55 protein-coding genes and 1 pseudogene (2 of these 56 only partly in view) are annotated in these 55,065 nt (G+C 66.5%); 20 read left to right on the forward strand and 36 right to left on the reverse strand.

From position 1 onward, the window contains the following. From AC3WTC_RS02195 to AC3WTC_RS02205, 3 genes are all read left to right on the forward strand, one after another. On the forward strand, positions 1–16 hold the final stretch of the coding sequence (locus AC3WTC_RS02195; protein WP_081323692.1) for a hypothetical protein. The gene continues 221 nt to the left of window position 1, outside the view; the window shows 16 of its 237 coding nt (coding positions 222–237); its start codon lies beyond the left edge, outside the window; the stop codon is at positions 14–16. 44 nt (positions 17–60) lie between these two features. Then, positions 61–300 carry a hypothetical protein gene (locus AC3WTC_RS02200; protein ID WP_223485122.1) on the forward strand — a complete coding sequence of 80 codons (240 nt, stop codon included), beginning with the start codon at positions 61–63 and terminating at the stop codon, positions 298–300. 135 nt (positions 301–435) lie between these two features. Then, entirely contained in the window at positions 436–1,290 is an 855-nt protein-coding gene (locus tag AC3WTC_RS02205) for an endonuclease/exonuclease/phosphatase family protein (protein ID WP_100436106.1), read from the forward strand. 18 nt (positions 1,291–1,308) lie between these two features. Here AC3WTC_RS02205 and AC3WTC_RS02210 read toward each other — a convergent pair whose 3' ends face one another. Beyond that, positions 1,309–1,572 (reverse strand): hypothetical protein, encoded by a 264-nt coding sequence (locus AC3WTC_RS02210; protein ID WP_025878847.1) that lies wholly within the window; start codon positions 1,570–1,572, stop codon positions 1,309–1,311. A gap of 141 nt (positions 1,573–1,713) precedes the next feature. Between AC3WTC_RS02210 and AC3WTC_RS02215 the strand changes: the two genes are divergently transcribed. Continuing rightward, positions 1,714–2,091, forward strand: a complete 378-nt coding sequence (locus tag AC3WTC_RS02215) for a VOC family protein (RefSeq protein WP_033830848.1) — start codon at positions 1,714–1,716, stop codon at positions 2,089–2,091. 41 nt (positions 2,092–2,132) lie between these two features. On the opposite strand, the gene AC3WTC_RS02220 is transcribed toward AC3WTC_RS02215, so the two are convergent. From AC3WTC_RS02220 to AC3WTC_RS02245, 6 genes are all read right to left on the reverse strand, one after another. Beyond that, complete coding sequence (locus tag AC3WTC_RS02220; protein ID WP_025878845.1) at positions 2,133–3,554, reverse strand: efflux transporter outer membrane subunit; 1,422 nt, start codon at positions 3,552–3,554, stop codon at positions 2,133–2,135. Continuing rightward, complete coding sequence (locus tag AC3WTC_RS02225) at positions 3,548–4,285, reverse strand: SDR family oxidoreductase (protein WP_100436105.1); 738 nt, start codon at positions 4,283–4,285, stop codon at positions 3,548–3,550. The genes AC3WTC_RS02220 and AC3WTC_RS02225 overlap by 7 nt, the downstream gene beginning before the upstream one ends. Positions 4,286–4,348: 63 nt before the next feature. Further along, positions 4,349–7,519 carry an efflux RND transporter permease subunit gene (locus tag AC3WTC_RS02230; protein ID WP_025878843.1) on the reverse strand — a complete coding sequence of 1,057 codons (3,171 nt, stop codon included), beginning with the start codon at positions 7,517–7,519 and terminating at the stop codon, positions 4,349–4,351. Positions 7,520–7,646: 127 nt separating this feature from the next. Next, the gene (locus AC3WTC_RS02235) at positions 7,647–8,870 is read right to left on the reverse strand and encodes an efflux RND transporter periplasmic adaptor subunit (protein WP_025878842.1); all 1,224 of its coding nucleotides are present in this window, start codon (positions 8,868–8,870) and stop codon (positions 7,647–7,649) included. Between the two features lie 91 nt (positions 8,871–8,961). Continuing rightward, entirely contained in the window at positions 8,962–9,732 is a 771-nt protein-coding gene (locus AC3WTC_RS02240; RefSeq protein WP_346602479.1) for an SDR family NAD(P)-dependent oxidoreductase, read from the reverse strand. After that, entirely contained in the window at positions 9,729–9,956 is a 228-nt protein-coding gene (locus AC3WTC_RS02245) for a hypothetical protein (protein ID WP_025878840.1), read from the reverse strand. Before AC3WTC_RS02245 ends, AC3WTC_RS02240 begins: the two co-directional genes overlap by 4 nt. Before the next feature lie 147 nt (positions 9,957–10,103). Here AC3WTC_RS02245 and AC3WTC_RS02250 point away from each other — a divergent pair, with 147 nt between their 5' ends. Next, entirely contained in the window at positions 10,104–11,135 is a 1,032-nt protein-coding gene (locus AC3WTC_RS02250; protein WP_025878839.1) for a LysR family transcriptional regulator, read from the forward strand. A gap of 181 nt (positions 11,136–11,316) precedes the next feature. Here the strand turns inward: AC3WTC_RS02250 and AC3WTC_RS02255 are convergent, their stop codons facing one another. Together AC3WTC_RS02255 and AC3WTC_RS02260 are read right to left on the reverse strand one after the other, a co-directional pair. Continuing rightward, positions 11,317–12,012, reverse strand: coding sequence for a YiaD family glycine zipper/OmpA-like lipoprotein (locus AC3WTC_RS02255; protein ID WP_025878838.1), 696 nt, complete (start codon positions 12,010–12,012; stop codon positions 11,317–11,319). 141 nt (positions 12,013–12,153) lie between these two features. Further along, positions 12,154–13,569 (reverse strand): cryptochrome/photolyase family protein, encoded by a 1,416-nt coding sequence (locus tag AC3WTC_RS02260; RefSeq protein WP_492710362.1) that lies wholly within the window; start codon positions 13,567–13,569, stop codon positions 12,154–12,156. A gap of 112 nt (positions 13,570–13,681) precedes the next feature. Here AC3WTC_RS02260 and AC3WTC_RS02265 point away from each other — a divergent pair, with 112 nt between their 5' ends. Further along, positions 13,682–14,263 carry a hypothetical protein gene (locus tag AC3WTC_RS02265; protein ID WP_492710364.1) on the forward strand — a complete coding sequence of 194 codons (582 nt, stop codon included), beginning with the start codon at positions 13,682–13,684 and terminating at the stop codon, positions 14,261–14,263. A gap of 105 nt (positions 14,264–14,368) precedes the next feature. Here AC3WTC_RS02265 and AC3WTC_RS02270 read toward each other — a convergent pair. The 4 genes and pseudogenes from AC3WTC_RS02270 to AC3WTC_RS02285 all read right to left on the reverse strand — a co-directional run. Further along, positions 14,369–14,503 (reverse strand): annotated as a pseudogene (locus tag AC3WTC_RS02270) (inorganic diphosphatase); the annotation flags it as partial. A gap of 10 nt (positions 14,504–14,513) precedes the next feature. Continuing rightward, positions 14,514–15,821: a purple acid phosphatase family protein gene (locus AC3WTC_RS02275; protein ID WP_492710446.1), complete on the reverse strand. Its 1,308-nt coding sequence runs from the start codon at positions 15,819–15,821 to the stop codon at positions 14,514–14,516. A gap of 53 nt (positions 15,822–15,874) precedes the next feature. Continuing rightward, positions 15,875–16,981 (reverse strand): NHL repeat-containing protein, encoded by a 1,107-nt coding sequence (locus tag AC3WTC_RS02280; protein WP_425513363.1) that lies wholly within the window; start codon positions 16,979–16,981, stop codon positions 15,875–15,877. 11 nt (positions 16,982–16,992) lie between these two features. Then, on the reverse strand, positions 16,993–19,551 hold the full coding sequence (locus AC3WTC_RS02285) for a TonB-dependent receptor (RefSeq protein ID WP_492710366.1): 2,559 nt from the start codon (positions 19,549–19,551) through the stop codon (positions 16,993–16,995). Between the two features lie 153 nt (positions 19,552–19,704). Between AC3WTC_RS02285 and upp the strand changes: the two genes are divergently transcribed. Further along, positions 19,705–20,337, forward strand: a complete 633-nt coding sequence (upp, locus tag AC3WTC_RS02290; protein ID WP_025878832.1) for a uracil phosphoribosyltransferase — start codon at positions 19,705–19,707, stop codon at positions 20,335–20,337. Positions 20,338–20,454: 117 nt separating this feature from the next. Next, a complete protein-coding gene (locus tag AC3WTC_RS02295) occupies positions 20,455–20,748 on the forward strand; it encodes a PsiF family protein (protein WP_025878831.1) in 294 nt (97 codons plus the stop codon). A 337-nt stretch (positions 20,749–21,085) separates the two neighbouring features. Here the strand turns inward: AC3WTC_RS02295 and AC3WTC_RS02300 are convergent, their stop codons facing one another. From AC3WTC_RS02300 to rsmD, 6 genes are all read right to left on the reverse strand, one after another. Continuing rightward, entirely contained in the window at positions 21,086–21,973 is an 888-nt protein-coding gene (locus tag AC3WTC_RS02300; RefSeq protein WP_025878830.1) for an MBL fold metallo-hydrolase, read from the reverse strand. A 120-nt stretch (positions 21,974–22,093) separates the two neighbouring features. Further along, positions 22,094–23,821, reverse strand: coding sequence for a gamma-glutamyltransferase (ggt, locus tag AC3WTC_RS02305; RefSeq protein ID WP_032977848.1), 1,728 nt, complete (start codon positions 23,819–23,821; stop codon positions 22,094–22,096). Next, positions 23,818–24,099 (reverse strand): YfhL family 4Fe-4S dicluster ferredoxin, encoded by a 282-nt coding sequence (locus AC3WTC_RS02310; RefSeq protein WP_025878828.1) that lies wholly within the window; start codon positions 24,097–24,099, stop codon positions 23,818–23,820. The genes ggt and AC3WTC_RS02310 overlap by 4 nt, the downstream gene beginning before the upstream one ends. A gap of 132 nt (positions 24,100–24,231) precedes the next feature. Then, positions 24,232–24,723, reverse strand: a complete 492-nt coding sequence (locus tag AC3WTC_RS02315; RefSeq protein WP_025878827.1) for a hypothetical protein — start codon at positions 24,721–24,723, stop codon at positions 24,232–24,234. Between the two features lie 78 nt (positions 24,724–24,801). After that, positions 24,802–25,311, reverse strand: a complete 510-nt coding sequence (coaD, locus tag AC3WTC_RS02320; protein ID WP_008267036.1) for a pantetheine-phosphate adenylyltransferase — start codon at positions 25,309–25,311, stop codon at positions 24,802–24,804. Positions 25,312–25,337: 26 nt separating this feature from the next. Next, positions 25,338–25,934 (reverse strand): 16S rRNA (guanine(966)-N(2))-methyltransferase RsmD, encoded by a 597-nt coding sequence (rsmD, locus tag AC3WTC_RS02325; RefSeq protein WP_312963498.1) that lies wholly within the window; start codon positions 25,932–25,934, stop codon positions 25,338–25,340. Between the two features lie 590 nt (positions 25,935–26,524). Here rsmD and htpG point away from each other — a divergent pair. Beyond that, positions 26,525–28,417 (forward strand): molecular chaperone HtpG, encoded by a 1,893-nt coding sequence (gene htpG / locus AC3WTC_RS02330; RefSeq protein WP_032977853.1) that lies wholly within the window; start codon positions 26,525–26,527, stop codon positions 28,415–28,417. 299 nt (positions 28,418–28,716) lie between these two features. Here the strand turns inward: htpG and AC3WTC_RS02335 are convergent, their stop codons facing one another. Then, a complete protein-coding gene (locus AC3WTC_RS02335) occupies positions 28,717–29,019 on the reverse strand; it encodes a hypothetical protein (RefSeq protein WP_025878824.1) in 303 nt (100 codons plus the stop codon). Between the two features lie 131 nt (positions 29,020–29,150). On the opposite strand from AC3WTC_RS02335, the gene ftsY reads away from it, so the two are divergent. From ftsY to AC3WTC_RS02350, 3 genes are all read left to right on the forward strand, one after another. Beyond that, a complete protein-coding gene (gene ftsY / locus AC3WTC_RS02340; protein WP_080149139.1) occupies positions 29,151–30,491 on the forward strand; it encodes a signal recognition particle-docking protein FtsY in 1,341 nt (446 codons plus the stop codon). Positions 30,492–30,607: 116 nt separating this feature from the next. Then, complete coding sequence (gene mutY, locus AC3WTC_RS02345; protein ID WP_492710372.1) at positions 30,608–31,732, forward strand: A/G-specific adenine glycosylase; 1,125 nt, start codon at positions 30,608–30,610, stop codon at positions 31,730–31,732. A 5-nt stretch (positions 31,733–31,737) separates the two neighbouring features. Next, on the forward strand, positions 31,738–32,007 hold the full coding sequence (locus AC3WTC_RS02350; RefSeq protein ID WP_025878821.1) for an oxidative damage protection protein: 270 nt from the start codon (positions 31,738–31,740) through the stop codon (positions 32,005–32,007). Positions 32,008–32,074: 67 nt separating this feature from the next. Here AC3WTC_RS02350 and AC3WTC_RS02355 read toward each other — a convergent pair whose 3' ends face one another. The 10 genes from AC3WTC_RS02355 to AC3WTC_RS02400 form a co-directional block, all read right to left on the reverse strand. Then, positions 32,075–32,524 carry a DUF6491 family protein gene (locus tag AC3WTC_RS02355; RefSeq protein WP_025878820.1) on the reverse strand — a complete coding sequence of 150 codons (450 nt, stop codon included), beginning with the start codon at positions 32,522–32,524 and terminating at the stop codon, positions 32,075–32,077. Positions 32,525–32,656: 132 nt separating this feature from the next. Further along, positions 32,657–33,370 carry a lipoprotein-releasing ABC transporter ATP-binding protein LolD gene (gene lolD, locus AC3WTC_RS02360; protein WP_099842277.1) on the reverse strand — a complete coding sequence of 238 codons (714 nt, stop codon included), beginning with the start codon at positions 33,368–33,370 and terminating at the stop codon, positions 32,657–32,659. Then, positions 33,363–34,604 (reverse strand): lipoprotein-releasing ABC transporter permease subunit, encoded by a 1,242-nt coding sequence (locus tag AC3WTC_RS02365; protein WP_025878818.1) that lies wholly within the window; start codon positions 34,602–34,604, stop codon positions 33,363–33,365. Before AC3WTC_RS02365 ends, lolD begins: the two co-directional genes overlap by 8 nt. Before the next feature lie 23 nt (positions 34,605–34,627). After that, a complete protein-coding gene (locus AC3WTC_RS02370; RefSeq protein ID WP_492710375.1) occupies positions 34,628–35,077 on the reverse strand; it encodes a hypothetical protein in 450 nt (149 codons plus the stop codon). After that, positions 35,028–35,276, reverse strand: a complete 249-nt coding sequence (locus AC3WTC_RS02375) for an FAD assembly factor SdhE (protein ID WP_033830835.1) — start codon at positions 35,274–35,276, stop codon at positions 35,028–35,030. Before AC3WTC_RS02375 ends, AC3WTC_RS02370 begins: the two co-directional genes overlap by 50 nt. A 73-nt stretch (positions 35,277–35,349) precedes the next feature. Further along, positions 35,350–36,135, reverse strand: coding sequence for a succinate dehydrogenase iron-sulfur subunit (locus AC3WTC_RS02380; protein WP_025878815.1), 786 nt, complete (start codon positions 36,133–36,135; stop codon positions 35,350–35,352). A 66-nt stretch (positions 36,136–36,201) separates the two neighbouring features. After that, a complete protein-coding gene (gene sdhA / locus AC3WTC_RS02385; protein ID WP_025878814.1) occupies positions 36,202–37,992 on the reverse strand; it encodes a succinate dehydrogenase flavoprotein subunit in 1,791 nt (596 codons plus the stop codon). A 31-nt stretch (positions 37,993–38,023) separates the two neighbouring features. Further along, positions 38,024–38,410 (reverse strand): succinate dehydrogenase, hydrophobic membrane anchor protein, encoded by a 387-nt coding sequence (sdhD, locus tag AC3WTC_RS02390; protein ID WP_025878813.1) that lies wholly within the window; start codon positions 38,408–38,410, stop codon positions 38,024–38,026. Beyond that, positions 38,407–38,799, reverse strand: coding sequence for a succinate dehydrogenase, cytochrome b556 subunit (gene sdhC, locus AC3WTC_RS02395; RefSeq protein ID WP_025878812.1), 393 nt, complete (start codon positions 38,797–38,799; stop codon positions 38,407–38,409). Before sdhC ends, sdhD begins: the two co-directional genes overlap by 4 nt. A 56-nt stretch (positions 38,800–38,855) precedes the next feature. Next, complete coding sequence (locus AC3WTC_RS02400; RefSeq protein WP_080149151.1) at positions 38,856–39,029, reverse strand: DUF1674 domain-containing protein; 174 nt, start codon at positions 39,027–39,029, stop codon at positions 38,856–38,858. A gap of 39 nt (positions 39,030–39,068) precedes the next feature. Here AC3WTC_RS02400 and ygfZ point away from each other — a divergent pair, with 39 nt between their 5' ends. Then, positions 39,069–39,944, forward strand: coding sequence for a CAF17-like 4Fe-4S cluster assembly/insertion protein YgfZ (gene ygfZ, locus AC3WTC_RS02405; protein ID WP_223485100.1), 876 nt, complete (start codon positions 39,069–39,071; stop codon positions 39,942–39,944). Between the two features lie 138 nt (positions 39,945–40,082). On the opposite strand, the gene AC3WTC_RS02410 is transcribed toward ygfZ, so the two are convergent. Beyond that, on the reverse strand, positions 40,083–41,165 hold the full coding sequence (locus tag AC3WTC_RS02410; RefSeq protein WP_025878810.1) for an ABC transporter ATP-binding protein: 1,083 nt from the start codon (positions 41,163–41,165) through the stop codon (positions 40,083–40,085). A gap of 352 nt (positions 41,166–41,517) precedes the next feature. Between AC3WTC_RS02410 and zwf the strand changes: the two genes are divergently transcribed. The 5 genes from zwf (at position 41,518) to eda (ending at position 47,549) form a co-directional block, all read left to right on the forward strand. After that, positions 41,518–42,954 (forward strand): glucose-6-phosphate dehydrogenase, encoded by a 1,437-nt coding sequence (gene zwf, locus AC3WTC_RS02415; protein ID WP_025878809.1) that lies wholly within the window; start codon positions 41,518–41,520, stop codon positions 42,952–42,954. Next, positions 42,951–43,958 (forward strand): glucokinase, encoded by a 1,008-nt coding sequence (gene glk / locus AC3WTC_RS02420; protein ID WP_025878808.1) that lies wholly within the window; start codon positions 42,951–42,953, stop codon positions 43,956–43,958. Before zwf ends, glk begins: the two co-directional genes overlap by 4 nt. Beyond that, entirely contained in the window at positions 43,955–44,677 is a 723-nt protein-coding gene (gene pgl, locus AC3WTC_RS02425; RefSeq protein ID WP_025878807.1) for a 6-phosphogluconolactonase, read from the forward strand. Before glk ends, pgl begins: the two co-directional genes overlap by 4 nt. Positions 44,678–44,735: 58 nt before the next feature. Continuing rightward, entirely contained in the window at positions 44,736–46,652 is a 1,917-nt protein-coding gene (gene edd / locus AC3WTC_RS02430) for a phosphogluconate dehydratase (RefSeq protein WP_025878806.1), read from the forward strand. A gap of 237 nt (positions 46,653–46,889) precedes the next feature. Next, on the forward strand, positions 46,890–47,549 hold the full coding sequence (gene eda, locus AC3WTC_RS02435; protein WP_492710381.1) for a bifunctional 4-hydroxy-2-oxoglutarate aldolase/2-dehydro-3-deoxy-phosphogluconate aldolase: 660 nt from the start codon (positions 46,890–46,892) through the stop codon (positions 47,547–47,549). Between the two features lie 284 nt (positions 47,550–47,833). Here the strand turns inward: eda and AC3WTC_RS02440 are convergent, their stop codons facing one another. From AC3WTC_RS02440 to ispG, 3 genes are all read right to left on the reverse strand, one after another. Further along, positions 47,834–48,481, reverse strand: coding sequence for a response regulator (locus AC3WTC_RS02440; protein ID WP_025878804.1), 648 nt, complete (start codon positions 48,479–48,481; stop codon positions 47,834–47,836). Positions 48,482–48,683: 202 nt separating this feature from the next. Continuing rightward, complete coding sequence (locus AC3WTC_RS02445; protein WP_025878803.1) at positions 48,684–49,433, reverse strand: phosphatase PAP2 family protein; 750 nt, start codon at positions 49,431–49,433, stop codon at positions 48,684–48,686. Continuing rightward, positions 49,414–50,679: a flavodoxin-dependent (E)-4-hydroxy-3-methylbut-2-enyl-diphosphate synthase gene (ispG, locus tag AC3WTC_RS02450; RefSeq protein ID WP_025878802.1), complete on the reverse strand. Its 1,266-nt coding sequence runs from the start codon at positions 50,677–50,679 to the stop codon at positions 49,414–49,416. The genes AC3WTC_RS02445 and ispG overlap by 20 nt, the downstream gene beginning before the upstream one ends. Before the next feature lie 114 nt (positions 50,680–50,793). On the opposite strand from ispG, the gene AC3WTC_RS02455 reads away from it, so the two are divergent. Together AC3WTC_RS02455 and AC3WTC_RS02460 are read left to right on the forward strand one after the other, a co-directional pair. Continuing rightward, a complete protein-coding gene (locus tag AC3WTC_RS02455) occupies positions 50,794–52,014 on the forward strand; it encodes an ATP-binding protein (RefSeq protein WP_492710384.1) in 1,221 nt (406 codons plus the stop codon). Further along, positions 52,011–52,580: a response regulator transcription factor gene (locus AC3WTC_RS02460; protein WP_032952096.1), complete on the forward strand. Its 570-nt coding sequence runs from the start codon at positions 52,011–52,013 to the stop codon at positions 52,578–52,580. The genes AC3WTC_RS02455 and AC3WTC_RS02460 overlap by 4 nt, the downstream gene beginning before the upstream one ends. Before the next feature lie 90 nt (positions 52,581–52,670). On the opposite strand, the gene AC3WTC_RS02465 is transcribed toward AC3WTC_RS02460, so the two are convergent. Together AC3WTC_RS02465 and pgi are read right to left on the reverse strand one after the other, a co-directional pair. Beyond that, positions 52,671–53,630: a hypothetical protein gene (locus AC3WTC_RS02465; protein ID WP_140227164.1), complete on the reverse strand. Its 960-nt coding sequence runs from the start codon at positions 53,628–53,630 to the stop codon at positions 52,671–52,673. Between the two features lie 26 nt (positions 53,631–53,656). Further along, on the reverse strand, positions 53,657–55,065 hold the 3' portion of the coding sequence (gene pgi / locus AC3WTC_RS02470) for a glucose-6-phosphate isomerase (RefSeq protein ID WP_180831313.1). The gene runs 106 nt beyond the window's last position; 1,409 of the gene's 1,515 nt are visible here — the last part of the coding sequence; its start codon lies off the right edge, out of view — the gene reads right to left on this strand; the stop codon is at positions 53,657–53,659.

A 55,065-nucleotide genomic window follows, 5' to 3' on the forward strand; every position in this document is an offset into this window, starting at 1 on the left:
CCTCCCGGCGGACTGATCTGGATTGAACACCGACTACGACTACAAGGAGTGTGATCGATGATGCTGCACAAGAAACTGTTCGCGTGTTCATTCGGTGCCGTGCTGGCGCTTGCCGCGCTGGTGCCTTCAGCGCCGGCAAATGCCGCCGAAGAAGTCGGGCTGCAGGAAGAGTGCGTGCCCTTCCGGGCCGGCTTCGGCATCCACCAGCGTTGCACGCTGTACGTGGTCTATGACGATGGCACCCGCGTGGCCAGCGACCACTACAACCGCGACGAGAACGGGATGATGTACGACCCCTGATCGCCCAGCGGCATCAGCCGGGCGGTCGCACGCCGTCCGCCCGGCCCTTGCAGCCGCCCATCCCGGCATACCGCTGCCCTTGCCTTCCATGGCATCCTCCATGAAACCGCTTTCATGGAATGGAGGGATTCCACGATGTTGTATCGCTTCCGCACGTCCGCGCTCTGCGCACTCCTGGCTTTTGCACTGCCCGCCGCCACCTGGGCAGCATCGCCCGCGCCGTTGAAGGTGATGTCCTTCAACGTGCGCACCCCTGCCGACACCGACCCTGGCAAGCGCTGGGAAGACCGCCGCGATGCCATGGTCAAGGTGATCCAGCAGGCGCATCCGGCGGTGATCGGCACCCAGGAGCTGGTGCTGGAGCAGGCCAATTACCTGGCCGAACACCTGCCCGACTATCGCTGGTTCGGCGAAGGCCGCCGCGGTGGCAGTGGCGACGAACACATGGGCGTGTTCTACGACAGCAAGGTGCTGGCGGTGGAAGAGTCAGGCAACTTCTGGCTGTCCGATACGCCCGAGGTCGCAGGCAGCATCAGCTGGGGCAACCTGTTCCCGCGCATGGTCACCTGGGCCGTGTTCCGCCGCCTGGATGATGGCCGTCGCTTCTACTTCATGAACACCCACCTGCCCTACCGCGACGAGGACGAACCGCGCCGGATCAAGGGAGCCGAACTGATTGCCACGCGCGTGGCCGCGCTGCCTTCCGACCTGCCGGTGGTACTGACCGGTGATTTCAACAGCGAGCCCGGCGGCGGCACCTACCAGGCCTTCACCCGGGTGCTTCAGGACACCCGTCGCCAGGTCAAGTCGCCGCAGGGTCCGCGCCTGACCTTCCACAACTTCACAGGAACGGCGACCGCCGAGCTGGACTGGGTGCTGGTACGTGGCTTCCACGCGCGCAGCTTCCTGACCGATGACCGCCGCATCGACGGCGTACTGCCCTCCGACCACTTCCCGCTGGTGGTTGAGCTGGAGTGGCCGAAGCCCTGAGCAATGCGGCGACCGTCGCTACGGCGACGGTCGCTTGCCCAGCAGGCGGTACAGCGCCTGGTGCTGGTCGCGCGCCTGGCAGATGCGCGCGCCGACGGCAAGGAACACCGCAATGCCGACAAGGCCAACACCCAGCATTGAATCGGGCAGGCGCACGAAGCCGATCACCGCGGCCATCGCTGCCAGTACCAATAACACCACCACGCCGACCGACAGCCCGGCCCCCGGCAGGCCGGGATCACCGAGCAGCGTCCGTTGCGCCGATTGCTTCTGTTCGCCCATGTCCTGTCCTCCCGTGGTTTTTCCCCACTAGTTACACGGCGGGCGGCACTTCCGGCAGAGTCAGAAACGTCACAGCGGCGAGAACGTCCACGGCGGCCCACGCGCTACCCTGCCAGCATCCTCGTTGAGCGGAGACAACGCATGACCCATCGCAGCCGACTGGCCGGGTTCATCATCGATTGCCAGGACACACCCGCCGCAGACAGCGCGCGCTTCTGGGCCGCAGCGCTGGGCCTGCAGGCCGAGCCCGCCCGTGCTGAAGGCGACGCAGAGTATGCCGATCTGACGGGCGCGCCGGCGGGATTGAACGTGGAGGTGCAGCGGGTCGATCACCCGTCGCGGGTGCATCTGGATATCGAAAGCGACGACATCGACGCCGAAGCCGAAAGGCTGGAAAAACTCGGTGCCCGCCGGGTCGGTTTCGTCAAACGCTGGTGGGTGATGGAAGCGCCCACCGGCCATCGATTCTGCATCGTGCGCATGCGTGATCACGATGCTCCGGCCAACCACTGGCCGTGATGAAAAAAGGGACGGAAGCAGATGCTTCCGTCCCCCGTTGATCAGCGCGCCTGCGCCACGCTCGGCGCCTGCGGTGACTGGCCCCAGCCACCAAGTGCCTTGTACACACCCACAACACTGACATTGACCTCTGATTCGGCGGCCGCCAGTGCATCATCGGCCACCAGCTGCGTGCGCTGCGCGTCCAGCAGGGTCAGGAAGTCCTCCGACCCTTCGCGGTAGCGGATCTGCGCCAGCGATTCGGCACGCCGCGCCGCCTGCGCCTGCTCGACCACGATGGCCAGCCGTGCCTGCTGCTTGGAGTAGCGGGTCAACGCGTTTTCGGTGTCTTCCAACGCCAGCAGCACCGCCTGTTCGTACTGCGCGGCCACGCCTTCGGCCTCGGCCTTGCTGGCACGCAGGCGTGCCTTGACCGTACCGAAGTCGAATGCCGCCCAGCTCAACGACGGGGTCAGCGACCAGGCCTTGTTGTTGCCGTTGACCAGGCCACTGGCATCGCCGCCAAGGAAGCCGACGAAGCCGGACAGCGACAACCGCGGGAACAGATCGGCCGTGGCCACGCCGACACGCGCGGTGGCGGCAGCCAGGCGACGCTCGGCCACGCGCACGTCGGCACGCTGGCGCAGCAGTTCGCGGGTATCACCCAGCGGCAGTGCCTTGGCAAACGCCGGCACTTCGTGCGGCGCCAGCATGGCGGTCAGCACTTCCGGGCGCTGGCCAAGCAGGACAGCCAACCGGTTGCGCGACTGCGTCTCGGCCACTTCCAACAGGGGGATGTCGGCCTCGATGGCTTTCAACCGTGCCCGGCTGCTCTGCACGTCCAGCTCGCTGCCGGCACCCAGTTCCCAGCGCGCCTCGGTCAGCCGCTGCGTATCGCGCAGGTTGACCAGGGTGCGCTGGGCCACCGCGATGCGCTTCTGGGTGCCACGCAGTTCGAAGTAGTTGCGTGCCACTTCGGCAGCGATCAGCACCTGCGCGTCGGCAAGGTTGGCCTGCTCGGCGTCCAGGTCGGCACGCGCAGCCTCTGCAGCTCGGCGCTTGCGGCCGAACAGATCCAGCTCCCAGCCCGCATCGAAGCCGAGCTGGTAGCTTTCACTGAACACCCGCTGCCCACCCAGCTGCGGATCGGGTTGCTTGCGGCGGTCGTAGCTGCCGCCAGCGGTAACGTGTGGCGCCTGGTCGAAGCGGCTCTCGACAAACACGGCACGGGCCTGGCTGACACGGGCGACAGCCACGCGCAGGTCCAGGTTGTCCGACAGCGCGCCGTGCACCAGTTCTTCAAGCACCGGGTCATCGAACTGCGCCCACCAGCTGGCCACCGGCGAAGTGGTGCTGAAGACCGGCTGCTGTGCACCCTGCAGGACGACGGGCTCCTGCACCGGTGCCTTGTAGTTGGGGCCGACGCTGACACAGCCCGCCAGCACCAGGCTGGAGACGGCCATCGCCAGGGTACGGATCACCATGGCAGCACCTCGCCCAGGTAGGTGAAGCTGCCGCTGGCGCCGGACTCGCCGATCAGCGCCATCTGCACGCTGGAACGCGCGCCTTCGGCGATTTCAATCTCGCCGTTGCCACCGTTCATATCGGTTTTCACGTAACCGGGGTGCACGGTGTTGACCTTGATCGGGGTACTGCGCAGTTCATGGGCCAGGGCCAGGGTCCAGCTGTTCACCGCGGCCTTGGACGCGTTGTAGGCCGGGATCTTGAAGTCGTAGATGCCCGAGGTCGGATCGGCATGCAGGGTCTGCGAGCCGAGCATGCTGGAGACGTTGACGATGCGGCCGGACTTGGCCTGCTTGATCAGCGGCAGGAACGCCTGGGTCACCGCCACCAGCGCATACACGTTGGTCTCGAACGTGCGACGCCAGGTGTCCAGCGACTGCTCCGACGGCAGTTGCGCTGGGTTCTCGATCATGATGCCGGCGTTGTTGACGAGGATGTCCAGACGACCATGGCGCTGACGCACCTGCTCGACCGCCTCGGCGATGCTGGCGCCATCATTGACGTCCAGCTGCAGCGCTTCCACCGGCAGGCCCTCGGCCTGCAGCTTCAACGCCAGATCCACTGCGGTTTCGCGCTTGCGCCCGGCCAGCAGCGTGTGCACGCCGGCCTGTGCCAACTGGCGCACGGTTTCCAGGCCGATGCCGCGGGTTGCGCCGGTGACCAGCGCGATCTTGTTCTGATGGGTGTTCATGGATTCGTTGCCTTGGTAGGGGGAAGCGGGCGCCGGTGATTGCCGGCGCCGCTGTTTTCCATGTCAGTGGTGGATGGTCGGCTCGCCGTGCTGCACCAGCTGGCCACCACCGTTGCGGGTGACGAACTTGCGCAGTGCCACGTAGAACACCGGGGTCAGGAACAGGCCGAACAGGGTCACGCCCAGCATGCCGGCGAACACCGTGATGCCGGTCACCGAGCGCACTTCGGCGCCAGCGCCATGCGACAGCACCAGCGGCACGGTGCCGGCGATGAAGGCGATGGAGGTCATCACGATCGGGCGCAGACGCAGGCGGCAGGCTTCCAGTGCCGCTTCGACGATGCCCTTGCCGCCCATTTCCAGCTCTCTGGCGAACTCGACGATCAGGATCGCGTTCTTGCACGCCAGGCCCATCAGCACCACCAGGCCGACCTGCACGAACACGTTGTTGTCGCCGCCGGTCATCCACACGCCGAACAGCGCGGACAGCAGGGTCATCGGCACGATCAGGATCACCGCCAGCGGCAGCGACCAGCTTTCGTACAGCGCGGCCAGCACCAGGAAGGCGAGCATGATCGCCACCGGGAACACGATGAAGGCCGCCTTGCCCTGGGTCGCCTGCTGGTAGCTCAGGTCGGTCCATTCGGTAGCCATGCCCACCGGCAGCACCTTGGCGGCGATGGCGGTGAGGTTGTTCATCGCTTCGGCCGAGGACAGCACACGCGGGTCGGCTTCACCGGCCAGGTCAGCGGCCGGGTAGCCGTTGAAGCGCAGTACCGGGTCCGGACCGTAGGTTTCCTTGACGGTGACCATCGAGCCGATCGGCACCATCTCGCCACGGTCGTTGCGGGTCCGCAGCTTGCCGATGTCTTCGACGCTGTCACGGAACTGGCCATCGGCCTGCGCGATCACCTGCCAGGTACGTCCGAACTGGTTGAAGTCGTTGACGTAGGCCGAACCCAGGTAGGTCTGCAGCGTATCGAACAACTCGGTCAGCTGTACGCCCTGGGCCTTCGCCTTGACACGGTCCACCTCGGCATCCAGCTGCGGCACGTTGGCCTGGTAGCTGGTGATCGGGAAGGCCATGCCCGGGGTCTGTGCAACCGCACCCTGCATCGACTGCACCGCGTTCTGCAATGCGCCATAGCCGAGGTTGCCACGGTCCTGGATGAACATCTGGTAGCCGTTGCCGTTACCGAGGCCGAGGATCGGCGGCGGCATCATGGCGAAGGCGAACCCTTCCTGCAGGCCTGCGATCTTCTGGTTGATCTCCGCATTGATCTGCGCCGCGGTGCGGCCATGGCGCTCACTGAACGGCTTGAGCGGAATGAACGCAACACCGGTGTTGGGCGTGTTGGTGAACTGCAGGGCATTCAGGCCCGGGAACGAAATGGTGTGAGCCACACCGTCGGTTTCCTGGGCGATCTTGGCGACCTTGCGCAGCATTTCATCGGTACGCGCGATCGACGAACCCTCCGGCAGCTTCACGCCGGCGATCAGGTACAGCTTGTCCTGGGTCGGAATGAAGCCCGGCGGCACCAGCTTGAAGATGAAGCCGGTACCGACCAGCAGCACCGCATACACCACGAACACCGCACCACGACGACCGAGGATCTTCGACACGCCACGCTCGTACTTTTCCGAGCTGGACTTGAAGAAGCGGTTGAACGGACGGAACACCCAGCCGAACAGACGGTCGATGATGCGGGTCGGGGCATCCTTCGGCGCGCCATGCGGCTTGAGCAGGCGGGCCGCCAGGGCCGGCGACAGGGTCAGCGAGTTGATCGCCGAGATCACCGTGGAGATGGCGATGGTGACCGCGAACTGCTTGTAGAACTGACCGGTGACGCCAGACAGGAACGCCATCGGCACGAACACCGCACACAGCACCAGCGCGATGGCGATGATCGGCCCGGACACTTCGCGCATCGCCTGATGCGCAGCGGCCAGCGGGGTCAAGCCTTCTTCGATGTTGCGCTCAACGTTTTCCACCACCACGATCGCGTCATCGACCACGATGCCGATCGCCAGCACCAGGCCGAACAGGCTCAGCGTGTTGATCGAGAAGCCCAGCAGGTACAGCGCGCCGAACGTACCGACGATCGACACCGGCACCGCGATGAGCGGGATGATCGAAGCACGCCAGGTCTGCAGGAACAGGATCACCACCAGCACCACCAGCGCGATGGCTTCCAGCAAGGTGGAGACCACGGCCTTGATCGAGTCGCGCACGAAGATGGTGGTGTCATACACCGCTTCGTACTTCACGTCGGCCGGCATGGTCTTCTGCATCTCATCCATGCTGGCCATCACCGCATCGCGGATTTCCAACGCATTGGCGCCGGGGGCCTGGAAGATACCGATACCCACCGCGTTCTTGCCGTCCAGCTGCGAGCGCAGCGTGTAGTCACCGGCACCCAGTTCGACACGGGCCACGTCCGCCAGCCGCACCACTTCACCGTCGGTGCCGCTCTTGAGCACGATGTCACCGAACTCCTGCTCGCTGCGCAGGCGGCCCTGGGCATTGATCAGGGTCAGGAACTGGCTGTTGGGCATCGGCTCGGCGCCGAGCTGGCCGGCCGAGACCTGCACGTTCTGCTCGCGCATGGCGCGCACCACATCGCTGGCGGTCAGGCCGCGCGCGGCCACCTTGTCCGGGTCCAGCCAGGCGCGCATGGCATAGTCACCACCGCCGAAGATCTGTGCGTCGCCGACGCCCTGGATACGTGCCAGCGCGTCCTTGACGTGCAGGCGGGCGTAGTTGCGCAGGTACAGGGTGTCGTACTTGCCGTTGGGCGAGGTCAGGTGCACCACCATCAGGAAGGTGGGTGACTGCTTCTGGGTGGTCACGCCTTGCCGGCGCACGTCCTCGGGCAGTCGCGCCTGGGCCTGGGCAACGCGGTTCTGTACCTTCACCGCCGCTTCGTCCGGGTCGGTGCCCGGGCGGAAGGTGATGGTCATCTGCAGCACGCCGTCGGAACCGGCCACCGACTTGAGGTAGATCATGCCCTCAACGCCGTTGATGGCCTCCTCCAGCGGGGTGGCCACGGTTTCAGCGATCACCTTCGGGTTGGCGCCCGGGTAGACCGTGCGTACGACCACCGACGGCGGCACCACTTCGGGGTACTCACCGATGGGCAGCATCGGAATCGAGATCAGGCCTGCGGCGAAGATCACGATCGACAGCACCGCCGCGAAGATCGGCCTGTCGATGAAGAAACGGGAAAAGTCCATGGAAGAATTCCTGGAAAAGGCCGTCGGCGGGCAACAGCCGCCCTGCCCCTCGCCAATCTGGCGAAGGCAGTGACGGCTGCCGCTGGCACCGGCAGCTAAGCGGGGACGCGGATCAGGAGCCGGCGGATCAGTGGTTCAGTGCGGCAGTTGCATCGCGACCCGGCGCCGGCGCAGCGGTGGGCTGCATCGCCACCGCCTTCGCCTGCACCGGCATACCGGGCATGAAGACCTTCTGCACGCCATCGATGATCACCTTGTCACCGGCGGCCAGGCCCTGCTCGACGATGCGCAGGCCTTCGGCGGTGCGGCCGAGGCGGATGTCACGGCGCTGGGCCTTGCCATCCTTGTCGACCACATAGACGTACTTGCGGTCCTGGTCGGTCAGCACGGCCTTGTCGTCGATCAGCATGGCCTGGAACTGGCCGCTGCCGAGCAGCTGCACGCGGGCGAACAGGCCCGGGGTGAACTGGCGATCGGCGTTGTCCAGCAGCGCGCGGACGCGGATGGTGCCGGTGCTGCGGGTCACCTGGTTGTCGAGGAAGTCGACCTTGCCCGAGTGCGGGTAGCCTTCTTCACCGGACAGGCCGATCTTCACCGGCAGCTCGCTGTCGCGCTCGCTCGGGCGCTCGCCCTTGCGTGCCATCTGCGCGTAGCGAAGGAAGGTGCTTTCGTCGGCATCGAAGTACACGAACACCGTATCCAGCGAGACCAGCGTGGTCAGCACGCTGGCGCTGTCGCCAGCGGTGACCAGGTTGCCGGCGGTGACCATCGCCCGGCCGGCACGGCCGTCGATCGGCGCACGCACCTTGGTGAACTCCAGGTTGAGGCGGGCGGCATCCACCGCGGCCTGCGCAGCCTGCACCGCCGCACCGGACTGGTCGGCGGCCGCACGACGCTGTTCGGCGGTCTCGGTGGAAATCGCCTGCTGTTCGGCCAGGCGCTTGGCACGCTCGGACTCGCTGCGGGCCAGCACCGCCTGGGTACGCGCACGGGCCAGTTCGGCGTTGGCGCGGTCGTACTCGGCCTGGTAGCTGCGGGCATCGATGGTGAACAGGACGGCGCCCTTCTTCACTTCTTCGCCTTCAACGTAGTTGACCTTGTCGATGTAGCCGGACACGCGCGGGCGCAGCTCGACGCTCTGCACGGCCTCGACGCGACCGCTGAATTCATCCCACTGGCTGACCTGCTTGAGCAGCACGGGGGCAGCTGAGACCTGCGGCGGGGGCGGCGCGCCGGCTTCTTCGGCATGGCCACCGCTGCAGGCCGCCAGGACGGCGGCAGCGAGGATCGACACGCCAGCCATCGCGATGCGATGACCGAAACGATGTGGAGTGGTATTGGGGGAAGTCATGGCATGCATCCGTACGGAGGGGTGGTACAGCTATTTGAGAATTGCTATCAGCTTTCGGCGGCGTATCCTGCGACCTCAACCAAAGTCGAGGTCAAGCAACGCCTGCGGTGTCGCGCCACAGCGGCGGTATTTCCAGGTGCAGCAGGCCGCGTGGCAGTTCGGCATCACTGCTGTCGCAACGGACGATTGCGCGGTTGTCGCGGCACCCGTCGAGCAGGGACACCACGCGGCGACCGACCAGCAGTGAACTCGGCCATTCAATACAGGCGTTGGCAGCGTTGGCCGGCGTGCAGACCGGACTGCACACTTCCAGCATCTGCGCGCGTACGCCTACGGCTTGCGCTTCCTGGTGCACCACCTGCGCGTACATGCGCAGCGCGGCGGTGGTGATCGAGGTCTCGCCATAGCCTGCCCAGGGCTTGAGCCCGGCCGGGCTGCCGATCATCACGTAGCGGCGGGCGTGCACGTTGTCCTGCAGCAGCGGCAGCAGGTGGTGCACTGCGTGCACATGCGGCATCAGGTCCGCCTGCAATGCCGCCGACAGGGCGTCACCGCCACGCTCGACCACGCGGCCACGGTTGTACGGGCCGCCCATCGCGGCAACCACCGCTGCCAGCGGGCGCGGGCGCTGCGCCACGCGTTCGGCCAGCGCACGTGCCGAACTGTCGTCGCTGAGCGAGCCCAGCATCGTCTGCAGGCCCGGCTCATCAGCGAACTGCTCGTGCAACGCCGTCAGGCGGCCGGGATCGCGGCCGACCACCAGCACGGGGCTGCCGGCCTCCAGCAATGCGCCGACCACACCCTGGCCCACGGCACCGGTGCCGCCGAGAACCAGGACCTCGGGCGTCAGAATCCCATTCACGGGACATTTCCTCCCAAATCCGGGATAGTCCCGATTCGGCGCAGTCGGTCACCCTTGTGTGAAGCAAGGTGCAAGGCACCGCCACGCTGCTGACGCATGGGCGCGGTAAACTCCCGAAAATCCTTGTTAACCAAGGAGCTGGGACGGGATTCAACGGTCATTGCCAGGTCCAGGGCGTTCTGGCCGGCAATCCGGAAGCGGGCAAGAATGTTGCGCAGGCTCATGGCGGACGGGCTCCAATTAGCGAATGGCGCCACGATAGACCTCAAACCCCTACTTGATTAGTCCTGATTAAGGGGAATAATCATCCCGTCCCCGGTCCAATCGTTCTGTCACGATTGCCCCATCCCCGACGTCCAGGATCCCTGACCATGTCCCACGATCTCAACGAGACGCTGATCTTCGTCAAAGTGGTCGAGCAAGGCAGCTTCATCGCGGCTGCCAAATCGCTCGGCCTGCCCAAGACCACGGTCAGCCGCAAAGTGCAGGAACTTGAGACGCGCCTGGGTGCGCGCCTGCTGCACCGGACCACGCGCCGCCTCGGCCTCACCGAAGCCGGCTCGATCTATCACGAGCATTGCCAGCGCATCGCGCGCGAACTTGAAGAAGCCGAAAGCGCGGTCAGCCAGCTGCAGTCTGGTCCACGCGGATGGTTGCGCTTCACCGTGCCCTATTCGATCGGCATCACCTGGATCGCACCGCTGCTGGGCCAGTTCCATGCGCAGTACCCGGAAATCCGCCTGGACATGCACATGGGCAACGAGAAGCTGGACCTGATCGCCGGTGAGGCCGATCTTGCCCTGCGCGTGGGTGCCCTGCCCGATTCCAACCTGGTGGCGCGCAAGCTCGGCAGCCTGCGCACGCAGGTATTCGCCAGCCCGGCCTACATCGAGCGCTACGGCGAACCGCTGCATCCGGAAGAGCTGCAGTTCCACCGCATCCTGGCCATGCGCAAGCCGTACCACACCGGCAATTCGCCACGCTTTACCTGGCAGCTGGGCGAGAACGGTGGCGAGCTGCGCGACTTCCCGGTGACGCCGCTGATGACGGCCAACGACATGTCTGCGCTGAATGGCGCGCTGGTGTGTGGCGAAGGTCTGCTGCTGACCGGCGACGTGATGGCCAAGCCGTTCGTCGAGTCGGGCATGGTGCGCCGGGTTCTGGCCGGCTGGACCGGCCCGGAAGTGGATTTCAACGCGGTGTTCGCCGGTGGCCGGCTGGTCTCGCCGAAGGTGCGCGCGTTCGTCGATTTCCTGGTAGAGAAGCTCAACTTCGACGCCAACTACATGCTGGCGCAGTGCCCCGGTGCGAAGCTGGCGCGGCAGCAGCAGGAACAGGAAGAAGCGGCGCTGGCGAGCAGCGGCAAGCGGATCCTGGAAAAGGTGGCTGCTTCGGCGGCGTAAGCTGCAGCGATGCCGCCTGTACCCTGCTGCTGGATCGCCTCTGGTAGATGCCGACCTTGGTCGGCGCGGCTTTCCACATGGGCTATCGGCGTGCCGAGCACACTCGGCACCTACAGAAAATGCCGCCTGCAAGGGCGGCATTTTCGTTCCGGCTGCGCCGGAACAGCAATAACGCTGCGCGTTATTGCTTGAGAGGAATCACGCGGATCTCGACGCGGCGGTTCTTGGCACGGCCGGCATCGGTGCTGTTGTCAGCGATCGGGTAGGCCTTGCCCGCGCCCAAGGTTTCGATGCGCACGCTCTGCACGCCCTGGCCGATCAGGTACTGCGCAACCGAATCAGCACGCTCCTTGGACAGGCGGTTGTTGACCGCGTCGCTGCCGATGCTGTCGGTGTGGCCGACCACTTCGATCATGGTCTGGTTGTAGTCACGCAGGGTGCCGGCAACGCCATTGAGCGAGCCGTAGAACTGCGGCTTCAGTGCCGACTTGCCGAAGTCGAAGGTGATGCCGTCGGGCAGGTTCAGCATGATGTTGTCGCCCTGGCGCTCGACGTCGATGCCGGTGTTGGCGGTGCGCTCGCGCAGCGCGCGCTCCTGGCGATCCTGGTACTGGCCCACCGCGGCGCCACTGAGTGCGCCGATGCCCGCGCCGATCAGCGCATGCTGGCGACGCTCGGTCGCGCTGTCGCCGGACAGCAGGCCCGCGGCCACGCCGATGGCGGTACCGATCAGGGCATTGCGGCCGGTGCGGTTCTGCTGCTCGGTCGGGTTGCCGTACGGATCACTCTGCACATAGGAGCCGCCGGTGGCGCAGGCCGACAGGACGGCCGCACTCATCAGGGCCAGTGCGACGTTGCGGGTGGTGTTGCGGATCATGATGTTCTCCTTGGTTTCCGGTCGGGCCGGCGGCTTGCGGGCGGCAACGAGGATAAACAGCCGGACGCGATGTCGGGATGATGATCACGCCGGTCGACAGGGGCGTGTTCAGCTAGCTGTCTGGACCGCTCAGCCAGCGCTTTACCCCGCCGCCGACTGACGGTAGGCGGCCAGAGCGGCATCCCGGCCAGCGGCGAGGTCCACCAGCGGCGTGCGTGGGTAGCCCGGCGCGCGTTCGGCCAGCAGGTGCGGATGCTGCCATGGAGCGAACCGCGCTTTCACCGGCAGCGCCGCCAGCTCAGGCACCCAGCGGCTGATGTAGCGCGCCTGCGGATCGAACTTCTCGGCCTGTGTGACGGGATTGAACACGCGGAAATACGGAGCCGCGTCTGCACCGGTGCCGGCCACCCACTGCCAGCCCATCGTGTTGTTGGCCAGGTCGGCATCCACCAGCGTGTCCCAGAACCAGCGCGCACCGTGCAGCCAATGCGCGCGCAGGTGTTTGCACAGGTAGCTGGCAACGATCATCCGCACCCGGTTGTGCATGTAGCCGGTATGCCAGAGCTCGCGCAGGCCAGCATCGACGATGGGGACGCCGGTATTGCCGCGCTGCCAGTCGTGCAGCTGGGCGGCACTGGGGCTGGCCCACGGGAAGCGATCGAAGCGTGGATTGAGGTTGTCGGTGGGCGTCTTCGGGAAGTGGTGCAGCAGGTGATGGGCAAAGTCACGCCAGCCAAGCTGGCGCAGGTAGCCATCGATGTCAGCATCGGTACCGGCACTGCGCAGGCCTTCCAGCGCGTGGGCGATGCGCCACGGCGCGATTTCGCCGAAATGCAGGTGCGGCGACAGCCGCGAGGTACCGATCCGGTCCGGCAGGTCGCGCTGCTCGCGATAGCCGCGCAGCGCACCATCCTCGAACACGGACAACGCCTCGATCGCACCGGTCTCGCCCGGCTGCCAGTGTTCCCAGAACCCGGTATCCCAGTGAAGCGTGGGCGCCAGCTGCAGCGTATCCAGCGCGAGGCTGTCGACCGTATGCGCCGGCAGCGTCTCCGGTGCGGCCCGCAAGGCGGGCAAACGCCAGTGGCTGAGTACGTTGCGCCAGTACGGAGTGAATACCTTGTACGGCTGCCCCTGCTGGGTGGCGATGTCCCAGGGCTCGAACAGCAGGCTGCCGTTGCAGCTCTGCGCATCGATGCCCTGCTCGCGCAACGTGCGTTTGATGGCGGCATCGCGCGATTGCGTGGCCGGTTCGTACTTGCGGTTCCAGTACACCGCTTCAGCGCCGGTCTGCTGCACCAGCTCCAGCAGGGTCGGCAGGCTGTCACCGGCACGCAGCACCAGCGATGAACCCCGTGCACGCAGGTCGGCATCCAGTGCCGCCAGCGAACGATGGCGCCACGCATTGGAGGCCGCGCCCGGCGCCCACTCGCCCTCTTCGTGCGGCGCGTGGATGTACACCGGCACCACAGCGTGGCCCGCTTCCAGCGCCGCCTGCAGCGCCGGATTGTCCTGCAACCGCAGGTCCCGACGGAACCATACCAACGCTACCGACACGTGCACTGCCTCTCAGTTGCTGGGCGGCCATGATAGCCAGTGACGGTGAAGGCGATGCGTGCGACCGGCTCTGCTAGGCTGCGCGCTCTTCCGCTTCCGCCCGGCCCTCGTCATGGATGATCTACGCGCCACGTTTGCCCGATTCGGCCCCCTGCAACTGCAATCCGCCGACGCGTGGCAGGGGCCGTTCCCGCTGCCGGACGTGCTGGCCGGATTCTACGCACGCGTCGGCCCGTTCGGCGAGGTATTCAATCCTGCAAAAGGCCCCTGCGGCATCACCATTCCAGGCCTTGAGGTGTGGATACCGCCCTTGCAGCGCCTGTGGGCCTACCAGGCAGGCTATCGCTGGAACGGCAACGATGGCGAACCGATCAGCGATTGGCCGGCGCAGTGGCTGGTGATCGCCGACCGTGGCGCCGATCCCCTCATCCTCGACATCGACGACGGCCGCGTACTGTTCGCCCGTCATGGTGCGGGCCACTGGGACGCCGGCGGGTTCGCCGCCGACGTGCCGACCCTGATGGCCGCGTTGGCTGCGGCCGGCAGCGTTTACCTCGATGCCGATGAGGATCTGTACAGCGATGACGATGATGGCGGGATCCGTCCGGTTCATCGCGAAGCGGCGCTGCGCGCTGTCGCTGTGGTGCTGGGCAGCACGGATGAAGCAGAACTGTTCCTGGACGCGATGCAGTAGAGCCACGCCATGCGCGGATGGTGCACGGAAAGGTTCAATCCACGCGTGGCATGGATCCACTTCTGGACTGCTGCATCGCTTCGCTGATCACCCGTCCGTCGTTCTTTCCTGCGGCACCTGCTCCGGCTGAGCGGCCAGGAACGGGTGCAGTACGGTATCGGCAGCAGCCACCGCGCCCACCACCAGCAGCAGGGCAACGGCAATGGCGGCCATCGGAACGAGGCGCGGGCGCGTGCTCATCGGTCGTTCCTCACTCCCAGCACCGGTCGGTGCGGCCCTTGGCGGTCTGGGCACGCGCGCAGTCACGCGGCGTGATCCGTCCCTCTCGCTGCTCCACCCGTTGCTTGCCGCCATTGTCATCGCGCTTCAGCTCGAAGGCGTCGTACAGGCGCCCGGTCACCGTGCGGGCCTCGTAGCGAAGGCGCTGCGGATCGATGCGCAACACCTGGAACAGCTGGGTGTCTTCGCCCACGGGGTCCATCGTCCTGCGTGCCTCGTCCGACAGGCGGTACTGCTTCGGTCCAGCCACTGTCACAACGTACTGCGGTGTTGCCGCCTGCCCTTCGCCGCGACGGCCGTAGGTATGGTCATGCCCCTGCAGTACCAGATCCACCTTGTGACGGCGCACCACCGGCAGCAGCACCTTGCGCAGGGCAGCATTCTCGCGGCCCTCGCGCGGCGAATAGAACGGCTGGTGCAGCAGCACGATCGTCCACGGCTGCCGGTTACCGGCCAGCACCTTGTCCAACCACTGTGCCTGCGCCTTGGCGGTACCGAGATCCAGCGCCGAGGTGCCATCGACCACAGCCACGCGCACGCCCTGTGCATCGAACCAGTAGCTGGTACCCGCCGCCGCGCTGACACCGTTGCCCGGCAGGGCGAAGGTCACCGGCCAATGGCGGCCCAGCACGCGGCGCTCCTGTGGCGTGTCCTCGAATTCCTCGAAGTACTCGTGGTTGCCGATCGCCGGCGCCACCAGCGTCTCCTGTGCCAGCCAGCTGGTGGCGGCAAACCATTCGCCCCATTCGCTGTCGTCCATGTTGTCGCCACCGCTGACCAGGTCGCCGGCAAACAGACTGATCCGCGCATCCGGCGCGGCCTTCTGTGCAGCCCGCACCACGCGGCTTACATGGCTGACGTTCTTGTTCTGGGTATCGCCGAAATACAGCAGGGTCAGCGGCTGGTCGGCAGCGGCAAGCGTACGCAGCTGGTTCCACGCGCTCCAGCTGCCATTGCCCTGTACGCGGTAGACATACAGGGTGTCCGGCTGCAAACCATCGATGTCGGCGCGATGATGATGCGACAGGCCGTTCTCGGTCTGCAGCACCTGGGTCTTCGCGCGCACCTGGACGATGCCCTCGATGGCCGGCGAATCGTCGGCCCGTGCGATTTCCAGCAGCGGCGACTGCACGCTGCCATCGGTGCGCCAGGCCACTGCGAAGCCGTGGCTGGGGTCGACCGATGGAGAGGCAACGATGCGGTCCGGCACCGGCGTGGCCGCGTAGTAGCGGCTGCCCGACGGCACCTGCGTATTGGGCTCGGCCGCAGCCATCGCCATCGATGGCAATGCCAGCAGCAGCCCGATCGCAAGCAAGCGCACCAAACGCGCGCTCACGAGCCACACTCCAGCGGCAGGGCCAACTGCTTGGCGATGCTCTCCCAGTCGAAGGCCACCACACCCTGGTCATCGTGCACCGCATACAGGGCACCGTGCGGGAAGCGTGGCGTCGGCTGCTGCATCATCCAGATGCCATCGGTGTTGGCCACGGTATTGCCCTGGAACGCACCCACCGGCTTCAGCGTATGGCGGTCGAACAGATGGAACACGCTGCGCTGCTTGCCCTGCTCGGTGGTGATCCACCAGCCGTCCTTGCCGCAGGTGCGCAGCATCACGCCTTCGGCCTGCGCCTTGAACACGTCGCGACCGAAGGTGGTGCCGGTGAAGCGCCCCGCGAGGGTGTAGACCTTGAATTCGCTGGCGTAGCTTTCGTCCTCTTCGGCGATCAGCAGGCGATCATTGGCCGGATCTCCCCAGATCGATTCAACCACACGCAACGCGCCGGCTTCGCTGGTATCACCGATGCTGGCCGACAGTGTTGCCTGCACCTTCGTGCCATCGCGGGACACGTGGTACTGGCGCACGCGCTTGTCCAGCTCAGCCAGCGGCGGCAGGATGTCCTTGCCCTGTGCGTCCTCGCCGTTGTCCCAGGAGTCGGTGACGTAGACGCTGTAGCCATCGGCACGGCGGTCCACCCACAGGCCGTAGGGCTTGCGCAGGTCGTCGGCACCGAAGGTGGCCAACGGAGTGAAGTCCGGCAGCGAAAGCACCTGCACACGGTGGTTGTCGCGCTCGACGATCCACAGCAGGTCATCGATCACCGCGATGCCGTTGGGACGATCGAACTGGCCCAGGCCGGTGCCGGTGCTGCCGACGTCGCGCAGGTGCTGGCCGTTGCTGCCGTCGTAGACCACCAGCTTGTCGGTGGCCTTGGCCGTGGCGATCAGCCAGGTCTTGCCATCCGGCGCCTGCCAGGACGCGGGCGAATCGATGTTGTCGGCCGGGGTCATCGGGGTCAGGAAGGCCTCGGCGATGGTCGCCACGTTGCGCTCGACCGGTGCCACAGCGCCGGTCGCTGCAGCCGCTGCCGGCGCCTTGTCCGCGGCCGGCGTGCAGCCGGCGGCAAGAACGGCTGCCAGCGAGGCCGCCATCAGGGTCATGCAACGCGCCATCACAGCGCCACCTTCAGGCCCACGGCGTAGGTGCGGCCATACTCTTCCATCTGCAGGGTGCGCGAGCGCGTGCCCTGGTACAGCTCCAACGGCTTGTCCAGCAGGTTCTGCGCTTCAAAGTACACGCTTACGTTCGCGTTGAACTTGTAGTCCAGCGAGAAGTCCAGCTGGGTGTTGGGCGCGACGTAGATGTCGAACGCACGGCCCTTGCCGATGCTGTCCAGGTACTCGCTGCGGTACACCGCCGCCAGACGGGTGCTCAGGCCGTACTTTTCATAGCCGATGTGGGCGCTGTACACGTGCTTGGAGGCACGCGGCAGGGTGAAATCCTCACCGGCGCGAGCCTCGATGCCAGCGTCGAATCCGGTATCCAGCCAGGTGCCGCTGGCGCCCACCAGCAGGCCGTCCAGGCCGGCGGGCAGGAAGGCCAGCTGCTGCTGCCAGTTCAGCTCCGCACCACGCACGGTGGCTTTGCGGCCATTGATCGGCTGGGTCACGTCGAAACCACCGTAGGCCGGATCATTGGTGCGCACCGTCTCGACGATATAGCCGTCGATGGACTTGTGGAACAGACCGAGCGAAACGATGCCGGTGCTGCCGAGGTACTTCTCCACCGACAGGTCGATGTTCCTCGACTCGTACGGGTCCAGCTCAGGATTGCCCAGGCGCACTTCCTCGTCGCCGCGGCTGTAGCCGACGCGCGGCGAGATATCGCCGAAGGACGGGCGCGAAACGGTCTTGTTGGCCGACGCGCGCAGCACCCAGTCATCGGCCGCGTCATAGCGCAGGTGCAGGCCCGGCAGTACGTTGGTATAGCTGCTGTTGGCCACGCGCGGGGTTACGGTGTAGCTGCGGCCGTTGGCCGCCACATCGACCTGGTTGCCTTCGGCCCTGAAGCGCGTGTTCTCCACACGCACACCACCGATGATGCGCAGCGCACCGACATCCCAGGTCCCCATGGCGTAGCTGGCGAAGATGTCTTCACTGGCGGTGTAGTCCTCTTCCAGCGAGGTCATCGCGTTGGCGCCGACATCCTGCGGGCGAGCACTGAACTGGCCACGGTTGGCCGCCCAGTACGCGCGCATCGCGTCCGAATCCATGCCGTCACCCAGGGTGCCGTGGCGGTGATCCGGGGAGCCGGTGGTCCAGCTGGACAGGGCAACCTTCGGGCCGACGCGCAGTTCGCTTTCGTCGACGTTGACGTCGCGGTCGCGCCAGCGCCCCAGCAGGCCGAACTTGATGCTGCTGCTGTCGCCGTCGAAGCGGACGTTGACCTGTGCGCTGTGCTCCTTGTCGTTCACTTGCTTGGGTGAAATCACGAAGCGGTCGAACGCGTAGTTCGCGTTGTCCAGCCACTGCGGATTGTCGAAGCTGTAGCTGGGCATTCGACTGCTCTGGTCCAGCGTACCGTTGAAGGCCTTGCCGTTGAGCTTGAAGCGCGCCTCCATTTCATCGTTCACCCGCTCTTCGGTGCGGGTGAAACCCACCTTGTAATCGACCACGGCGTTGGTCAGCGTGTTCTCGCCGCCCAGGCTGGCCGCAAAGGTGTTCTCTTCCTTGGTGCGGTAGCGCATGCGCTTGTCGATGGAATCCTTCGGCATGCCGTCCAACCGGTACTGGTCGGTACCGGTCTTCACCATCTTCGCGTCATCGAAGTTGAAGATCACCCGCTGGCGGGTTTCGGCATCATCGAACTGGCTGTACAGCGCACGCAGGTAGTACTTGCTGTCCTCGTTCGGGCGCCAGTCCAGGTTGAGGTTGGCGCCGATGCGCTTGCGCTCGATTTCGTATTTGCGGTGCTGCAGGTTGATCGCGGTGACGTCGCCCGGTGCGGCATCGTCTTCGCCGTCGTACTCCACTTCGGTGTTGTCCGATTCGAACGTGCGCTTCTGGTAGTTCACGCCCAGCGCGACGCCGAAGGTGTCGTTGAACACTTCGCTGTAGTTGAAGGCCGCCTTCGGGCTGGTTTCGCCGGACAGCTGCTGGTGGCTGGCTTCAATCTTGCCACGCAGGCTGCGGCCGTCACGATCGAAGGCCGAGGCCGATTCAACCAGGATCGCGCCGCCGATGGCGTCGCCCGGCATGTCCGGGGTCGGCGACTTGACCACGCGCAGGCGCTCGGTCGAATCGGACGGAATCACATCCAGCGGCGCCGCGCGGCTGGAATCTTCCGGGGTGCCGATGGCGATGCCGTCGACGCTGACGCTGTTGAGGTTGGCATCCAGGCCACGCACCACCACGAACCGGCCTTCCCCCTGGTCGCGGGTCACGCTGATGCCCGGCAGGCGCTGCAGCGACTCGGCCACGTTCTTGTCCGGGTACTGGCCCAGCGCGTCGGAGGACACGGCGTCTTCGATGGCATCGCTGCTGCGCTTCAGGTCGACGGCGCGTACCTGCGATTCCAGCTGCGCACGCACTTCTATGCGGTCCAGATCGGTCGCTGCGGCGGCCCCCCCTGCCACGGCAGCGGCAGCGTTTTCGGCCGCCAGCACCGACGGGCTGGCCGTCACCAGCAGCGAGAGGCTGATTGCCAGGCCCAACGTGTTCTTCTTCTGCACAGCTATCCCCAACGGTGTAAAGATTGGGTCAGCACGGTATGTCCGGCAGGTTGCATGGGCATGACACCGGTGGAGCCTGGCCTGCCGGACCCGGCTCGGCACCACCGCGCATTCCGCTTAAAATGGGGGCCTCCCCTTCTGCCAGACCCTCCCATGAAGATCGTCGAAGTGCGCCACCCGCTGGTGCAGCACAAGATCGGCCTGATGCGCAACGCCGCGCTCAGCACCAAGGATTTCCGCGAACTGGCCAACGAACTGGGCACGCTGCTGGCCTACGAGGCCACCGCCGACCTGGAAACCGAGCCGCACACCCTGCCGGGCTGGTCCGGCCCGGTCACCGTGCAACGCATCGCCGGCGCCAAGATCACCGTGGTGCCGATCCTGCGCGCCGGCCTGGGCATGCTCAGCGGCGTGCTGTCGCTGATCCCGGCCGCCCGTGTCAGCGTAGTCGGCCTGCAGCGCGATGAGGAAACCCTGCAGCCGGTGCCCTACTTCGAGCGCCTGACCGGCCGCCTGGAAGAGCGCGACGCGCTGATCCTCGACCCGATGCTGGCCACCGGCGGCACCCTGATCGCCACCATCGACATGCTCAAGCGCGCCGGCGCACGCCGGATCAAGGGCATCTTCCTGGTTGCCGCACCTGAGGGCATCGAAGCGGTGAAGGCCGTGCACCCGGACGTGGAGATCTACACCGCCGCGATCGATGCGCAGCTCAACGACAAGGGCTACATCCTGCCGGGCCTGGGTGATGCCGGCGACCGCATCTTCGGTACCCGCGTGGGCTGAGATCGACCGGGTCGGAGCGCTTTCGAAAGGAAGTGCTCCACCTGCTCCAGGCACCTTCACGCCGGCTTTGCGGCAACGGGCGAATGCTCCGCGCACCCGCCCTGCCCTGGAGCCACCATGAAAGCCTCTTTGCTGCTCGCCGCCGCCCTGCTGGTCGGCCTCCCGATTGCCGCCAACGCAGCCACCCCACAGCAACAGCGCATGGCCGACTGTTCGGCAAAGAACAAAGGGCTGAAAGGCGACGCCTACAAGTCCGCGCAGAGCGCATGCCTGAGTTCGCACGCAGCCGCACCGGCAACCCCTGCCACGCCGCAGGAGCGCATGAAGAAGTGCAACGCAGACGCCGCCACCCAAAAGCTCGCCGGCGACGCCCGCAAGACCTTCATGAGCAGCTGCCTCAAGGCATCGTAAAAACAGCGAAGAAAGGCCCCATCCACGCATGGCGTGGATCTACTGACCGTCACTTGGAACCTGTCCGTCGAATGGGGTCAGAGCCCGTTGCCCAGAAACGGGATCCGACCCCGAAAGATCCAACGGGTGTCCCATCCGTCACCGGAAATCTGTCGAAGGCGGGGCGGTGTCGGATTGCGGGGTGTCAGCCGCATGGATGCGGCTGCCAAGCCTACAAGGACGTACTTGCGGCGTCCCCGCCATCCGACACCGCCCCGCCAACCCACGGATAGCCCGCTGTTGCTGTTGCTGTTGCCGTTGATTCGGCAGGTGCAGGGCGCAGCCCTGCCGGCAAACCTCACCCCAGCGCGCGCGCCTTCAGTTCGCCCTGCTCATGCAGCGTCACGAAACGTCCCTTCTCATCCCGCCCGACCTGCGCCAGCGCCACCTGCGGGTCATGGGTGAAGAACAGATGCACGTTGCGCGCCAGCTTGTCTTCCAGGAACTGCCGCTTCTCGTCGATCAGCAGCTCGGCGTTGCGGTCGTACCCCATGGTGATCGGCACGTGCACCCACGAGCGACCCGGAATCAGATCGGCGCAGAACACCACGCCGCCGTGCGCCCCCTCGCCTGCGCGTGCCTGCCCGACGATCTCGGCCAGCATCAGCCCCGGCGTGTGCCCGTCGCTGTAGCTGAAACGCACGCTGTGGCCCAGCACCTTCGAATACTCGCCGTCCACCACTTCCAGGCGGCCACTGGCCTGCAGCAGGCCCGGCAGTTCTGGAATGAAGCTGGCGCGATCGCGCGGGTGCGGCTGCAGCGCGCGCTGCCAGTGCTGCGCCCCGACCACGTACGTCGCATTGGGGAACAGCAGTTCCGGTTCACGGCCTTCGTGCCACGCGGCCAACAGGCCGCCGGCGTGGTCGAAGTGCAGATGGCTGAGCACCACCACGTCGATGTCTTCGTGCTCGAAGCCGGCTTCGCGCAGCGAATCGATCAGCACATGCTGGCTTTCCTGCACGCCATAGCGCTCGCGCATGCGCGGCTCGAAGAACGCACCGATGCCGGTTTCGAACAGCACCGTCTTGCCTTCCAGCGGGCTCGCCAACAACGCACGACAGGCCAGCTCGATGCGGTTGAGCTCATCCGGTGCTGCCCACTTTTCCCACAACGCGCGCGGCGCGTTGCCGAACATTGCACCGCCATCCAAGCGTTGGGTATTACCGCGGATCGACCATAGTTTCATGACGCAATTATCGGTGGCCGCTCGTTAAATAATCGCTAGTGGGAAAATGAAAAACCCCGCCGTTGCGGGCGGGGTTCTCAGGTTTGCGTCCGCCGGGCATGGCCCGGCGCTGCCGCCGGATCAGGGAGCCGGCACGACCTGGGCACTGCCGACCGGGTTGCGCGGGTCACTGCCGCCAAACAGTTTGTTGGCCTTGCGGTCCCACTCCACCGTCTGCAGGTTGCCCCACACGTGGCTGGAGCCGCGGCCGCCGGCAGCGACCTCGCCTGGCAGGTCGATCTTGTGGCCCATCGCCTGCAGCTGCTTGATGGTGCCAGCGTCGAAAGCATTGCTTTCCGCTTCGATCAGGTCCGGCAGCCACTGGTGGTGGTAGCGCGGCAGCGCGGCGACCTGCTGCGCATCCAGGCCAGCGTCGTAGCCCAGGATACCCAGCAGCACCATGGTGATGATGCGGCTGCCACCGGGCGTGCCCAGCACGATCACCTTGTCGTCGTTTTCCATGAAGGTGGGCGTCATCGAGCTGAGCATGCGCTTGCCCGGCTTCGGCGCGTTGGCCGCGTAGCCCATCACGCCAAAGGCATTGGGCGTTCCCGGCTTCAGCGCGAAGTCGTCCATCTCGTTGTTCAGCAGCACGCCGGTGCCCTTCGGAATCAGGCCCGAGCCGTACAGCAGGTTGACGGTCTGGGTGGCACCGACACGGTTGCCATCACGGTCGATGATCGAGAAATGGGTGGTCTCGTCATCCTCCAGCGGCGTCGGGTTGCCCGACAGCAGGTCGCTGGGGGTCGCCTTTTCCGGGTGGATGGTTGCGCGCAGGCCCTGCGCGTAATCCTTGCTGGCCAGCACCTTCTGCGGGATCTGCACGAAATCCGGATCGCCGAGGAAGAAGGTGCGGTCACGGTAGGCACGACGCATCGACTCGACCACCAGATGGGTGCGGTGCGCGGCATCCATCTGCTTGATGTCCCAGCCTTCCAGGATCTGCAGCATGCTGGCCAGGGCGATGCCACCGGAGGACGGCGGCGGTGCGGTGGTGATCTTCCAGCCGTTGTAGTTGAAGACGATCGGCGCACGCTGCTTGACGCGGTAGCCGGCCAGCTCTTCGGCGGTCCACTTGCCGCCCGCCTGCTTCACGCCGGCCAGCAGCAGCTTGCCGGTCTGGCCCTTGTAGAAGCCGTCGAAGCCACCGGCCGCCAGGCGCTCCAGGGTCTGCGCCAGTTCCGGCTGCTTGAACAGGTCACCGGTGGCGATCGGCTTGCCATTGCGCAGGTAGACCTCGCGCGTACCGGGATAACGCTCCATCACTTCACGGCGCGAGGCATAGCCCTTGGCCATGCGGTCGTACACCGGGAAGCCTTCACGCGCGATGCGGATCGCCGGCTGCAACGATGCCGCCAGCGGCAGCTTGCCGTGCTTGGCCGACAGTTCGACCAGCGCCGCCGGCAGGCCCGGAATGCCGGCCGACCACGGGCCGTTGACCGAGCGGTCGCGGTCCAGGTCACCCTTCTTGTCGAGGAAGGCCTGCGGCGTGGCCGCGGCCGGCGCGGTCTCGCGCGCGTCCAGCATCACGTCCTTGCCGGTAGCCGCATCATGCAGCAGGAAGAAGCCGCCGCCACCAAGACCGGAGCTGATCGGCTCGACCACTGCCAAGGTGGAGGACACCGCCACCGCCGCGTCGAAGGCGTTGCCGCCCTGGGCCAGGATGTCGACACCGGCCTGGGTGGCCAGGGCGTGACCGCTGGCGATGGCCGCGCCATCGGGGCGCTCGGCACGGACCGGGGCATCAGCCCAGGCGACGGAACTCAGCAGCAGGCCGAGCAGCAACAGGGGGCGGGCGAACGACTTCATTCGGATGGGGGCTCCGCATAGAGTTCGGGATGATCGTGCTGCAGTTGGCGCAACTTGGCCAGCAGCTCGATTTCGGTTTCGACGATGTCCGGATCGGGGTCGATGCATTCGACCGGGCAGACGACCACGCACTGCGGTTCGTCGAAATGGCCCACGCACTCGGTACAGCGGGCGGGGTCGATCACGTAGATGGTTTCACCCATCGTGATGGCCTGGTTCGGGCAGGCCGGCTCGCATACGTCGCAGTTGACGCAGAGCTCATTGATTTTCAGCGACATGGCGATACTCCACGCCCGCGCCTTGGGACAAGGACCGGCCTGCGCGGGCGCGCGGGCCGGTCAGGTCATCAGCGGCGCCCATCGCAGGGCGCCGCCCGGGCCGTGCCGAAGCACGACCGCCTCGGCTCGGTCTTACTTGGCTTCGACGAAAATGTACTCGGCACCGGTCGGCTGGACCACGGCCTGCACGCGGGCGTTGTCGGCAGACTGGCCGATGAAGACGACGCGCACGCCCTTCATCGAATCCGGCGAGACATCCTTGAACACGGTCTGGATCATGTCAGCCATCTTGCCCGAGGCCGACGAACCGAAGGCCAGCATGTTGCCCGGCTGCACGCCACGGGCCACGGCCTGGGTCGCGCTTTCGGTCTGGCGCTCGTACTTGGCCTGGAAGTCCGGATCCGATTCCGGCGACAGGTAGTACAGGAACGGGCTGTTGGTGATGTTGCCCATGTTCTGGATGGCCACTTCCTGCAGGTACTTCTTCCAGCCTGCGTCGTCTTCCTTGGCCGGCGCGACCAGCGCCTGCTTGGCTTCGTCGACCGGAGCGGCTTCTTCCTTCTTGCAGGCGGTGAAAGCCAGGGCAAACGAAGCGATCAGCATCGCGCGCATGGTGTTGTTCATGGGTTTCCTCCCGGAATGTTGCGTGTTGGTGTGCGTAATGGAATGCGTGGTGCTACAGGATCTACTGCTGGCCAGGGCTTACGACTGGGCCGACTTCGCTTCGCGGACCTTGCGCAGCGCCTCGAGCACGGCGGCCGGCACGAAGCCGGACACATCGCCACCCAGGCGTGCGATCTCGCGGACCAGCGAGGACGAGATGAAGCTGTGCTGTTCGGCCGGGGTCAGGAACAGGGTCTCGACCTCCGGAATCAGGTGGCGGTTCATGCTCGCCATCTGGAATTCGTACTCGAAGTCGGACACCGCGCGCAGCCCGCGCAGCAGCACACCGCCCTGCACCGAACGCACAAAATGGGCCAGCAGCGTATCGAAGCCGATGACCTCGACGTTGCTGTGGTGGCCCAGGGCGCCACGCGCCAGCTGCACGCGCTGTTCCAGCGGCAGGGCCGGTCCCTTCGAGGGGCTCTGCGCCACGCCCACCACGACCTTTTCAAACAGCGGCGCGGCCCGGCTCACCAGGTCGATATGACCATTGGTGATGGGGTCGAACGTGCCGGGATAGACGGCGATGCGGCGGTTGGCCACGGTCATGGGCGGTAGCAGATGTTCAGATGAGGTCAAAGTGTAGCAGCGGCGCGGCGGTACAGGGCAAAGCGCACCTCGCGGGTGCCGCCATCGCGGTGCAGCAGCCATTCCGGGGGCAGCACCGGCACGTGGCTGGCCGGCGATTCCAGGTACAGCCAGGCATCGGCGGCCAGGTGCCGCGGCAGCTGGGCCAGCACGTCCTGCCACAGGCCATCGGCGAACGGCGGGTCGATGAACACCAGATCCGCCTGCTGTGCCGGCGCGGCCTGCAGCCAGCGCAGCGCATCGGCCTGGGCGACCGTCACGACGTCACCCGCCTGCAGTCTGGCCACGGCCGCCGACAGGTTGCGCGCCAGCTGCGGGTCGCGCTCGACCAGGGTGGCATGCGCGGCCCCCCGCGAGACCGCCTCCAGCCCCAGCGCGCCGCTGCCGGCGAACAGGTCCAGCACGCGCGCCCCGCCCAGCTTGGGCATCAACCAGTTGAACAGGGTCTCACGCACGCGGTCGCTGCTGGGCCGCAGGCCCGGCAGGGTCGGAACCGGCAGTCGGGTATTGCGCCAGCGCCCACCGATGATGCGCACCTGGCCTTCGTTGCCACCGCGGCCGCTCACAGGCGCCCCTGGCGAGATTCATTCGAGAATTTCAGCATGAGCGGGATTGTAGTTCGGCCGGGCTGCGCCCGGCACCCGCAGAGGCCGAAGCAACGGCCGAAGCAACGTCAAAAGCTGGCTTCCTGCGGGTTGGCGGGGTGGGCCCAGTTGCGGGGGCCGCCGTAAATCCGTCCATGGAGGCTCGGTCGCGCCATCCATGGCGCTCACGCCCCCGCAACCGGACCCACCCCGCCTTCGACAGTTTCCTGCGACCTGTCAAACGGCTCTTGGGGGATTTCGATATCTGAGAGATTTCATCCACGCATGGCGTGGATCTACTGCAGATCGCGACGATCTGTCGAAGGCGGGGCACTGTGGGTTTGCGGGGTGTGAGCGGCATGGATGCCGCGACCAAGCCCCCATGGACGGGTTTACGGCGTCCCCGCAAACCCACAGTGCCCCGCCATCCCACGGAATGCCCGCTGTTGCTGTTGCTGTTGCTGTTGCTTTGGCCTCGGCGGGTGCCGGGCGCAGCCCGGCCGACCAACCCCTTGATTTCGGGACAATCACCCCTACCCCTTGGCGAGGCCGCACGCGCTTGCGCGGCACCGCACATGGAGCCCTACCCGATGACCGAGACGACCCAGACCGAAACCCTTGGCTTCCAGACCGAAGTCAAGCAGCTGCTGCAGCTGATGATCCACTCGCTGTACTCCAACAAGGAGATCTTCCTCCGCGAGCTGGTCTCCAATGCCGCCGACGCCGCCGACAAGCTGCGCTTCGAAGCCCTCACCCAGCCTGAGCTGCTGGAAGGCGACAGCGAGCTGCGCGTGCGCGTCAGCTTCGATCCGGCCGCCCACACCATCACCATCGAAGACAACGGCATCGGCATGAGCCGCGCCGATGCCATCACCCACCTCGGCACCATCGCCAAGTCCGGCACCGGCGACTTCCTGCGCCAGCTGTCCGGCGACCAGAAGAAGGACTCGCAGCTGATCGGCCAGTTCGGCGTCGGCTTCTACAGCGCCTTCATCGTCGCCGACGAAGTGGAAGTCACTTCGCGCCGCGCAGGCCTGGCCGCCAATGAAGGCGTGCGCTGGACCTCGCGTGGCGAAGGCGATTTCGATGTCGCTACCATCGACAAGGCCGAGCGCGGCACCCGCATCGTCCTGCACCTGAAGGACGGCGAGCACGACTTCGCCGATGGCTGGCGCCTGCGCAGCATCCTCAAGAAGTACTCCGACCACATCGGCCTGCCGATCCAGATGCCCAAGGAAGGCGGCGAAGAAGGCGCCGCGATCGAGTGGGAAACCGTCAACCGCGCCAGCGCGCTGTGGACCCGCCCGCGCACCGAGATCAGCGATGCGGAGTACACCGAGTTCTACAAGCACGTCGCCCACGACCACAGCGACCCGCTGGCGTGGAGCCACAACAAGGTCGAAGGCAAGCTGGAGTACACCTCGCTGCTGTACGTGCCGGGCCGCGCGCCGTTCGACCTGTACCACCGCGATGCGCCCAAGGGCCTGAAGCTGTACGTGCAGCGCGTGTTCGTGATGGATCAGGCCGAGCAGTTCCTGCCGCTGTACCTGCGTTTCATCAAGGGCGTGGTCGATTCCAACGACCTGTCGCTGAATGTCTCGCGCGAGATCCTGCAGTCCGGCCCGGTCATCGATTCGATGAAGGCCGCGCTGACCAAGCGTTCGCTGGACATGCTGGAGAAGCTGTCCAGCGACAAGCCCGAGCAGTACGCCACGTTCTGGAAGGAATTCGGCCAGGTGCTGAAGGAAGGCCCGGCCGAGGACTACAACAACCGTGAGAAGGTCGCCGGCCTGCTGCGCTTCGCTTCCACCCGTGGCGAGGCCGATGCACAGACCGTCTCGTTGGCCGACTACATCGGCCGCATGGCCGAAGGCCAGGACAAGATCTATTACCTGACCGGCGAGAGCTACAGCCAGGTGCGCAACAGCCCGCACCTGGAAGTGTTCCGCAAGAAGGGCATCGAAGTCCTGCTGCTGACCGATCGCATCGACGAGTGGCTGATGGGCTACCTGACCGATTTCGACGGCAAGGGCTTCGTCGACATCGCCCGCGGCGACCTCGACCTGGGCGCGCTGGAGAGCGAAGCGGACAAGCAGGAGCAGGAAGCCGCAGCCAAGGACAAGCAGGGCCTGGTCGAACGCCTGAAGAACGTGCTCGGCGATGACGTGGCCGAAGTGCGCGTGTCGCACCGCCTGACCGATTCGCCGGCGGTGCTGGCCATCGGCGAACAGGACCTGGGCCTGCAGATGCGCCAGATCCTGGAAGCCAGCGGCCAGAAGGTGCCCGACAGCAAGCCGGTACTGGAGATCAACCCGGGTCATCCGCTGATCGCCAAGCTGGATGCCGAAGCCGATGGCGCACGTTTCGACGACCTGGGCCGGGTGCTGTTCGACCAGGCCGCACTGGCCGCGGGCGACAGCCTGAAGGACCCGGGTGCCTACGTGGCCCGTTTGAACAAGCTGCTGCTGGAGCTGTCGGCCTGACCGATGCCGGGATCGCCCGGCCTGGTGGTGCCAACCTCGGTTGGCACCGCCATTGCCCCGGTAGATGCCAACCTTGGCTGGCGCTGCTGTTGGCCTGGTAGATGCCAACCTTGGTTGGCGCTTGAAAAGCTGCCGAGCAGGGCTTGACTGCAAAAGCGTGCCAACCAAGGTTGGCACCTACCAGAGCCGGTCGGATCAGACCCGTCCAAGAGCCGGTCGGATCAGGCACGCACCAGAGCCGGTCGGATCAAGCCCGTCCCGGAGCCGGTCGGATCAGACCCATCCCAGATGCGGTCGGATCAGGCCTGCCGATCCAGCAGCGAGCCCAGCATCTGGTCCTCGCGGCGGATCAGCGCGGCATTGGCAGCGAAGGCCACCACCTCGGCCTTGGCAGCCAACAGGTCGCCCAGCGGTGCGGTCGGATCGGTGTCGCCATGGGACGTCACGCGGGTGTCCACCCCGCCCTGCGCTGCGGCATCGCGCTGCAGTTGCAGTCGTGGCGCATCCGGGGTCGCCAGGTTGGCCACATTGTGCGCGGCCACCTGCACGCCCTGCTGGGCCGCACGCATCCCGCTGAGCGCAACACCTGTCACATCGTTCATCGGCGGTCTCCCAGGCCACCCAACGCAGCCCTCCGGACCGGTTAACGGCCGCGTAGCTGCGACCTTGAGTCCACGCCGGCCATACAGGCCCGGGTGGTAGCATATCCCTCTGATTTCAGCGCCTTTTGCCAATGCTCAGTTTTTTCCGCCGCAAGAAGCCCCAGGACGCCGCCACACCGGACGCGCCCAAGACCCAGCACTACTCGGCTGAAGAGCTGGCGGCGGCATTCCCGTCGGCCGCGCCACCCGAGCAGGCCCCGGCCGCACCGGTAGCCCCGCCGATGGTGGAAGCGCCTGTGCCAGCTGCCACGCCCGAGGTCGTTGCGCCCGCAACGTCAACCGCGCCGGCCCCGCAAGCACCACTGCAGACGGCGCAGGAAACCATCCCCGAAGCCGCGCCCGCCCGCGTGCTGGCGCCGGAGAACTTCGAAGCCGAAGCGGCCGCCGCCGCCGCGGTGCTCGCCCCGCTGGCCCCGGTCATCCCGGCGCAGGAACCAGCCGCCCCAGCCGCCGACCTGCCGGTACTGGTTGATGCCCCGGCTGCTGCGGCGGGCAAGCCCGGCTGGCGCGAGCGCCTGCGCAACAGTGCGTTCGCCCGCAGTTTCGGCGGCCTGTTCTCGCGCAACCCCAAGCTCGATGACGACCTGCTGGACGAGATCGAGACCGCGCTGCTGACCGCCGACGTTGGCGTTGCCGCCACCACCGACCTGATCGCCGACCTGCGCAAGCGCATGAAGGCGCGCGAGTTCATCGATGCCAATGCCCTGCTGGCGGCACTGCGCGCGGACCTGATCGCGATCCTGCAGCCGGTATCCAAGCCGCTGATCATCGACCGCAACGCCAAGCCCTTCGTGGTGCTGACCGTGGGCGTCAACGGCGTCGGCAAGACCACCACCATCGGCAAGCTGGCCAAGCGCTTCAAGGACGAGGGCCACAGCCTGATGTTGGCCGCTGGCGATACCTTCCGCGCCGCCGCCGTCGCCCAGTTGCAGATCTGGGGCGAGCGCAACGGCGTGGCCGTGGTCGCGCAGGGGCAGAACGCTGATGCCGCCTCGGTGGCCTACGATGCGCTGCAGGCCGGCAAGGCCCGCGGCACCTCGGTACTGATCGCCGATACCGCAGGCCGCCTGCACACCCAGTCCGGGCTGATGAACGAGCTGGGCAAGATCCGCCGCGTGCTCGGCAAGATCGACGAGAACGCGCCGCACGAAGTGCTGATGGTGATCGACGGCACCACCGGCCAGAACGCGCTTTCGCAGCTGCGCCAGTTCAATGCCGCGGTCAAGGTAACCGGCCTGGTGGTGACCAAGCTGGACGGTACCGCCAAGGGCGGCGTGGTGTTCGCGCTGGCCCGCGAGTTCGGCATTCCGATCCGTTTCGCTGGCATCGGCGAGCGCCCGGAGGACCTGCGCGTGTTCGATCCGGAAGCCTTCGTCGACGCCCTGTTGCCCGAAGCATTGGGCACTGCCTGACGCGCCCGCATCCACGCATGGCGTGGCTCTACTGCAACCCGGTAGAGCCACCCCATGGGTGACCGGCCGCTGCCGTAGTAGAGCCACCCCATGGGTGGCTGCCCCCTGGAGTACCGATGCCCCGCCAGCCGAACGCCAGCGCCACGTCCGCCCCTGAGCACGGCTTCGTTGCCCGCCTGCTGCACTGGTTCGACGACCACGGCCGCCACGACCTGCCCTGGCAGCATCCGCGCAGCCCGTACCGGGTGTGGTTGTCGGAGATCATGCTGCAGCAGACCCAGGTGGCCACGGTCATTCCGTACTTCCACCGTTTCCTGCAGCACTTCCCCACCCTGCCCGACCTTGCCGCCGCCAGCAACGACGCGGTAATGGCGCAGTGGGCCGGCTTGGGCTACTACGCACGTGCACGCAATCTGCACGCCGCCGCCAAGCGCTGCGTCGCCGAGCACGGCGGCGATCTGCCGCGTGATTTCGATGCCCTGCACGACCTGCCCGGCATCGGCCGCAGCACCGCTGGCGCGATCCTCAGCCAGGCCTGGAACGACCCGTTCGCGATCCTCGATGGCAACGTCAAGCGCGTGCTCAGCCGCTACCACGGCGTCGAGGGCTTCCCTGGCCTACCCGCCATCGAGAAGCATCTGTGGGCCATCGCCGAAGCGCAGGTCGCCCAGGTGCCGGCTGGACGCATGGCCGACTACACCCAGGCGCAGATGGACCTCGGTGCCACGGTCTGCAGCCGGTCCAGACCGGCCTGCGTGATCTGTCCGCTGCAGGCCGATTGCGTGGCACGTCGCGAAGGCCGCACCGCCGAGCTGCCAACCGCAAAGCCAAGCAAGACGCTGCCCGAACGCGAGGCGGTGGCTTTGCTGCTGCGCGACAAGCAGCAGCGCGTACTGCTGCAGAAGCGGCCGGACACCGGCATCTGGGCACAGTTGTGGACGCTTCCGCAGGCCGAAGCGGGCAGCGAGCTGCAGGACTGGTTCGACGTCCACGTCGATGGTTCGCTGGAAGATGCCGAGGAACTGCCAGTGCTGCAGCACACCTTCAGCCACTACAAACTGCACCTGCAGGTATTGTCACGGCAGGTGCGCGGCCTGCGCGTGGAAGAACCCACGCTGCGCTGGGTTGGCGCCGCCGAACTGCCTGCACTGGGCTTGCCTGCCCCCATCCGCAAACTGCTTGAGGGCGCGCCCATCAAGAGCCCGAAGCGAACTTCCGCAAAATCCCGCAACCACGAGTGAGTGCCATGCCCCGAACCGTCTTCTGCCAGTACGAACAACGCGATGCCGAGGGCCTGGACTTCGTGCCTTACCCGGGCGAACTGGGCCAGCGTGTGTTCAACCACATCGGCAAGCCGGCGTGGACCGCATGGCTGGCACACCAGACCATGCTGATCAACGAGAACCGCCTTTCCCCGCGAAAGCCGGAGCATCGCGCCTTCCTGGAGACGGAGCTGGTGAAGTTCCTGTTCGAGAAGGACGCGGAGAAGCCCGCCGGGTTCACCCCGGAAGCCTGACCTGCCGGTAGCGCCGGGCCATGCCCGGCGTCCAGCCATCCGCCGGGCATGGCCGGGCGCTACCGCCCTACTTCGCGGATTCCTCGCGCTCCTGCACCTGCGCCTGGCGCAGCTCCTGCTCGGAGGCGCGTAGCGCCTTCACGTCGAGCTTGCGTATGGTCTTGATGAAGCACGGCATGCGCGGGCCAGCGGTCGGGTCACGTACCAGCACCTTGTCGAACGGCGCCGAGACGCGGTTCATCCGGCTGGTCAGGCCGATGGCGGTCGCATACGACAGATCCTGGCAGGGACCATTCAATTCCAGCAGGTAGGCCTCGCTCGGACGCGTCCAGACCGCCAGCGCACTGTCGCCCAGCTCGGTCCAGCCATTGAGGCTGCCGAAGAACTGCATGTCCTTCTGCGGTGCGCCGGCGTGGGCACGATACAGCTCCAGCTTCTCGGCACTGCCCAGGCGGCCGGTGGTGGCACAGCCAGCCAGAGCCAGGCACAGCCCGGCGATCAACAGTGGTGTCTTCATGGCCATCTCCACGGGGGAACTGTGCCGATCATGCACCCGCCGGGGTGGTGCCGGCGCAACGGCCGGCAGCCTGGTTCAGGCCCTGCATCGAATCCGGTAGTCGCCAACCTTGGTTGGCGCTTGGCCAGCCGCTCAGACGTCGGCGTGGGCCAGCGCGTGCAGGCGCCCTTCGCGCAGCTCCAGCACCCGGTCCAGACGCCGTGCCAGCGAGCGGTCATGGGTCACCAGCACCAGGCTGGTATGCCGCGCACGGTTGAGCTCCAGCATCAGCTCGAACACGGTCGCAGCGGTGCGGTCATCCAGGTTGCCGGTCGGCTCGTCGCCCAGCACGCAGGCCGGGTGATTGACCAACGCGCGCGCCACCGCAGCACGCTGGCGTTCGCCACCGGACAGTTCGCCGGGCTTGTGGTCCAGGCGATGGCCGAGGCCGACCGATTCCAGCAGCGCAGTCGCACGCGCGCTGGCCTCGGCCACCGCGGTACCGGCCAGCATCACCGGCATCATCACGTTTTCCAGCGCGGTGAATTCCGGCAGCAGGTGGTGGAACTGATAGACGAAACCCAGCGCCTGGTTGCGCAGCAGGCCGCGCGAGGTGTCCGACAGCGCCGACATGCGCTGGCCGGTGACATAGACCTCGCCAGCGGTGGGCGTATCCAGCCCGCCCAGCAGGTGCAGCAGCGTGCTCTTGCCGGCACCGGAGGCACCGATGATCGCAACCGTCTCACCTGCAGTCACCGTCAGGTCCAGCCCGTCGAACACCGGTGTCTGCATGCGCCCTTCGGCGTAGGTCTTGCCCAGACCTTCGGCACGGATCACTTCATCGCCGCGGTTGAAGACCTTATTCATAGCGCAGGGCCTCCGCCGGCTGGGTGCGTGCTGCCCGCCAGGCGGGATACAGAGTGGCCAGGAAGCTCATCAGCAGCGCGACCAGGGTGATCACCACGATGTCGCTGGTCTGCATGTCGGTCGGCAGGCCGGTGATGTAGTACACATCCTCCGGCAGCAGCTTGACGTTGAACACCGACTCGATGGCGCCGAGGATGCGTTCCAGGTTCAGGGTCAGGGTGATGCCGCCGATCAGGCCGGCAAGGGTGCCGAAGATGCCGATCAGCGAGCCCTGCACCATGAACACCTGCATCACCCCGCCAGGGGTCAGGCCGAGGGTGCGCAGGATCGCGATGTCGGCCTGCTTGTCGGTCACCAGCATCACCTGCGAGGACACCAGGTTGAACGCGCCCATGGCGATGATCAGCGAGAGCAGGATGCCCATCACCACTTTTTCCATGCGCAGCGAGTGGTACAGATTGGCGTTCTGCTGGGTCCAGTCGCTGACCCGATAGGCACCGCCGAGGTTCTGCGCCAGGTCCACGCCCACCTCCAGCGAGCGGTCCATATCATGCAGTTTCAGGCGCACGCCGGTGGCGCCATCGGAACGCAGTACGCGCTCCAGGTCTTTCATGTTGGCAAAACCCACACCGCGATCGACCTCGTTGTAACCGGCCTCGAAGATGCCGCTGACGGTGAAGCGCTTCATCCGCGGCACCGCGCCCGCTGGCGTGCCCTGCACTTCCGCGAAGGTCACCAGCACCTGGTCACCGACGTCCACGCCCAGCCAGACGGCCAGTTCCTTGCCCAGCAACAGGTTGAAGCTGCCCGGGGTCAGGCTGCCGTAGCTGCCCTTGGTGACCTTCTTGTCGATCACCGACACCTTCGGTTCCAGTGCCGGGTCGATGCCCTGGATGATCGCACCCTGCACGCGCGGGCCGCTGATCATCGACTGGATCTCGATATACGGCGCAGCACCGGCCACGCGCGGATCCTTGTTGGCCACATCGACCACGCGCATCCAGTCCGGCATCGGTTCGCCGTCGCGGCTGATGGTGGTGTGCGCGGTCATCTGCAGCAGGCGGCTGCGGATTTCCTTCTGGAAACCGCTCATGACCGCCAATGTGGTGATCAGCACCGTCACCCCGAGCGCGATGCCCAGGATCGATGCCATCGAAATGAAGGAGATGAAGCCGTTGCGGCGCTTGGCGCGCAGATAGCGCAGGCCAATGGCCACGGGAATGGGTTTGAACATGCAGGCACGCCAGTCGATTCAGCCTATGGTGCCACCGACCGGGGCCGACGGGAAACGCTTCGTGCGGCCACGGCCAGTCGCAGTTCACGTCGTTGTGCGCGATCAAGCACGTCCGGCCAGAACAACAGGCGCCTGCGACGCCAGCCCTCGCGCCAGTGCAGCAGCAGCCAGGGCCCGCGCACCACCAGCCGCGGCTCGGCAATATCGCCGCCGTCCAGCCGCAGCAGCTCTGGCAGGGGCGGCAGCTGCAGCACGACAGGGCGCCGCCGCAGGCGCCAGGCCAGCTCAGCCAGGCCAAGCGCCCAGACCTCGATCAACGCCGGAAGCAGATGCGCGGATGGCAGATCCGAAGCATGCAGCAGCCACGGTGCGGCCAGCAGTACCGCCAGCTGGGCGCCGGCCTGCAGCCGCGACGGGCGCCACTCAAGGCTTGAGGGCGAGGATCCTGTGCATGAGGGGGACGGCGTGTGCATGCGGGCAGGCCTCGTAGCCCATGAACCAGCGCCACAACTTATCGTCCTCGCAATCGAGCAGGAACAGGAAAACCTCGCGGTCTTCGGTCGGCGCACTGCTCCATTCGCGGTCCAGGTAGCGACCGAACAACTGGTCCAGTTCGCGCATGCCGCGCCGGCAACGCCAGCGCAGCTTCTTCAGCAGAACATCTTCTTCCATCGTGTCTCTCCAGATACAGCAAAGCCACGCATGGCGTGGCTCTGCTGGGGTCATGCAACTACCCGGCACCGTATCAGGCGCGGCGTTCCATCATCAGCTTCTTGATCTCGGCGATCGCCAGCGCCGGGTTCAGGCCCTTCGGACAGGTCCGGGCGCAGTTCATGATGGTGTGGCAGCGGTACAGCTTGAACGGATCTTCCAGATCGTCCAGGCGCGCACCGGTGTCCTCGTCGCGCGAATCGATGATCCAGCGGTAGGCCTGCAGCAGGATCGCCGGGCCCAGGTAACGCTCGCCGTTCCACCAGTAGCTCGGGCAGCTGGTCGAGCAGCACGCGCACAGGATGCACTCGTACAGGCCATCGAGCTTCTTGCGGTCTTCCGGCGACTGCAGGCGCTCACGGTCCGGCGGTGCCGGGGTCTGGGTGCGGATCCACGGCTTGATCGAGGCGTACTGCGCGTAGAAGTGGGTCAGGTCCGGAACCAGATCCTTGACCACGTTCATGTGCGGCAGCGGGTAGATCGGCACTTCCTTCTTGCCGCAGTCCGAGATGGCTCGGGTGCAGGCCAGGGTGTTGGTGCCGTCGATGTTCATCGCGCACGAACCGCAGATGCCTTCGCGACACGAGCGGCGGAAGGTCAGGGTCGGGTCGATCTCGTTCTTGATCTTGATCAGCGCGTCCAGGACCATCGGGCCGCAGGCGTCCAGATCGACGTCATAGGTGTCGGTGCGCGGATTGCTGTCGTCGTCCGGACTCCAGCGGTAGATCTTGAAGGTGCGCACGTTCTTGCCGCCGGTCTTGGCGGGGAAGTGCTTGCCCTTCGTGATCTTGGAATTCTTGGGGAGTGAAAACTCGGCCATGGCTGCTCTCGTTGGCTCAGGCGGCCCGCGCCCGAGGGCGCGGATTGCATGTTAGGCGGGGTCGGATCAGTACACGCGCGGCTTCGGCGGCACCACGGACACGTCATCAGTCAACGTGTACATGTGCACCGGACGGTAGTCGAAGCTGCACTTGCCCTTCTCGTCCACGCTGACCAGGGTATGCTTCTGCCAATTGACGTCGTCGCGGTCCGGGAAGTCCTCGTGCGCGTGTGCGCCGCGGCTTTCCTTGCGCTGCTCGGCCGAGTTGATCGTCGCCACTGCATTCAGCAGCAGGTTGTTCAGCTCGTAGGTCTCGATCAGGTCCGAGTTCCAGACCAGCGAACGGTCGGAGACCTTCACGTCCTGGAACGAGTCGAAGATCTTGTCCATCTTCTCGCAGCCTTCCTTCAGCGTCTGGCTGGTACGGAACACCGCCGCGTCGGCCTGCATGGTGCGCTGCATGCGATCGCGGATGACCGAAGTCGGGGTATCGCCGTTGGCGTGACGCAGCTTGTCCAGCAGGCCCAGCGCCTTGTCGCAGGCGTCGGCCGGCAGGGTCTTGTGCGCCGCGCCCGGGGTGATCGTCGCCGCGCAACGGTTGGCCACCGCACGCCCGAACACCACCAGGTCCAGCAGCGAATTCGAACCCAGGCGGTTGGCACCGTGCACCGAAACGCAGGCCGCTTCGCCGATGGCGTACAGGCCCGGCACGACCGCATCGGGGTTCTCGCCGTCCTTGCGTACCACTTCACCGTGGTAGTTGGTCGGGATGCCGCCCATGTTGTAGTGCACGGTCGGAATCACCGGGATCGGCTGCTTGTGCACGTCGACGCCGGCGAAGATGCGCGCGCTCTCGGCGATGCCCGGCAGCTTGTCGTCGATCACGCCCGGGCCGAGGTGGGTCAGGTCGAGCAGGATGTGGTCCTTGTGCTCGCCCACGCCGCGGCCTTCGCGGATCTCGATGGTCATCGAACGGCTGACCACGTCGCGCGAAGCCAGGTCCTTGTAGTGCGGTGCGTAACGCTCCATGAAGCGCTCGCCGCTGCTGTTGCGCAGGATGCCGCCTTCACCGCGGACACCCTCGGTGATCAGGCAGCCGGCGCCGTAGATGCCGGTCGGATGGAACTGCACGAACTCCATGTCCTGCATGGCGATGCCGGCGCGCATGGCCAGGCCGCCACCGTCGCCGGTGCAGGTGTGCGCCGAGGTGGCGCTGAAGTAGGCGCGGCCGTAGCCGCCGGTGGCCAGCACCACGCCCTGGGCGCGGAACAGGTGCAGCGTGCCGTCGGACATGTCCAGCGCCAGCACACCACGGCAGGCGCCTTCGTCATCGAAGATCAGGTCGAGTGCGAAGTACTCGATCATGAAGCGTGCGTCGTGCTTCAGCGACTGCTGGTACAGCGTGTGCAGCATCGCGTGGCCGGTACGGTCGGCCGCCGCGCAGGTACGCTGCGCCGCCGGGCCTTCGCCGTACTGGGTGGTCATGCCACCGAACGGACGCTGGTAGATCTTGCCTTCGGCGGTGCGGCTGAACGGCACGCCGTAGTGCTCGAGCTCGATGATCGCCGGAATCGCTTCACGGCACATGTACTCGATGGCGTCCTGGTCGCCCAGCCAGTCCGAACCCTTGATGGTGTCGAAGAAGTGGTAACGCCAGTCGTCCTCGCCCATGTTGCCGAGCGCAGCGGAGATACCGCCCTGGGCGGCAACGGTGTGCGAACGGGTCGGGAAGACCTTGGTCAGGCACACGGTCTGCAGGCCCTTGGCGGCCAGGCCGAACGTGGCACGCAGGCCGGCGCCGCCGGCGCCCACCACGACCATGTCGTACTTGTGTTCGGTAATCTTGTAAGCGGACATCTAGTCTGGATTCCTGTCTTGGCGCCTGGGCTCAGGCAACGCCGAGGGCGATGCGGCCCACCGCAAACACACTGACGATCATGCCGAGCACGGCAACGAACTTCACCGCGGTCTGCAGCACCAGGGCCAGCAGCGATTCGTGGATGTAGTCCTCCAGCACGACCTGCAGGCCGAGCTGGGCATGCCAGAACATGGCGATCAGCAGGCCGATCAGCGGAACGGCGTTCCACGGCTTGGCGATCGCGGCGGTGGCGGTCACGTAATCCGAGCCCAGCAGGCCCAGCACGAACACCAGGAACCAGATGCCCAGCACCACCAGCGCGGCGGCGGTCAGGCGCTGATGCACGAAGTGCTCGGTGCCGGTCTTGGCCGAACCGAGACCGCGCACGCCCTTCAACGGGGTACGGAACTTGCTCATGCGGCACCTCCGAACAGCACATAGGCCCACACCGCCAGGGTGATCAGCAGACTGCCGATCACCGACATCCAGCTGCTGCGGATGAAGGTGGCAATGCGGAATCCGATCGCGAAGTCCTGCACGATATGGCGGATGCCATTGCACAGGTGATAGGCGAACGACCATGTCCACGCGAACAGGAACACGCGGCCATACCAGGCCCCGGCATGGCCGGTGAAGCAGTTCCAGGATTCGGGCCCCATCATCAGAGCCAACAGGCCTCCGGCGATGATGAGGGCACCAACAGACAGAAAGACGCCAGTGGCTCGATGCAGGATCGAGGTGGCCATCTGAATCTGCCAGCGATACACCTGAAGGTGCGGAGAAAGGGGACGTTGTCTGGTCGCCATTCGCTGGGCTCGTTGTCTCGGCTGGGCGGCATAAGGCCGCGTTGGCTCAATGCTGATCAAAAATCGATGCAGCGTCCGTTTTTTTCCCAATCGCCATACCGCACCGGATCAAGTCCGCCGCGGCCACCGAATTCCTCTTCCACCTCTGGTTGTTCCACGGGCACAGGGACCGGGGGAACCAGCGGGGCTTCAGCTTCGGCGTCGGGAGTGGGGGTTGTTTGGCCTATCATGATGGGTCTCGCAACGCACAAATTTTAGACCTCGTTCACGTGCCTGACAACCTTCCCCCTGCTTTCGTCGCATATCCGCGCCTGCCCGGCCATCAATTGCTGAGCCTGCAGGGCGTGGATGCAGTGGCTTTTGCCCATGCCCAGTTCAGCAGCGACGTGACCGCCCTGCCCCTGCTGCACTGGCAGTGGAGCGCGTGGCTGAGCGCCAAAGGCCGCACCCTGGCGGTGTTCCAGCTGCTGCGGCTGGCCGATGACCATGTGCTGCTGGTGCTCGCCGACGGTGATGCCGATGCGATTGCGTCGCAACTGCAGCGCTTCGTGTTCCGCCGCAAAGTGAAACTGCAGGTGCATGCGGACCTGGCCGTGGCCGGTGCCTTTACTGCGCCGGAAGCCGCCGCTGGCGCCGCCATCGCGGTGGCCGGCAGTCAGGGTTGGGAGCTGGATCTGGGCAGCGACGCACTTCCCCGTACGCTGCGCATCGGCCCGGTCGAGGCCTTCCCGGCCAGCGACGAAGCCGAAGATGCCGCCTTCGCCCTGGCCTGGCGCCAGGCCGACCTGCGCTTTGGCCTGCCACGCTTGGCAGAGAGCCAGCGCGAGGTGTGGACCCCGCAGCAGCTGGGTCTGGACCGCCTCAATGGTTACAGCGTGAAGAAGGGCTGCTACCCCGGCCAGGAAATCGTCGCGCGCACCCATTTCCTCGGCAAGGCCAAGCGCGCGGTGCAGCTGCTGCATACCGCTGCACCTGCGCAGGCAGGCGATGGCGTGCAGCAGGACGGCGTCGCGCTCGGCACCCTGGCCAGCGTGGCCGGCGATCTGGCACTGGCTGTGCTGCCGCTGGAGACCGGCGACAGCGAACTGCAGGTGGGCAACGCGGTCGCGCAGCGGATGCCGCTGCTGGACGGCCTGGCGCGCTGAGGTGCCCGCCGGGCATGGCCCGGCGCTACCACTGGCCTGGCGGGTGCGGAACGTTGGTCCTCACCGGATGGGTAGTGCCGGCCACTGGCCGGCAACCACGCCGGGTTGAGGTTGCCGGCCAGCGGCCGGCACTACCGGTTACAGGCGCTCGCCGGTTTCCGGGTTGAAGAAATGCAGGCCCTGCGGGTGGATCGCCACCCGGATGTCCTCGCCCACGCCCGGCAGCGACTGCGGCGCCACGCGCATGGTCAGCGCGTGCTGGCCGCTGCTCATGTTGACGAAGATCTCGTTGCCGACCGGCTCGATGCCTTCGATGCGCGCGGTGAACGCATGCGTGTCTTCACTGCCTGCCGGCTGCAGGTGCTCGGGACGCACGCCCACGGCGATCGGCTTCTGCAGCCACGCCGGATCGATCGTCGCCTGCCCCAACGGGGCACGCCACTGGCCATCGACCACGGTCACGCCACCAGCGTCGCCCTGCAGCGTGCCGCGCAGCACGTTCATCGCCGGGCTGCCGAGGAAGCCGGCCACGAACAGGTTGGCCGGGCGGTCGTACAGCGCCATCGGCGTATCGATCTGCTGGATGATGCCGTCCTTCAGCACCACGATGCGCTGGCCCAGGGTCATCGCCTCGACCTGATCGTGGGTCACGTAGATCATGGTGGTGCCCAGCTTGCGGTGCAGCTGCGCGATCTCGGTGCGCACGCTGTGGCGCAGCTTGGCATCCAGGTTGGACAGCGGCTCGTCCAGCAGGAACACCGCCGGCTCACGCACCAGCGCACGGCCCAGGGCAACACGCTGGCGCTGGCCACCGGACATCGCCTTGGGCAACTTGTCCATCATGTCGGTCAGCCCCAGCGTCTGCGCGGCTTCGCTGATGCGCTTGTCGATGGTCGCCTTGTCGTGCCCGCGCAGCTTCAGGCCAAAGGCCAGGTTCTCGGCCACGGTCATGTGCGGATACAGCGCGTAACTCTGGAACACCATCGCGATGTCGCGATCCTTCGGCGCCACGTCGTTGACCACGCGATCACCGATGGTCAACGTGCCGCCGCTGATCTCTTCCAGCCCGGCCACCATCCGCAACAGGGTCGACTTGCCACACCCCGACGGACCGACCAGCACCATCAACTCGCCGTCGGCGACCTCGAAGGTGGCGTCCTTCACTGCAACCTGGCCGTTGTCGTAGACCTTGCGCACACCCTGCAACTGCACTTTTGCCATTTCACTCATCCAGTCCGCCCGACGCCGGGCTGTCTTTTGGGACTGCCTCGGCCCTCCCGATGGCAGTGATGATTGCGCGGTTGCCGCATGACGGCGACCACTGCAATCGAATACAGTTGCCCATTCTGCCATGTAAACGTTTTCACGTGGCACTATCCGACAGTCGGTGCGCGCCGACCTGCATCGTCGACCGAACGAAGGGTTGCCGCTGTAGTGGTTTCGATTGGAACGGTGCTCCGGCAAGCCGGAAAACCGATCCAGATGAGCCTCGGACAGGCAGTTGCGCGGATGTCCCCCGAACCCAGCCATGAAGCGATTGACAACGATGTCACCCGGATCTGAAACTCGAGCGATGCACGACACACTCTTCCTGTTTGGTGCCACAGGTGATCTGGCCCAGCGCTACCTGTTCCCTTCGCTGCTGCGCCTGCTCGGCGACGGCCTGCTGCCGGAGGACTTCCGCATCCGTGCGCTGGCCCTGTCGGGCCACGACACCGAAGCCTTCCATGACATCCTGCGCCCGCGCCTGCAGCAGGCCATGCCGATGGCCAGCCAGGAGGACATCGCCTCCCTGCTGCGCCGCATCGACTACCGCTCGGTGGACCTGCGCGACGTCGACTCGGTCGCCGCTGCCGTGTCCGACCTGGTCGACCGCCGCTGCGTGAGCTACCTGGCGATCCCCCCGGGCCTGTACATCTCCACCTGCGAGGGCCTGGCCAAGGGCGGCGCGCTGGCCGCACCCGCGCGCCTGATGCTGGAGAAGCCGATCGGCAGCGACAGCGAAAGCGCCGAGGAGATCATCACCACCATCGGCCAGTGGATCGACGAAGACCGCGTGTTCCGCCTCGATCACTACCTGGGCAAGGCAGCGGTACAGAACCTGATCGCGCTGCGCTTCGGCAACACGCTGCTGGAAGCGGTGTGGAACCGCAATTACATCGAATCGGTGCACATCCTGGTCGCCGAAAGCGAAGGCGTGGATGGCCGCGATGCCTACTACGCGCGCTCCGGCGCCCTGCGCGACATGGTGCAGAGCCACATCCTGCAGCTGCTGTGCATGGTGGCGATGGAGCCGCCGGCGTCGCTGGAAGCCGACCGCATCCGCGATGAGAAGGTCAAGGTGCTGCGCGCACTGCGCCCGCTGGATGCCAAGCACGCCGCGCGTGACAGCGTGCGCGGCCGCTATACCGCCGGCAGCATCAACGGCCAGCCCGCACAGGCCTACCAGCCGCCGGAAGGCAGCGACGTGGAGACCTTCGCCGGTGTCACCGCGCACATCGACAACTGGCGCTGGAGCGGCGTGCCGTTCCACTTGGTCACCGGCAAGCGCCTGCCCGAGCGCACCACCCGCGTGGTGGTGACCCTCAAGCCGGTCACGCATTGGTTGTTCGAGCGTCCGCAGCGTGCGCAGGCCGCACCGAACCGCCTGGTGTTCCAGCTGCAGCCGCAGGAGAACATCGAACTGGGCCTGATGAGCAGCCTGGCCGGGCCGGAATGGGGCGCGCTGGAACTGCAGCCGCTGGAGCTGGAGCTGTCGGTGCCGACCGGCCTGCATCGCCGTATCGCCTACGAGCGCCTGTTCCTGGACGCGTTCAACGGCAACCACACCCTGTTCGTGCGCGATGACGAAGTGCGTGCCGCCTGGGCCTGGATCGACAGCGTTGCCGATGCCTGGAAGGCGGCCAACCTGCCGCTGGAGCCCTACCCTGCCGGCCAGTGGGGCCCGGCCAACGCGGTCGACTTCCTGCCGCAGGGCGTGGATGCGCCAGATAGCGGAGCGTCGGAATGAGTGCCAGCTCGCAGCCCGTGCTGGTCGCCGACATCGGTGGTACCAATGCCCGCTTCGCCCTTGCCGACACCTCGCAGGACGCCCCGCTGCTGAAAGAGAGCATCCGCGAGTACGCCGTGGCGGAGTTCCCGTCGCTGGGTGATGCCGCGCGCCACCATCTGGAGCAGATCGGCGCCACCGCAAGCCGTGGCGTGTTCGCAGTCGCCGGTCGTGTCGATGGTGACGAAGCCCGCATCACCAACCATCCGTGGGTGATCTCGCGCAGCCGCACGGCCGCGATGCTTGGTTTCAACGAACTGCACCTGATCAACGACTTCGCCGCGCAGGCGATGGCGATTTCGCTGCTGCAGCCCGATGACGTGGTCCAGGTCGGCGGTGCCGCCTGGGTTCCGGGCAAGCCGGGTCAGCCGCGCAACTACGCAGTGATCGGCCCAGGTACCGGCCTCGGTGTCGGCGGCCTGATCCTTCGCCACGGCCGCTGTTACCCGCTGGAAACCGAGGGCGGCCATGTCAGCTTCCCGCCGGGAACGCCGGAAGAGATCCGCATCCTGGAGATCCTGTCCGAGCAGTTCGGGCGCGTCTCCAACGAGCGGCTGATCTGCGGCCCCGGCCTGGTCAACATCCATCGCGCAATCTGCGAGATGGCGGGTATCGACCCGGGCCAGCTGCAACCGGTGGACGTGACCGCCCGCGCCCTGCACGGCGATCCACAGGCGATGCGTACCGTGGATGTGTTCTGCGCGGTGTTCGGCGCCATTGCCGGTGATCTGGTGCTGACCCAGGGCGCCTGGGATGGTGTGTTCCTGACCGGTGGGCTGACTCCGAAGATGCTCGATTCATTGCAGCACTCCGGTTTCCGCCAGCGCTTCGAACACAAGGGCCGGTTCTCTTCGATCATGGCGCGGGTGCCGTCGCTGGCCGTGATGCATCCCCACGCCGGACTGCTGGGCGCCGCTGCCTATGCTGCCGACGCCGAACGTGACGCACCAGGAGTTGCCGCATGACCCCCATCTTCCAGGACGACCGTATCGACTTCATCAACCACGGCGATGCCGATGGCTGGATCGAGGCGGTTGCAGCCGAAATGGCGCAGGCGATCAACCACGACATCACCGAACTGGGCCGCGCACGCATCCTGCTGTCCGGCGGTACTACGCCGGCCCCGGTATACCAGGCGCTGGCCGAGCTGGACGTGCATTGGGACCGCGTTGAAGTGAGCCTGGCCGACGAGCGCTGGTTGTCGCCGCAGGATCGCGACAGCAATGCATGGCTGGTGCGCGAGAACCTGCTCACGCGTGCCGAAGGTGCGCACTTCGATCCGCTGGTGCGGATCGGCAAGCCGCTGCCCGAATGCGTGTACACCGCCAACCTGCAGGCCCAGCACAGCCAGGCGCCAAGCCTGGTCGCACTGGGCATGGGCAACGACGGCCATACCGCCTCGCTGTTCCCGGGCTCGAAGGACCTGACCCGCGCGCTGGAAAGCACCCTGCCGTACGCCGCGCTGGATGCCACCGGATGCCCCGGTGCCAACCAGTGGCCGCTGCGCATCACCCTGACCCCGCGCGGCCTGGCCCAGTGCCGCCAGCGCCTGCTGCTGCTGCGCGGCAAGCAGAAGCTGCAGGTGCTGCGCCAGGCATTGGACAGCAACGACCCGCAGCAGTATCCGATCCTCAACGCGATCAACCTGGAAGGCGCGCGCCTGCGCGTCCACTGGGCTGATTGATGTCGGCGGCGGCGCCCTGCTGCCGCTTGCCTCTCGCCACCTCGAACGCCGGTAGCCAATGAGCCTCCATCCGCAACTGCAAGCCATCACTGAGCGCGTCATCCGCCGCAGCGCCGCTTCGCGCGCCGCCTATCTGGCAGCGATCGACGCCTCCCTGCGCGATGGCCCGTTCCGCAGCCGCCTCAGCTGCGGCAACCTCGCCCACGGTTTCGCCGCCTGTGGTGGCACCGACAAGAGCCGCCTGCGCGGCGGCGTGACGGCCAACCTGGGCATCATCACCGCCTACAACGACATGCTGTCGGCGCACCAGCCGTTCGAGACCTATCCCGAACAGATCCGTGCGGTGGCCCGCGAACTGGGCGCGACGGCACAGGTGGCCGGCGCTGTGCCGGCGATGTGCGACGGCGTCACCCAGGGCCGCGGCGGCATGGAGCTGTCGCTGTTCTCGCGCGATGTCATTGCCCAGGCCACCGCGATCGGGCTCAGCCACGACATGTTCGATACCACCGTGTACCTCGGTGTGTGCGACAAGATCGTGCCGGGCCTGCTGATCGGCGCCCTCGCCTTCGGCCATCTTCCGGCGGTGTTCGTGCCGGCCGGCCCGATGACGCCGGGCATTCCCAACAAGCAGAAGGCCGAAGTGCGCGAGCGCTACGCCGCCGGCGAAGCCACCCGCGAAGAACTGCTGGAAGCCGAATCGGCGTCCTACCACGGCGCGGGCACCTGCACCTTCTACGGCACCGCCAATTCCAACCAGGTGCTGCTGGAAGCGATGGGCGTGCAGCTGCCGGGCGCATCGTTCGTCAATCCGGACACGGCGCTGCGCGATGCACTGACCCGCGAAGCCACCGAGCGCGCACTGGACATCACCGCGCTGGGCGACGACTTCCGTCCGCTGGGCCGGATCATCGACGAGCGCGCGATCATCAACGCGATCATCGCGCTGATGGCCACCGGCGGCTCGACCAACCACACCATCCACTGGATCGCGGTGGCACGTGCGGCCGGCATCGTGCTGACCTGGGACGACTTCGACGAGCTGTCGCAGCTGATCCCGCTGCTGGCGCGCGTCTATCCGAACGGCGAGGCCGACGTGAACCGCTTCGCTGCAGCGGGTGGCCCGGCGTTCGTGTTCGGTGAACTGATCAAGGCCGGCCTGATGCATGGTGACCTGGTCAGCGTGGCCCGTGGCGGCATGGCCGACTACGCGCGCGAGCCGCAGCTGCGTGATGGCAAGCTGGTGTACCTGCCGGGCCTGGAACGCAGCGCCGATGAAGAAGTGGTGCGCGGTGTCGACAACCCGTTCGAGAGCCAGGGCGGCCTGCGCCTGCTGCGCGGCAACCTTGGCAAGTCGCTGATCAAACTGTCGGCAGTGAAGCCGCAGTACCGCACCATCGAAGCGCCGGCCGTGGTGGTTGATGCGCCGCAGGTGCTGAACAAGCTGCACGCCGGCGGCCTGCTGCCCGAGCATTTCGTGGCGGTGGTGCGTTACCAGGGTCCGCGCGCGAACGGCATGCCGGAACTGCATTCGCTGGCGCCGCTGCTGGGCCTGCTGCAGAACCAGGGCCGGCGCGTGGCGCTGGTCACCGATGGTCGCCTGTCCGGTGCGTCGGGCAAGATTCCCGCCGCCATCCACGTGACGCCGGAAGCTGCACGCGGTGGTCCGCTGGGCAAGGTGCGCGAGGGCGACATCATCCGCCTGGATGGTGAGGCTGGCACGCTTGAAGTGCTGGTGGACGCAGCCGAATGGGCCGCGCGTACACATGCGCCGAATACGGCGCCGGCCGCCAATGACCTGGGCCGCAACCTGTTCGCGATCAACCGGCGCGTGGTGGGTCCGGCCGATCAGGGCGCGATCTCGATTTCGTGCGGTCCGGCGGCGGCTGACGGTGGGCCGTGGGACTACGACGCGGAGTATGAGCTGGGGCACGATGCTGCTGCGGCGGCGGCGCCGCATGAGGCGAAGGACGCCTGAGGGATTGAAGCGCGTTGCGGGTATGTGGCGGCGGTTGGTTTCCAGGGGGCGGCGAAGGGCAGGCCGTCGCCAGGACACGCCGTAAATACATCCCTGTAGGCTCGATCGCGCCATCCATGGCGCGAACGGTCCTGGCGACGCCCTGCCCTCCGCCGCATCACAGTTTCCGGCGCCGATACGCCGCGAAGTGATCATTGAAAGCACAACTAGAGCGAAAGCAAAGGCAGAAGCAGAGCTATGGGTATCGAACAACATCAGGTGCGGGCGGCGGAGTTGTTGCATGCGGCCGGCATCCTGCCGGTGGTGACGATTCATACGCTGGACCAGGCACGTGCGGTCAGCGCGGCGCTGCTGGAAGGCGGATTGCCGGCGATCGAGCTGACGCTGCGTACGCCGGTGGCGATGGAAGCGCTGGCGATGCTCAAGCGTGAGCTGCCGGATGTGGTGGTCGGCGCGGGTACGGTGCTGACGGTGGAGCAGATGCAGCAGTCGATCGATGCGGGCGCCGATTTCCTGGTGACCCCGGGCACGCCGCCGGCGCTGGCCGATGCGTTGGCTGCGGCACCGCTGCCGGTGGTACCGGGTGCGGCGACGCCGACCGAACTGCTGGCGCTCTACGCGCGCGGTTTCCGCGTGTGCAAGCTGTTCCCGGCCACGGCGGTGGGCGGCCTGGCGATGATCAAGGGCGTAGCCGGCCCGATCGCCGACCTCAAGCTGTGCCCGACCGGTGGCATCACCGAGAACACCGCCGCCGAGTACCTGGAGCAGAAGAACGTGGTCTGCATCGGTGGCTCGTGGATGGTGCCGGGCAACTGGATCGAGGCCGGCCAGTGGGACAAGGTGCGCGAAAGCGCCACGCAGGCCGCGAAGATCGTCAAGCGCGTACGCGGTCACTGACGCACTGCGGGATCAGAGCCCTTTCCCGCCGGGAAAGGGATCCGCCCCCAAGCGCGCAAAGCGCGCGACCCGCTCCTTCCGTTCCCTTCTTCATTCCGCGGTGGCAGCGCACGGAACCTGTCCGTGGCCCTGCGGAGGGATCGCGCAGGGGCGTAAGCGCCATGGATGGCGCGCCCGAGCCTCCAGGGATGGATTCACGGCGTCCCCTGCGCGATCCCTCCGCAGGGCCAACCCCACGAACTCCGTCCCACCACCGCGAGGGGTTCAGCCGTTGGCCGAAACCCTTACAGCGGCCGTGCCGGATCCACCAGCCCGTACTGGCTGGCCATCCGCGCCAACGCGATGTTGTCGTGGATTCCCATCTTCTCGAACAACCGCGCCTTGTGCGTGTTGACCGTCTTCGCGCTCAGGCTCAGACGACGGGCGATATCTTCCTGGCGCAGGCCCTGGGTCAGCAGCAATGCCACTTCCAGCTCACGCGGCGACAGGTTGTCGAACGGCGAGCCGTTGCCTTCCACGGTGGACAACGCCAGGTTCTGCGCGATGCTCGTGCCCAGGTAGCGCCGTCCGGCAGCTACGTCGCGCACCGCACGCAGCAGTTCCTGCGCATCACAGCCCTTGCCGATGTAACCGGCAGCCCCGGCTTCGAGCAGGCGCTTGGGCAGCGGACCGTCTTCCAGCACCGACACGATCACCACCCGCGTGCTGCGGTGGCCACGAACGATGCGCTCGGTTACTTCCATCCCGCTTACGCCGGGCAGGTGCAGATCACACAGCACCACGTCCGGTTGCAGCTGGCGGATCGCGGGCAGCGCGTCTTCGCCCGTTTCGGCCTCGCCCACCACTTCAATGTCGGTTTCACTCGACAGTATCATTTTCATCCCGGTGCGGACCAACGCATGGTCATCCACCAGGTAGACTCGAATCGTCATTCACGTACCTCTTCGAATGCGGCCAATACGGGTCAACCTAGGCAGGAGCACCTGACCACTGCAAGCGCGGATGTTGCGCAATTCCGGCGTTCTGCCTTGCGCATCACATTCTTCACGCACTGATCGTGCCCCTTGCCCTGCAGAACCCGTTACAACGAAACAACCCGTCCCTCAGGTAGACGCCCTTGGGAGGGCATCCACGTCACTCCCCTTGCGTGATCGCTTCGCTGGCCGTCGCTGGCGGCGAACCGTGCCGTCGCCATGGATGACGGCGGCTGAACATGACCAGATAGCACCCTACCACCCAAACCAGCGCGGCACACCACCCGGCGAGGATGTCGGAGGGGTAATGCACCCCCAGATAGACCCGGGAAACGCTTACCAGCAGGCTGAACGACGGCGCCAGCAGCAGTACCGGCCAGCGCCAGCGGGTATTCCAGGCCAGCAGCACCAGGGTGACCGCCAGGGTCATCGAGCCCATCGCGTGGCCACTGGGGAAACTGAACGTGGATTCCGGCGCGATCGATTCCCACAGGCTGGGCCGGTCGCGCTGGAAGAAGTGCTTGCTGCCCATGTTGAGCAGCGCCGACCCTACGAAGCTCACGGCCACGAAGGTCGCTTCACGCCAACGCCGATGCCAGGCCAGTGCACCGACAATCAGCACATCGGCCGGGATCAGGAACCACTCGTAGCCCAGCTTCGACAGCAGCACGAACACATGGTCCAGCCACGGCGAATGCAGACCGTGCATCTGCCACAGCAGCGGCGCATCGAAATGGAAGGATTCGAACTCGTGCACCTCGTCGGCCAGGGCGACGAATCCGGCCAGCGGCAGCAGCACGCCGGCAAACAGCAGCAGCAGCCGCCAGGCATTGCGCGCCATCCAGTGGCGGAAGCCGGAGGCGGGCTCCGGTGCAGCGAGGATCGTCGGCTTACCCGGCGCTTCGGACATAGGTGCGTTCAACGTAATCATCGATCAGGGCGACGAATTCCTGGGCGATGTTCTCGCCACGCAGGGTCACCTTCTTCTCGCCATCGACGAACACCGGTGCCGACGGTGCTTCACCGGTGCCCGGCAGCGAGATGCCGATGTTGGCATGCCGCGACTCACCCGGCCCGTTGACCACGCAGCCCATCACCGCCAGGGTCATGTTCTCCGCACCCGGGTGCTGGATCTTCCACAGCGGCATCTTTTCGCGCACGTGGTTCTGCACCACCTTGGCCAGCTCCTGGAAGAATTCCGAGGTGGTACGGCCGCAGCCCGGGCACGCCGTGACCAGCGGAGTGAAGGCGCGCTGGCCGGTGGTCTGCAGCAGTTCCTGGGCGACGATCACTTCCTGCGTGCGCGACTGGCCCGGTTCGGGCGTCAGCGAAATGCGGATGGTGTCGCCGATGCCTTCCTGCAGCAGCACGCTGAGCGCCGCCGCCGAGGCGACGATGCCCTTGCTGCCGATACCGGCTTCGGTCAGGCCCAGATGCAGGGCGAAGTCCGAACGCTGGGCCAGGTCGCGGTAGACCGCGATCAGCTCCTGCACGCCGCTGACCTTGGCCGACAGGATGATGCGATCGCGCGGCAACCCCAGCTCGACGGCCTGCTCGGCCGAATCCAGTGCCGAACGGATCAGCGCCTCGCGCAGCACGCGGCCGGCGTCCCAGGGCTGTTCGCGGTGGTTGTTCTCGTCCATCAGCTTGGCCGCCAGGGCCTGGTCCAGCGAGCCCCAGTTGGCGCCGATGCGCACCGGCTTGTTGTAGCGGATGGCGAACTCGATCAGCTGCGCGAACTGCAGGTCCTTCTTCTTGCCGAAGCCTACGTTGCCCGGGTTGATGCGGTACTTGGCCAGTGCTTCGGCGCAGGCCGGCTCGGCCGTCAGCAGCTGGTGGCCGTTGTAGTGGAAGTCGCCGATCAGCGGCACGTCGATGCCCATCATCGCCAGCTTGTCGACGATGCGCGGGATCGCCGCGGCCGCTTCGACCGTGTTGACGGTCAGGCGCACCATTTCCGAGCCGGCACGCCAGAGCTCAGCGACCTGCTTGACGCTGGACGCCACATCGGACGTGTCGGTATTGGTCATCGACTGCACCACGACCGGCTTGCCACCGCCCACGGTGACTCCACCGATCTGGACCGCTTGGGTCAGGCGACGGGGCCAGGAAGTGGCATCGGAGGGGGCTGTAGGGCGGGTGACGGCGTCATGCATGCGGGCATTCTAACGCCCGCCCCGACCTTCCGGGTGTGTCGCATTCAGGCGACAGTCCGGCTGCGGCCGATTGTCGCAGGCAGCCGCCCCCGCGAACGCATACGATGGGCGCGAATGACCGGTCCCGACGCCCCGTTTCTCCGAACCCTGTGCAGCCTGCGCTGGTTGGCCGTGGCTGGCCAGGCGGCCACCATCCTGGTTGCGACCTGGGTGCTGGGACTGCCCTTGCCGCAACTGCCGCTGTGGTCGGGCGTGGCCGTGCTCGCCGTATTCAACCTGTATACGCAGCTGCGCCCGGAGCCGGCCGATACCGCGCCGCTGACCGCCTTCGGCCACATCCTGGTGGACGTGATCATCCTCACCTGGATGGTCAGCTGGAGCGGCGGCATCGCCAATCCGTTCGGCTCGCTGTTCCTGATCCTGATCGCCCTGGCGGCCTTCGCCCTGCCCCTGCGCTGGGCACTGGCCGTGGCCAGCGCCTGCCTGCTGGGCTACGCCGCCAGCGGACTGTTCGGGCAACCGCTGCCGGCGGGCTATTTCAACGCACTGGACCTCAATCGCTGGGGCGTGATCGCCACCTTCCTGCTGTCCGCTGCGGTCGTACTGATCTTCTCTACCCGGCTGGCGATCGCGCTGCGCGAGCGCGAGCTGGAACTGTCGGCACTGCGCGAACGCTTCGCGCGCAACGAGGGCATCGTCGCCCTGGCCACGCATGCAGCCTCGGTGGCGCACGAACTGAACACGCCTCTGGCGACGATGACCCTGCTCGCCGACGACGTGGCCGAACGCAGCGAAGAACCGGAAGTGCGCGAGGACATGGAAACCCTGCGCGAACTGCTGGTGCAGTGCCGGGAGCGCGTGCTGGCCTTGGCCGCCCCGGCCTCCAATGACGGCCCCGGGCGCGCCCACTCCACGGCCCAGCAGGTGCTGGAGCAATGGCGGCTGGTGCGCCCGACCATCGACCTGCATCGCAACGACGACGCACCGCTGCGCCTGCCGCTGGACCCGGGCGTCGGCCACCTGCTGATGGTGCTGCTGAACAACGCGGCCGATGCCGGCGAGCAGGCCGGCCGACCGCGCGTCGATCTCAGCCTGCGCATCGAAGGCGACGACCTGATCGGCGAAGTGCGCGACTACGGCCATGGCTTCAACGCCCGCGCCGCCGTGCTGCCGGGCAAGCTGTTCGGCAGCAGCAAGAGTGAAGGCATGGGCGTCGGTCTTGCCCTGTCCCATGCCACCATCGAACGCCTGGACGGCGAGATGTGGATGCGCCCGGCCCAAGGGGCCGGTAGCCGCGTCGGCTTCCGCCTGCCGTTGGCCCGCCGCGAGGAATGACCATGACTGCTTCCACCCTTGGCCTGCTGGTCGACGACGACGAACTCTACCTGCGCACCCTGCAGCGCAGCCTGGCCCGCAAAGGGCTGGAGACGCAGACCGCACAGGATGCCGCCAGCGCGCTGGCACTGGCCCGCCAGCATCCGCCGGCGTTCGCGTTGATCGACCTGAAGCTGGGCAGCGATTCCGGCCTGGCCCTGATACAGCCGTTGCGCGCGCTGCGCGCGGATATGCGGATCCTGCTGGTGACCGGCTATGCCAGCATCGCCACCGCAGTGGAGGCGATCAAGCTGGGCGCCGACGACTACCTGCCGAAACCATCGACGGTGCCGATGATCCTGCGTGCGCTGGGCGAGGAAGACGATGGCCCCGCCGATGACGGCGAGATGGAAGTGCCCGATGCGATGACCCCGATCAGCCGCCTGCAGTGGGAACACATCCAGCAGGCGATGCATGAAACCGGCGGCAATGTGTCGGCGGCCGCGCGGCTGCTCGGCATGCACCGGCGTTCGCTGCAGCGCAAGCTGGCCAAGCGGCCGAGCCCGGAACGCGATCCGAGCCGGTGATGCGTCGTCGTATTCGCCGGGCATGGCCCGGCGCTACCGGCATGACGAAGGGTAGCGCCGGGCCATGCCCGGCGGCATTCCCCGCCCGCGTCAGCCCTTCAGCTGCGCCAGCAGCTCACGGGTCAGCGGATCATTGATCTGGACATCCTCGCCCTGCCTGGCCTCGGCGTCCACTTCTGCAACCCATTGATCCACCCCACCACGCATCAGATCAGCCCGACTGGGCAGGACGTCGCGCGCAGGGCTATACAGATCGAGCAGCAGTCGGTTGCGGGCCTCGACTGTCATGTCCGCGCCGCCAGACCGCTCGACGATGATGTCAGCCCGCGCCAGGCCCTGCTCATCCACGCACCGCTCGCCATGACGCAGCAGAACCAGCACCGGCACATCGGCGCCCTCCTGCACGGCTGCCTGCAGCCGGTCGTGTCCGTCCAGCACCACGTGTGCCTGCAGGCCACTGACCCACATCAGCAGCACCGGTGGCAGTGATCCTGCCCGGGCCTGCCTGGCCCAGGCCTTGACCCGCCCAGCCGTGCCCATAGACGGTGCCCGCAGCAGGACGGGAGGCAGGCATTCGCCGTGCGTCACGCTCGACCAGTCCAAGGTATCCACCGCCGGTCGGGCCAGCGCATCTGACGCGAGCGTGAGCGGCATCCGCGCACGCTCCAGGCCATGCAGCGTCGGCTGCAGCAGCCATTCGCCCTGGGCCAGCGGAGATCGATCCGAACGGGTAAGGGCCCGTGCGAAATGACGTGCCCACGCTGCGGCAGTCCGCACCGGATCATCCGAATGCAACGCCCGCACCTCGGCAGCCGTGATCGGTGGAATGATCGCCGGCGAGGCCGGGGAGGCGCTGCGAAGCAGGTCCACACCGAAGTAGTCGGGCTCCACCCTCGCCCACAACATGGGGCGTTCCTCGGTACCCACCCGTATCCGGTCCGGCGGGCAGACCGAAACCACAAGCGCAGGGCGCACGGGGGCCTGCACGGTCAGGTGCAGACCCGCCCACACCTCGGGCTGCCTTCGTCGAACGAGGTCGCGCCAGTGCATCGACGCACGCATCCGGCGCGCCGCGCTCAGCCCTTCAGCTGAGCCAGCAGCTCACGGGTCAGCGGATCATTGATCTGGACATCCTCGCCCTGCAGGGCCGGCAGCAGGCCACTGGCCAGCTGCTTGCCCAGTTCGACACCGAACTGGTCGAAAGCGTTGATGTTCCAGATCACCGACTGCACGTACACCGCGTGCTCGTACATCGCGATCAACGCGCCCAGCGCCTGCGGGGTGAGCGCGTCGAGCAGGATCATCGTGCTCGGCCGGCCGCCCGGGTAATCGCGGTGCGGATCGTCGCTGCCCTGGCCGTTGGCCAGTGCTTCGGTCTGCGCCAGCAGGTTGGCCATCAGCGCCTGGTGGTTGACCGTATACGGATCATCGTTGTGCACGCAGCCGATGAAATCGGCCGGGATGATGCTGGTGCCCTGGTGCAGCGCCTGGAAGAAGCTGTGCTGCACATCGGTGCCCGCACCGCCCCACCACACCGGTACGGTGTCGGTGGTGACCGGCTGGCCATCGCGCTGCACGCGCTTGCCCAGGCTTTCCATCACTAGCTGCTGCAGATAGGCCGGCAGCAGCGCCAGGCGCTGGTCGTAGGTCATCACCGCATGCGTGGCGTGGCCCAGCAGATTACGGTTCCAGATGTCGGTCAGGCCGTGCAGCACCGGCAGGTTGCGCTCCAACGGCGCGTCCAGTGCATGCGCATCCATCTGCGCGGCACCTTCCAGCAGCTGCTCGAAGCGCTCGAAGCCGATGGCCAGTGCGATCGGGAAACCGACGGCCGACCACAGCGAATAGCGGCCGCCCACCCAGTCCCACATCGGCAGCACGCGCTCGGCGGCAATGGCGAAGGCCTTGGCGGCGCGTTCCGGATTGGCGCTGACCGCGTACAGGCGCTCGCTGCCACCCAGCCAGTCATGCAGGATCTGGCCGTTGAGCAGGGTTTCCTGGGTACCAAAGGTCTTGGAAATGAGGATGCCGGCGGTCTTCGCCGGATCCAGCGTGGCCAGCGTGCGCTGCATGGCGGCGCCGTCCACGTTGGACACGAAATGCACGCGCAGGCGTGCGCCTGTGACCGGGCGCAGCGCATCGGCGACCAGTCGCGGGCCGAGATCGGAACCGCCAATGCCGACGCTGACCACATCGGTCACGCCGCTGTCTTCCAGCGCGCGCACCAGCACGCCCATGCGCTGGCGGATGCCGCGCGCGGTGGCATAGGCCTCGGCCGCCACCGGCGCATCGACTACATCACCGCGCAACGCGGTATGCAGCGCAGCGCGGCCTTCGGTCAGGTTGACCTGCTCGCCACGGAACAGGCGCGTGATGGCGCCGCCGACATCACGTTCGGCAGCCAGCGCCAACAGCGCCTGCAACGCTGCGGCATCGTATTTCTGCCGGGCGAAGTTGACATACAACGGACCGACCCGCAGCGCCA

This window comes from Stenotrophomonas sp. FW305-C-20-S1, from assembly GCF_058783335.1.

Coding starts and splice junctions, on each gene's coding strand:
- sdhA (WP_025878814.1), bottom strand. CDS start 37,992: ATGTCCGCTTACAAGATTACCGAACACAAGTACGACATGGTCGTGGTG.
- ftsY (WP_080149139.1), top strand. CDS start 29,151: ATGCTCAGTTTTTTCCGCCGCAAGAAGCCCCAGGACGCCGCCACACCG.
- AC3WTC_RS02215 (WP_033830848.1), top strand. CDS start 1,714: ATGACCCATCGCAGCCGACTGGCCGGGTTCATCATCGATTGCCAGGAC.
- AC3WTC_RS02210 (WP_025878847.1), bottom strand. CDS start 1,572: ATGGGCGAACAGAAGCAATCGGCGCAACGGACGCTGCTCGGTGATCCC.
- mutY (WP_492710372.1), top strand. CDS start 30,608: ATGCCCCGCCAGCCGAACGCCAGCGCCACGTCCGCCCCTGAGCACGGC.
- AC3WTC_RS02370 (WP_492710375.1), bottom strand. CDS start 35,077: ATGCACACGCCGTCCCCCTCATGCACAGGATCCTCGCCCTCAAGCCTT.
- AC3WTC_RS02315 (WP_025878827.1), bottom strand. CDS start 24,723: ATGAACAACACCATGCGCGCGATGCTGATCGCTTCGTTTGCCCTGGCT.
- AC3WTC_RS02205 (WP_100436106.1), top strand. CDS start 436: ATGTTGTATCGCTTCCGCACGTCCGCGCTCTGCGCACTCCTGGCTTTT.
- sdhD (WP_025878813.1), bottom strand. CDS start 38,410: ATGAGCAAGTTCCGTACCCCGTTGAAGGGCGTGCGCGGTCTCGGTTCG.
- AC3WTC_RS02365 (WP_025878818.1), bottom strand. CDS start 34,604: ATGTTCAAACCCATTCCCGTGGCCATTGGCCTGCGCTATCTGCGCGCC.
- AC3WTC_RS02255 (WP_025878838.1), bottom strand. CDS start 12,012: ATGATCCGCAACACCACCCGCAACGTCGCACTGGCCCTGATGAGTGCG.
- AC3WTC_RS02350 (WP_025878821.1), top strand. CDS start 31,738: ATGCCCCGAACCGTCTTCTGCCAGTACGAACAACGCGATGCCGAGGGC.
- AC3WTC_RS02335 (WP_025878824.1), bottom strand. CDS start 29,019: ATGAACGATGTGACAGGTGTTGCGCTCAGCGGGATGCGTGCGGCCCAG.
- AC3WTC_RS02400 (WP_080149151.1), bottom strand. CDS start 39,029: ATGATAGGCCAAACAACCCCCACTCCCGACGCCGAAGCTGAAGCCCCG.
- ggt (WP_032977848.1), bottom strand. CDS start 23,821: ATGAAGTCGTTCGCCCGCCCCCTGTTGCTGCTCGGCCTGCTGCTGAGT.
- AC3WTC_RS02275 (WP_492710446.1), bottom strand. CDS start 15,821: ATGGCGATGGCTGCGGCCGAGCCCAATACGCAGGTGCCGTCGGGCAGC.
- AC3WTC_RS02310 (WP_025878828.1), bottom strand. CDS start 24,099: ATGTCGCTGAAAATCAATGAGCTCTGCGTCAACTGCGACGTATGCGAG.
- ispG (WP_025878802.1), bottom strand. CDS start 50,679: ATGCATGACGCCGTCACCCGCCCTACAGCCCCCTCCGATGCCACTTCC.
- AC3WTC_RS02355 (WP_025878820.1), bottom strand. CDS start 32,524: ATGAAGACACCACTGTTGATCGCCGGGCTGTGCCTGGCTCTGGCTGGC.
- AC3WTC_RS02460 (WP_032952096.1), top strand. CDS start 52,011: ATGACCATGACTGCTTCCACCCTTGGCCTGCTGGTCGACGACGACGAA.
- AC3WTC_RS02225 (WP_100436105.1), bottom strand. CDS start 4,285: ATGAACACCCATCAGAACAAGATCGCGCTGGTCACCGGCGCAACCCGC.
- upp (WP_025878832.1), top strand. CDS start 19,705: ATGAAGATCGTCGAAGTGCGCCACCCGCTGGTGCAGCACAAGATCGGC.
- sdhC (WP_025878812.1), bottom strand. CDS start 38,799: ATGGCGACCAGACAACGTCCCCTTTCTCCGCACCTTCAGGTGTATCGC.
- zwf (WP_025878809.1), top strand. CDS start 41,518: ATGCACGACACACTCTTCCTGTTTGGTGCCACAGGTGATCTGGCCCAG.
- AC3WTC_RS02280 (WP_425513363.1), bottom strand. CDS start 16,981: ATGACCCTGATGGCGGCCTCGCTGGCAGCCGTTCTTGCCGCCGGCTGC.
- AC3WTC_RS02265 (WP_492710364.1), top strand. CDS start 13,682: ATGGATGATCTACGCGCCACGTTTGCCCGATTCGGCCCCCTGCAACTG.
- AC3WTC_RS02250 (WP_025878839.1), top strand. CDS start 10,104: ATGTCCCACGATCTCAACGAGACGCTGATCTTCGTCAAAGTGGTCGAG.
- AC3WTC_RS02300 (WP_025878830.1), bottom strand. CDS start 21,973: ATGAAACTATGGTCGATCCGCGGTAATACCCAACGCTTGGATGGCGGT.
- pgl (WP_025878807.1), top strand. CDS start 43,955: ATGACCCCCATCTTCCAGGACGACCGTATCGACTTCATCAACCACGGC.
- AC3WTC_RS02380 (WP_025878815.1), bottom strand. CDS start 36,135: ATGGCCGAGTTTTCACTCCCCAAGAATTCCAAGATCACGAAGGGCAAG.
- AC3WTC_RS02230 (WP_025878843.1), bottom strand. CDS start 7,519: ATGGACTTTTCCCGTTTCTTCATCGACAGGCCGATCTTCGCGGCGGTG.
- glk (WP_025878808.1), top strand. CDS start 42,951: ATGAGTGCCAGCTCGCAGCCCGTGCTGGTCGCCGACATCGGTGGTACC.
- AC3WTC_RS02245 (WP_025878840.1), bottom strand. CDS start 9,956: ATGAGCCTGCGCAACATTCTTGCCCGCTTCCGGATTGCCGGCCAGAAC.
- AC3WTC_RS02200 (WP_223485122.1), top strand. CDS start 61: ATGCTGCACAAGAAACTGTTCGCGTGTTCATTCGGTGCCGTGCTGGCG.
- AC3WTC_RS02445 (WP_025878803.1), bottom strand. CDS start 49,433: ATGTCCGAAGCGCCGGGTAAGCCGACGATCCTCGCTGCACCGGAGCCC.
- AC3WTC_RS02410 (WP_025878810.1), bottom strand. CDS start 41,165: ATGGCAAAAGTGCAGTTGCAGGGTGTGCGCAAGGTCTACGACAACGGC.
- htpG (WP_032977853.1), top strand. CDS start 26,525: ATGACCGAGACGACCCAGACCGAAACCCTTGGCTTCCAGACCGAAGTC.
- AC3WTC_RS02235 (WP_025878842.1), bottom strand. CDS start 8,870: ATGACTTCCCCCAATACCACTCCACATCGTTTCGGTCATCGCATCGCG.
- AC3WTC_RS02440 (WP_025878804.1), bottom strand. CDS start 48,481: ATGACGATTCGAGTCTACCTGGTGGATGACCATGCGTTGGTCCGCACC.
- lolD (WP_099842277.1), bottom strand. CDS start 33,370: ATGAATAAGGTCTTCAACCGCGGCGATGAAGTGATCCGTGCCGAAGGT.
- AC3WTC_RS02375 (WP_033830835.1), bottom strand. CDS start 35,276: ATGGAAGAAGATGTTCTGCTGAAGAAGCTGCGCTGGCGTTGCCGGCGC.
- AC3WTC_RS02220 (WP_025878845.1), bottom strand. CDS start 3,554: ATGGTGATCCGTACCCTGGCGATGGCCGTCTCCAGCCTGGTGCTGGCG.
- coaD (WP_008267036.1), bottom strand. CDS start 25,311: ATGACCGTGGCCAACCGCCGCATCGCCGTCTATCCCGGCACGTTCGAC.
- AC3WTC_RS02465 (WP_140227164.1), bottom strand. CDS start 53,630: ATGCACTGGCGCGACCTCGTTCGACGAAGGCAGCCCGAGGTGTGGGCG.
- eda (WP_492710381.1), top strand. CDS start 46,890: ATGGGTATCGAACAACATCAGGTGCGGGCGGCGGAGTTGTTGCATGCG.
- edd (WP_025878806.1), top strand. CDS start 44,736: ATGAGCCTCCATCCGCAACTGCAAGCCATCACTGAGCGCGTCATCCGC.
- AC3WTC_RS02455 (WP_492710384.1), top strand. CDS start 50,794: ATGACCGGTCCCGACGCCCCGTTTCTCCGAACCCTGTGCAGCCTGCGC.
- AC3WTC_RS02295 (WP_025878831.1), top strand. CDS start 20,455: ATGAAAGCCTCTTTGCTGCTCGCCGCCGCCCTGCTGGTCGGCCTCCCG.